Origin of the sequence: Caulobacter sp. DWR3-1-2 (genome assembly GCF_049896225.1) — a bacterium.
In the GTDB taxonomy this organism is placed as follows: Bacteria; Pseudomonadota; Alphaproteobacteria; order Caulobacterales; family Caulobacteraceae; genus Caulobacter.
In genome coordinates, this window is record NZ_JAFCTW010000014.1 from 1 (window position 1) to 53,515 (window position 53,515).

The 53,515-nt window shown below is 65.2% G+C and carries 60 protein-coding genes, 1 tRNA gene and 1 pseudogene; 33 read left to right on the forward strand and 29 right to left on the reverse strand.

Annotated features, from left to right (window positions below; genetic code table 11):
* The 4 genes and pseudogenes from ACP696_RS17145 to ACP696_RS17160 all read left to right on the forward strand — a co-directional run.
* Window positions 1-224 (forward strand): annotated as a pseudogene (locus tag ACP696_RS17145) (IS30-like element ISAzs27 family transposase); the annotation flags it as partial.
* A gap of 57 nt (window positions 225-281) precedes the next feature.
* A complete protein-coding gene (locus tag ACP696_RS17150) occupies window positions 282-503 on the forward strand; it encodes a DUF2093 domain-containing protein (protein WP_426013813.1) in 222 nt (73 codons plus the stop codon).
* 107 nt (window positions 504-610) lie between these two features.
* On the forward strand, window positions 611-1,351 hold the full coding sequence (locus ACP696_RS17155) for a M23 family metallopeptidase (protein ID WP_426013815.1): 741 nt from the start codon (window positions 611-613) through the stop codon (window positions 1,349-1,351).
* Between the two features lie 97 nt (window positions 1,352-1,448).
* The gene (locus ACP696_RS17160; protein WP_426013817.1) at window positions 1,449-1,952 is read left to right on the forward strand and encodes a response regulator; all 504 of its coding nucleotides are present in this window, start codon (window positions 1,449-1,451) and stop codon (window positions 1,950-1,952) included.
* Window positions 1,953-1,955: 3 nt separating this feature from the next.
* Here the strand turns inward: ACP696_RS17160 and ACP696_RS17165 are convergent, their stop codons facing one another.
* Window positions 1,956-2,882, reverse strand: a complete 927-nt coding sequence (locus ACP696_RS17165; protein ID WP_426013819.1) for a lysophospholipid acyltransferase family protein — start codon at window positions 2,880-2,882, stop codon at window positions 1,956-1,958.
* Between the two features lie 145 nt (window positions 2,883-3,027).
* On the opposite strand from ACP696_RS17165, the gene ACP696_RS17170 reads away from it, so the two are divergent.
* Both ACP696_RS17170 and hisN read left to right on the forward strand, forming a co-directional pair.
* A complete protein-coding gene (locus ACP696_RS17170) occupies window positions 3,028-3,411 on the forward strand; it encodes a helix-turn-helix domain-containing protein (RefSeq protein WP_426013821.1) in 384 nt (127 codons plus the stop codon).
* Window positions 3,412-3,563: 152 nt separating this feature from the next.
* Window positions 3,564-4,400 carry a histidinol-phosphatase gene (gene hisN / locus ACP696_RS17175; protein ID WP_426013822.1) on the forward strand — a complete coding sequence of 279 codons (837 nt, stop codon included), beginning with the start codon at window positions 3,564-3,566 and terminating at the stop codon, window positions 4,398-4,400.
* 16 nt (window positions 4,401-4,416) lie between these two features.
* Here the strand turns inward: hisN and ACP696_RS17180 are convergent, their stop codons facing one another.
* The 5 genes from ACP696_RS17180 to ACP696_RS17200 all read right to left on the reverse strand — a co-directional run bounded on the left by ACP696_RS17180 (window position 4,417) and on the right by ACP696_RS17200 (window position 8,278).
* Window positions 4,417-5,364, reverse strand: a complete 948-nt coding sequence (locus tag ACP696_RS17180; RefSeq protein ID WP_426013824.1) for an alpha/beta fold hydrolase — start codon at window positions 5,362-5,364, stop codon at window positions 4,417-4,419.
* 3 nt (window positions 5,365-5,367) lie between these two features.
* Window positions 5,368-5,676: an SCP2 sterol-binding domain-containing protein gene (locus ACP696_RS17185; RefSeq protein WP_426013826.1), complete on the reverse strand. Its 309-nt coding sequence runs from the start codon at window positions 5,674-5,676 to the stop codon at window positions 5,368-5,370.
* Window positions 5,677-5,770: 94 nt separating this feature from the next.
* On the reverse strand, window positions 5,771-6,448 hold the full coding sequence (locus ACP696_RS17190; protein WP_426013827.1) for a hypothetical protein: 678 nt from the start codon (window positions 6,446-6,448) through the stop codon (window positions 5,771-5,773).
* The gene (locus tag ACP696_RS17195) at window positions 6,445-7,341 is read right to left on the reverse strand and encodes a class I SAM-dependent methyltransferase (RefSeq protein ID WP_426013829.1); all 897 of its coding nucleotides are present in this window, start codon (window positions 7,339-7,341) and stop codon (window positions 6,445-6,447) included. The genes ACP696_RS17190 and ACP696_RS17195 overlap by 4 nt, the downstream gene beginning before the upstream one ends.
* Before the next feature lie 85 nt (window positions 7,342-7,426).
* Window positions 7,427-8,278 carry a class I SAM-dependent methyltransferase gene (locus ACP696_RS17200; RefSeq protein ID WP_426013830.1) on the reverse strand — a complete coding sequence of 284 codons (852 nt, stop codon included), beginning with the start codon at window positions 8,276-8,278 and terminating at the stop codon, window positions 7,427-7,429.
* A 229-nt stretch (window positions 8,279-8,507) separates the two neighbouring features.
* Between ACP696_RS17200 and ACP696_RS17205 the strand changes: the two genes are divergently transcribed.
* Window positions 8,508-8,975 carry an Hsp20 family protein gene (locus tag ACP696_RS17205; RefSeq protein ID WP_426013831.1) on the forward strand — a complete coding sequence of 156 codons (468 nt, stop codon included), beginning with the start codon at window positions 8,508-8,510 and terminating at the stop codon, window positions 8,973-8,975.
* A 135-nt stretch (window positions 8,976-9,110) separates the two neighbouring features.
* Here ACP696_RS17205 and ACP696_RS17210 read toward each other — a convergent pair whose 3' ends face one another.
* The 4 genes from ACP696_RS17210 to gpmA all read right to left on the reverse strand — a co-directional run bounded on the left by ACP696_RS17210 (window position 9,111) and on the right by gpmA (window position 13,219).
* Window positions 9,111-10,373: a pentapeptide repeat-containing protein gene (locus ACP696_RS17210; protein WP_426044093.1), complete on the reverse strand. Its 1,263-nt coding sequence runs from the start codon at window positions 10,371-10,373 to the stop codon at window positions 9,111-9,113.
* Between the two features lie 104 nt (window positions 10,374-10,477).
* Window positions 10,478-11,737, reverse strand: a complete 1,260-nt coding sequence (locus ACP696_RS17215; RefSeq protein WP_426013834.1) for a pentapeptide repeat-containing protein — start codon at window positions 11,735-11,737, stop codon at window positions 10,478-10,480.
* Window positions 11,738-11,831: 94 nt separating this feature from the next.
* Window positions 11,832-12,509, reverse strand: coding sequence for an endonuclease NucS domain-containing protein (locus ACP696_RS17220; RefSeq protein WP_426013836.1), 678 nt, complete (start codon window positions 12,507-12,509; stop codon window positions 11,832-11,834).
* Complete coding sequence (gene gpmA / locus ACP696_RS17225; RefSeq protein WP_426013837.1) at window positions 12,506-13,219, reverse strand: 2,3-diphosphoglycerate-dependent phosphoglycerate mutase; 714 nt, start codon at window positions 13,217-13,219, stop codon at window positions 12,506-12,508. Before gpmA ends, ACP696_RS17220 begins: the two co-directional genes overlap by 4 nt.
* A 120-nt stretch (window positions 13,220-13,339) precedes the next feature.
* Between gpmA and ACP696_RS17230 the strand changes: the two genes are divergently transcribed.
* From ACP696_RS17230 to ACP696_RS17245, 4 genes are all read left to right on the forward strand, one after another.
* Complete coding sequence (locus ACP696_RS17230) at window positions 13,340-13,573, forward strand: hypothetical protein (protein WP_426013839.1); 234 nt, start codon at window positions 13,340-13,342, stop codon at window positions 13,571-13,573.
* The gene (locus ACP696_RS17235; RefSeq protein ID WP_426013841.1) at window positions 13,570-14,526 is read left to right on the forward strand and encodes a KpsF/GutQ family sugar-phosphate isomerase; all 957 of its coding nucleotides are present in this window, start codon (window positions 13,570-13,572) and stop codon (window positions 14,524-14,526) included. Before ACP696_RS17230 ends, ACP696_RS17235 begins: the two co-directional genes overlap by 4 nt.
* 67 nt (window positions 14,527-14,593) lie before the next feature.
* A complete protein-coding gene (locus ACP696_RS17240) occupies window positions 14,594-16,090 on the forward strand; it encodes a phosphomannomutase/phosphoglucomutase (RefSeq protein WP_426013842.1) in 1,497 nt (498 codons plus the stop codon).
* A gap of 767 nt (window positions 16,091-16,857) precedes the next feature.
* Window positions 16,858-17,490, forward strand: coding sequence for a hypothetical protein (locus ACP696_RS17245; protein ID WP_426013843.1), 633 nt, complete (start codon window positions 16,858-16,860; stop codon window positions 17,488-17,490).
* On the opposite strand, the gene ACP696_RS17250 is transcribed toward ACP696_RS17245, so the two are convergent.
* From ACP696_RS17250 to ACP696_RS17260, 3 genes are all read right to left on the reverse strand, one after another.
* Window positions 17,487-17,861, reverse strand: coding sequence for a response regulator (locus ACP696_RS17250; protein ID WP_426013845.1), 375 nt, complete (start codon window positions 17,859-17,861; stop codon window positions 17,487-17,489). The two genes, ACP696_RS17245 and ACP696_RS17250, sit on opposite strands and share 4 nt — an antisense overlap.
* A gap of 53 nt (window positions 17,862-17,914) precedes the next feature.
* Window positions 17,915-18,544 (reverse strand): uracil phosphoribosyltransferase, encoded by a 630-nt coding sequence (gene upp, locus ACP696_RS17255; RefSeq protein ID WP_426013847.1) that lies wholly within the window; start codon window positions 18,542-18,544, stop codon window positions 17,915-17,917.
* 81 nt (window positions 18,545-18,625) lie between these two features.
* A complete protein-coding gene (locus ACP696_RS17260; protein WP_426013848.1) occupies window positions 18,626-19,249 on the reverse strand; it encodes a TetR/AcrR family transcriptional regulator in 624 nt (207 codons plus the stop codon).
* A 108-nt stretch (window positions 19,250-19,357) separates the two neighbouring features.
* Here ACP696_RS17260 and ACP696_RS17265 point away from each other — a divergent pair, with 108 nt between their 5' ends.
* The 7 genes from ACP696_RS17265 to ACP696_RS17295 all read left to right on the forward strand — a co-directional run bounded on the left by ACP696_RS17265 (window position 19,358) and on the right by ACP696_RS17295 (window position 26,058).
* On the forward strand, window positions 19,358-19,915 hold the full coding sequence (locus tag ACP696_RS17265) for a TolC family protein (protein WP_426013850.1): 558 nt from the start codon (window positions 19,358-19,360) through the stop codon (window positions 19,913-19,915).
* A 33-nt stretch (window positions 19,916-19,948) separates the two neighbouring features.
* Window positions 19,949-20,503: a hypothetical protein gene (locus ACP696_RS17270; RefSeq protein ID WP_426013852.1), complete on the forward strand. Its 555-nt coding sequence runs from the start codon at window positions 19,949-19,951 to the stop codon at window positions 20,501-20,503.
* A 63-nt stretch (window positions 20,504-20,566) separates the two neighbouring features.
* Entirely contained in the window at window positions 20,567-21,337 is a 771-nt protein-coding gene (locus ACP696_RS17275) for a FadR/GntR family transcriptional regulator (protein WP_426013853.1), read from the forward strand.
* An 884-nt stretch (window positions 21,338-22,221) separates the two neighbouring features.
* Window positions 22,222-23,067 (forward strand): 5-dehydro-4-deoxy-D-glucuronate isomerase, encoded by an 846-nt coding sequence (gene kduI, locus ACP696_RS17280; RefSeq protein WP_426013855.1) that lies wholly within the window; start codon window positions 22,222-22,224, stop codon window positions 23,065-23,067.
* 50 nt (window positions 23,068-23,117) lie between these two features.
* Window positions 23,118-24,305 carry a glycoside hydrolase family 88/105 protein gene (locus ACP696_RS17285; protein ID WP_426013856.1) on the forward strand — a complete coding sequence of 396 codons (1,188 nt, stop codon included), beginning with the start codon at window positions 23,118-23,120 and terminating at the stop codon, window positions 24,303-24,305.
* Window positions 24,306-24,337: 32 nt separating this feature from the next.
* Window positions 24,338-25,099 carry a FadR/GntR family transcriptional regulator gene (locus ACP696_RS17290; RefSeq protein ID WP_426014223.1) on the forward strand — a complete coding sequence of 254 codons (762 nt, stop codon included), beginning with the start codon at window positions 24,338-24,340 and terminating at the stop codon, window positions 25,097-25,099.
* A gap of 17 nt (window positions 25,100-25,116) precedes the next feature.
* The gene (locus ACP696_RS17295) at window positions 25,117-26,058 is read left to right on the forward strand and encodes a DUF4861 family protein (RefSeq protein WP_426013858.1); all 942 of its coding nucleotides are present in this window, start codon (window positions 25,117-25,119) and stop codon (window positions 26,056-26,058) included.
* 316 nt (window positions 26,059-26,374) lie between these two features.
* On the opposite strand, the gene ACP696_RS17300 is transcribed toward ACP696_RS17295, so the two are convergent.
* From ACP696_RS17300 to ACP696_RS17310, 3 genes are all read right to left on the reverse strand, one after another.
* A complete protein-coding gene (locus ACP696_RS17300) occupies window positions 26,375-29,236 on the reverse strand; it encodes a PAS domain S-box protein (protein WP_426013860.1) in 2,862 nt (953 codons plus the stop codon).
* 676 nt (window positions 29,237-29,912) lie between these two features.
* Complete coding sequence (locus ACP696_RS17305; RefSeq protein ID WP_426044094.1) at window positions 29,913-30,473, reverse strand: hypothetical protein; 561 nt, start codon at window positions 30,471-30,473, stop codon at window positions 29,913-29,915.
* Window positions 30,474-30,679: 206 nt separating this feature from the next.
* On the reverse strand, window positions 30,680-31,198 hold the full coding sequence (locus tag ACP696_RS17310; RefSeq protein ID WP_426013863.1) for a hypothetical protein: 519 nt from the start codon (window positions 31,196-31,198) through the stop codon (window positions 30,680-30,682).
* 97 nt (window positions 31,199-31,295) lie between these two features.
* Here ACP696_RS17310 and ACP696_RS17315 point away from each other — a divergent pair, with 97 nt between their 5' ends.
* Window positions 31,296-32,159 carry a Fic family protein gene (locus ACP696_RS17315; protein ID WP_426013864.1) on the forward strand — a complete coding sequence of 288 codons (864 nt, stop codon included), beginning with the start codon at window positions 31,296-31,298 and terminating at the stop codon, window positions 32,157-32,159.
* 1,051 nt (window positions 32,160-33,210) lie between these two features.
* On the opposite strand, the gene ACP696_RS17320 is transcribed toward ACP696_RS17315, so the two are convergent.
* From ACP696_RS17320 to ACP696_RS17335, 4 genes are all read right to left on the reverse strand, one after another.
* Window positions 33,211-33,295: transfer RNA gene (locus tag ACP696_RS17320), tRNA-Leu, on the reverse strand.
* Between the two features lie 164 nt (window positions 33,296-33,459).
* A complete protein-coding gene (locus ACP696_RS17325) occupies window positions 33,460-33,966 on the reverse strand; it encodes a MarR family winged helix-turn-helix transcriptional regulator (protein ID WP_426013866.1) in 507 nt (168 codons plus the stop codon).
* Window positions 33,967-34,153: 187 nt separating this feature from the next.
* Entirely contained in the window at window positions 34,154-34,918 is a 765-nt protein-coding gene (locus ACP696_RS17330; protein ID WP_426044095.1) for a hypothetical protein, read from the reverse strand.
* 72 nt (window positions 34,919-34,990) lie between these two features.
* The gene (locus tag ACP696_RS17335; RefSeq protein WP_426014225.1) at window positions 34,991-35,236 is read right to left on the reverse strand and encodes a hypothetical protein; all 246 of its coding nucleotides are present in this window, start codon (window positions 35,234-35,236) and stop codon (window positions 34,991-34,993) included.
* A gap of 123 nt (window positions 35,237-35,359) precedes the next feature.
* Between ACP696_RS17335 and ACP696_RS17340 the strand changes: the two genes are divergently transcribed.
* Window positions 35,360-35,542, forward strand: a complete 183-nt coding sequence (locus ACP696_RS17340) for a DUF3606 domain-containing protein (RefSeq protein ID WP_426013869.1) — start codon at window positions 35,360-35,362, stop codon at window positions 35,540-35,542.
* Window positions 35,543-35,553: 11 nt separating this feature from the next.
* Here ACP696_RS17340 and ACP696_RS17345 read toward each other — a convergent pair whose 3' ends face one another.
* Together ACP696_RS17345 and ACP696_RS17350 are read right to left on the reverse strand one after the other, a co-directional pair.
* Window positions 35,554-35,976 carry a hypothetical protein gene (locus ACP696_RS17345; RefSeq protein WP_426044096.1) on the reverse strand — a complete coding sequence of 141 codons (423 nt, stop codon included), beginning with the start codon at window positions 35,974-35,976 and terminating at the stop codon, window positions 35,554-35,556.
* A 3-nt stretch (window positions 35,977-35,979) separates the two neighbouring features.
* Window positions 35,980-36,234, reverse strand: coding sequence for a DUF3297 family protein (locus ACP696_RS17350; protein ID WP_426013873.1), 255 nt, complete (start codon window positions 36,232-36,234; stop codon window positions 35,980-35,982).
* 160 nt (window positions 36,235-36,394) lie between these two features.
* Between ACP696_RS17350 and ACP696_RS17355 the strand changes: the two genes are divergently transcribed.
* The 5 genes from ACP696_RS17355 (at window position 36,395) to ACP696_RS17375 (ending at window position 40,758) form a co-directional block, all read left to right on the forward strand.
* Window positions 36,395-37,000 carry a YqaA family protein gene (locus ACP696_RS17355; RefSeq protein ID WP_426013874.1) on the forward strand — a complete coding sequence of 202 codons (606 nt, stop codon included), beginning with the start codon at window positions 36,395-36,397 and terminating at the stop codon, window positions 36,998-37,000.
* On the forward strand, window positions 36,997-37,602 hold the full coding sequence (locus ACP696_RS17360) for a disulfide bond formation protein B (protein ID WP_426044097.1): 606 nt from the start codon (window positions 36,997-36,999) through the stop codon (window positions 37,600-37,602). The genes ACP696_RS17355 and ACP696_RS17360 overlap by 4 nt, the downstream gene beginning before the upstream one ends.
* A 1-nt stretch (window position 37,603) precedes the next feature.
* Window positions 37,604-38,164 carry a demethoxyubiquinone hydroxylase family protein gene (locus ACP696_RS17365; protein WP_426013878.1) on the forward strand — a complete coding sequence of 187 codons (561 nt, stop codon included), beginning with the start codon at window positions 37,604-37,606 and terminating at the stop codon, window positions 38,162-38,164.
* Window positions 38,165-38,290: 126 nt separating this feature from the next.
* Window positions 38,291-40,066, forward strand: coding sequence for a M1 family metallopeptidase (locus tag ACP696_RS17370; RefSeq protein WP_426013879.1), 1,776 nt, complete (start codon window positions 38,291-38,293; stop codon window positions 40,064-40,066).
* A 149-nt stretch (window positions 40,067-40,215) separates the two neighbouring features.
* Window positions 40,216-40,758, forward strand: a complete 543-nt coding sequence (locus ACP696_RS17375; RefSeq protein WP_426013881.1) for a VanZ family protein — start codon at window positions 40,216-40,218, stop codon at window positions 40,756-40,758.
* Here the strand turns inward: ACP696_RS17375 and ACP696_RS17380 are convergent.
* Window positions 40,755-40,880: a hypothetical protein gene (locus tag ACP696_RS17380; protein ID WP_426013882.1), complete on the reverse strand. Its 126-nt coding sequence runs from the start codon at window positions 40,878-40,880 to the stop codon at window positions 40,755-40,757. The genes ACP696_RS17375 and ACP696_RS17380 overlap by 4 nt on opposite strands.
* Before the next feature lie 193 nt (window positions 40,881-41,073).
* The gene (locus ACP696_RS17385) at window positions 41,074-41,637 is read right to left on the reverse strand and encodes an HNH endonuclease (protein WP_426014227.1); all 564 of its coding nucleotides are present in this window, start codon (window positions 41,635-41,637) and stop codon (window positions 41,074-41,076) included.
* 299 nt (window positions 41,638-41,936) lie between these two features.
* On the opposite strand from ACP696_RS17385, the gene ACP696_RS17390 reads away from it, so the two are divergent.
* Window positions 41,937-42,077, forward strand: coding sequence for a hypothetical protein (locus tag ACP696_RS17390; RefSeq protein WP_426013884.1), 141 nt, complete (start codon window positions 41,937-41,939; stop codon window positions 42,075-42,077).
* Here ACP696_RS17390 and greA read toward each other — a convergent pair.
* The gene (greA, locus tag ACP696_RS17395; RefSeq protein WP_426013885.1) at window positions 42,064-42,549 is read right to left on the reverse strand and encodes a transcription elongation factor GreA; all 486 of its coding nucleotides are present in this window, start codon (window positions 42,547-42,549) and stop codon (window positions 42,064-42,066) included. The genes ACP696_RS17390 and greA overlap by 14 nt on opposite strands.
* A 503-nt stretch (window positions 42,550-43,052) precedes the next feature.
* Between greA and ACP696_RS17400 the strand changes: the two genes are divergently transcribed.
* The 3 genes from ACP696_RS17400 to ACP696_RS17410 all read left to right on the forward strand — a co-directional run bounded on the left by ACP696_RS17400 (window position 43,053) and on the right by ACP696_RS17410 (window position 46,025).
* Window positions 43,053-43,688, forward strand: coding sequence for a TetR/AcrR family transcriptional regulator (locus tag ACP696_RS17400; protein ID WP_426013886.1), 636 nt, complete (start codon window positions 43,053-43,055; stop codon window positions 43,686-43,688).
* 6 nt (window positions 43,689-43,694) lie between these two features.
* Entirely contained in the window at window positions 43,695-44,537 is an 843-nt protein-coding gene (gene gluQRS / locus ACP696_RS17405) for a tRNA glutamyl-Q(34) synthetase GluQRS (protein WP_426013888.1), read from the forward strand.
* Window positions 44,538-44,600: 63 nt separating this feature from the next.
* Window positions 44,601-46,025, forward strand: a complete 1,425-nt coding sequence (locus tag ACP696_RS17410; RefSeq protein WP_426013890.1) for an alpha/beta fold hydrolase — start codon at window positions 44,601-44,603, stop codon at window positions 46,023-46,025.
* Between the two features lie 517 nt (window positions 46,026-46,542).
* On the opposite strand, the gene ACP696_RS17415 is transcribed toward ACP696_RS17410, so the two are convergent.
* Window positions 46,543-47,316, reverse strand: a complete 774-nt coding sequence (locus ACP696_RS17415) for a class I SAM-dependent methyltransferase (protein WP_426013892.1) — start codon at window positions 47,314-47,316, stop codon at window positions 46,543-46,545.
* Window positions 47,317-47,509: 193 nt separating this feature from the next.
* Between ACP696_RS17415 and purB the strand changes: the two genes are divergently transcribed.
* Window positions 47,510-48,820 carry an adenylosuccinate lyase gene (purB, locus tag ACP696_RS17420; RefSeq protein WP_426044098.1) on the forward strand — a complete coding sequence of 437 codons (1,311 nt, stop codon included), beginning with the start codon at window positions 47,510-47,512 and terminating at the stop codon, window positions 48,818-48,820.
* Between the two features lie 4 nt (window positions 48,821-48,824).
* Complete coding sequence (locus tag ACP696_RS17425) at window positions 48,825-49,325, forward strand: DNA-deoxyinosine glycosylase (RefSeq protein ID WP_426044099.1); 501 nt, start codon at window positions 48,825-48,827, stop codon at window positions 49,323-49,325.
* Between the two features lie 6 nt (window positions 49,326-49,331).
* Here ACP696_RS17425 and ACP696_RS17430 read toward each other — a convergent pair whose 3' ends face one another.
* Window positions 49,332-49,718, reverse strand: coding sequence for a type II toxin-antitoxin system VapC family toxin (locus ACP696_RS17430; protein ID WP_426013898.1), 387 nt, complete (start codon window positions 49,716-49,718; stop codon window positions 49,332-49,334).
* Window positions 49,715-49,957, reverse strand: a complete 243-nt coding sequence (locus ACP696_RS17435; protein WP_426032270.1) for a type II toxin-antitoxin system Phd/YefM family antitoxin — start codon at window positions 49,955-49,957, stop codon at window positions 49,715-49,717. Before ACP696_RS17435 ends, ACP696_RS17430 begins: the two co-directional genes overlap by 4 nt.
* A gap of 146 nt (window positions 49,958-50,103) precedes the next feature.
* On the opposite strand from ACP696_RS17435, the gene ACP696_RS17440 reads away from it, so the two are divergent.
* Window positions 50,104-52,104 carry a M13 family metallopeptidase gene (locus ACP696_RS17440; RefSeq protein ID WP_426044100.1) on the forward strand — a complete coding sequence of 667 codons (2,001 nt, stop codon included), beginning with the start codon at window positions 50,104-50,106 and terminating at the stop codon, window positions 52,102-52,104.
* 64 nt (window positions 52,105-52,168) lie between these two features.
* On the opposite strand, the gene ACP696_RS17445 is transcribed toward ACP696_RS17440, so the two are convergent.
* Window positions 52,169-52,486 (reverse strand): DUF1476 domain-containing protein, encoded by a 318-nt coding sequence (locus ACP696_RS17445; RefSeq protein ID WP_426013904.1) that lies wholly within the window; start codon window positions 52,484-52,486, stop codon window positions 52,169-52,171.
* A gap of 268 nt (window positions 52,487-52,754) precedes the next feature.
* Between ACP696_RS17445 and purC the strand changes: the two genes are divergently transcribed.
* Window positions 52,755-53,513 carry a phosphoribosylaminoimidazolesuccinocarboxamide synthase gene (gene purC, locus ACP696_RS17450; RefSeq protein ID WP_426013906.1) on the forward strand — a complete coding sequence of 253 codons (759 nt, stop codon included), beginning with the start codon at window positions 52,755-52,757 and terminating at the stop codon, window positions 53,511-53,513.
* The last annotated feature ends 2 nt before the right edge of the window (window positions 53,514-53,515 follow it).

The window sequence follows — 53,515 nt, forward strand, 5'->3', positions numbered from 1 at the left end:
ACTCGCCCTGGCAGAAGGGCGGCGTCGAGAACGCCATCGGCCGTCTGCGCCGCTTCCTCCCGCGCAAGACCAACCTCGACACCCTCGACCTGGACGACATCCTGTGGCTCAACAGGCTCAACAACCACACGCCTCGAAAGTGCCTGGGCTTCCAGACACCCGCCGAGGTCTACGCCCTGTTGCACTTCAAGTGTGAATCCACATCCCGGCCTTCGCCGGGATGAGCGGATGATGAGTGAGCCCACCTATTCCCCCGCCCCCAATTGTCGTAAAAGACCTTGATGAACACGTTCGATCCCAATCTCGGCAAATCCGGCGGCCCGGCCACGCTGCACTACGGCGACGGCGAGTTCGCCGTCATGAGCCCCGGCCACTACGTGCTGTGCGCCGTTACCGGCGCGAAGGTGGCGCTGGAAAACCTGCGTTACTGGAGCCCCGAGTTGCAGGAAGCCTATGCCGGCCCGACCGAAGCCCTGAAGCGCTGGCAGGAGAGCCGAGGCTGAACCGGCGACGCTCGCTTCTTGGCCTGACCACCGGCCTGGCCGGGGCGCTTCTTCAGGGGTCCATCGCCCGCGCCGCGGCGCCGGGCCTGACGCTGTCGGGAAAGTTCGTGCAGGGCGGCTTCGTGGTGGGTCGCACCGCACCGCGCGCCCAGGTGCTGCTCAACGGCGAGCCCGCCACCCAAGCTTCGGCGGCCGGCTGGTTCGTGATCGGCTTCGACCGCGACGCGCCGCCGCCGGCCCTGATCACCGTCGAGACCGCCGACGGCGCCGCCAGCCACCAGACGACCATCGCCCCGGGCGACTTCGACATCCAGCGCATCGACGGCCTGGCCGGCGACCAGGTCTCGCCCAGCGACCCTGCGTTGCTGACCCGCATCGCCGCCGAGAACGCTCGCAAGGGCGCCGGCTTCGCCAGCAGGATCGACGGCGACTTCTTCCGCACCGGCTTCATCATGCCGCTCCAGGCCATCCGGCGCTCGGCGCGGTTCGGCGGGCAGAGGATTCTGAACGGCGAGGCCAAGCGCCCGCATTACGGCGTCGACTTTGCGGCCCCGGTCGGCGCGCCCGTGGTGGCCCCCGCCGCCGGCGTGGTCAGCTTCGCCGAGACCGGCCTACACTATGAGGGCGGGCTGATCCTGATCGACCACGGCCAGGGCCTGATCACCGCCTATCTCCACCTGTCGCGCGTTGACGTGACTGCTGGCCAGACGCTCGCCCAAGGGCAACTCATCGGCGCCGTGGGCAAAGAAGGCCGCGCCACCGGTCCGCACCTTTGCTGGCGGATGCGTTGGCATGGTCAGAACCTGGATCCGTCGCTGATGATCGGCCCCGCTCCGCCTCGCGTGTGAAGCGACTTTTGTTGCACGCCTGATATGTCGAGGATCGACATATCGTCAACCTTGACGTATCCCACCCCTCTCGTTGACGCCTTGGAGGTCAGCCTGGATGTCTGCGGCGCTAGAGCAGCTGCGTTTCCTGCTGGTGGACGATAACCATCATATGCGAGCGATCGTTTCGACGATCCTCAAGGGCGTGGGTGTTCGACACGTGTACGAGGCGATGGATGGGGCCGAGGCCCTGCAGGTGGTCCGCGATCGAGAGGTCGACATCGCCATCGTCGATTTCAAGATGACGCCGCTGGACGGGGTGCAGTTTACCCAGCTTGTCCGTCAATCGCCCGACAGCGCCGACCCCTTCCTGCCGATCATCATGCTGACCGGTTTCGCCGAGCGGCACCGGGTGTTCGAGGCCCGCGACGCTGGAGTCACCGAGATCGTCGTCAAGCCGGTCACGGCCCGCTCGCTGCTGGACCGCATCAATACCGTGATCTTTAAGCCTCGGCCGTTCATCCGCACCGAGGACTATTTCGGCCCCTGCCGGCGGCGGCGTGACGATCCCGGCTACAAGGGACCGAAGCGGCGTGGCGCCGAGCGGGTGCTGGAGCTCTAGGGTCTAGTCGCCCCGAGCGGCCATCGCCGCATAGACCTCGTTGGGCCAGCGCCGATGGACCCAGAACCACTCGTGCGGCCGCTCGCGGATGCGCTCTTCCATGAAGGCGTTGACCAGCTTCACGCCGGCCTCGATGTCGGCGGTGCGATCGCCGGTATGGGGCAGGACGATCGGGTCATGGACCACGGCGCGGAATCGGGCGCCCTTGACCCGCTGCACCGACATCGGCTGCAGCACTGTGCCGAAGCGGATAGCGAGGCGCGAGGGTCCCGGCGCGGTGCGCGCCGGGTGACCGAAGAACGGGCTGTCGACGCCATTGTTGAACTTCTGATCGTTCATCAGGGCCACCGACTTGCCCCGCTTCATCCCCTCCAACAGCTCCCGAGCCCCGTCTCCCCCCTTGGGCGCAAAGAGCCGTACGCCGTAACGGAAGCGGCTGGCCTTGATGCGCTCGTCCACATAGGGATTGTTGGCGGCGCGATAGGTCATCTCGCAGATGACGCCGGAATCAACGATCGCCGCGGGCATCACTTCCCAGTTGGACAGATGGCCAGAAACGAAGACCACCGGGGTCTTTTCGGTGGCGATCTGAAAGAGACGTTCCTGATTGACCACTTCGACCCGCCCGGTCGAGGGCAGTATTTTGTCCATCAGCGGAAACTCGGCGAAGGTTCGGCCCAAGCCATCCCATTGAGCGCGCAGCATGGCCGCATGCCAGGCCGGGTCCTTGTCCGGGAAGGCCAGCTTCAGGTTGCGGACAGCCACCTTGTGGGCGCCGCTTAGCGGCCCGGCCGTGCGGCCCAGCCAACCGCCAAAGGCCGAGGCCGCATCGACGCCCAGCAGGCGCACCAGCCCGATGAAGAGGTCGAAACCGAGCGCTTCCGCGCGCCATAGGATGTCCTGGGCCCAAGGCCGACGCTTAACCGACATGAACTCTTAGTAGCCTGCTTTTTTGACAAGTGGGACTCGGCGTAGCGGCCACCCGGGGGCGCCATTCGCCCGGCACGCGACTTGCGGATGTCAACCCAGGCCGTGCCGTTTCGGGACGCTAGCGCAATCGGGGGCGTGAACTCCAATGGGTAACGATATCGACGTCTATCTGGGCAAGCGACTGCGCCGTCGGCGCCGTTTGCTGGGCCTGACGCAACAACAGCTGGCTGGCGCCGTCGGGGTGCGATTCCAGCAGATCCAGAAATACGAGTGCGGTGCCAACCGCATCTCGGCGGCGCGCCTCTGGCAGCTGTCCGAAGCGCTCGAAGTGCCCGTCGGCTATTTCTATGACGGGCTGTCAGATCAGGCTCGCCAGGAAACCGCCGCCGAGGCCGAGGGCGGCGAGATGTTCGCCCGCAAGGAGACGCTGGACCTGGTCCGCGCCTATTACCTGCTGGGCGAGCGTCCGCGACGTCGCCTGCTGGACCTGGCCAAGTCGCTGAATGGTGGCGAGGTCGCCGAGGCCTAGAGCATTTCCCGACCTGACTGCGTCAGGCTGTGAGCTCTAACCTTTTGTTTTGAAGCATTTTTCTTCACGCGAACCGGAACCACTTCGCTCGAAAAATGCTCTAGCCGCGCTAATGGTGGCGTCGAGTCGAAGGGCGGGGTAATTCTCCGCCCATGACGCTCTCCGCCGACCGCCTCGCCCAGTTCGACGCCTTTGTCATCGACCTCAACCGCGCCTCTGCGGCGGCGATCCTGCCGCTGTTCCGGGCGGACCACGGGCTGGAGGACAAGGGCGCGGGCAAGAACCTGCCGCGCGACAGCCACGCCGCCTTCGACCCGGTCACGGAAGCTGATCGCGGCGCCGAGGCGGCGATTCGCGGGCTGATCGCCGAACGCTATCCAGACCACGGCGTGATCGGCGAGGAATATGGCGAGGATCGCCCGGACGCCGAGTTCGTCTGGGTGCTCGATCCCATCGACGGCACCCGCGCCTTTATCTCTGGCCTGCCGCTGTGGACCACCCTGATCGGCCTGCGCCATCAGGGCCGCCCGGTGCTGGGATCGATCGGCCAGCCCTATGTCGGCGAGCTATTCATCGGAAGCGCCGCCGGCTCGCGCCTGATGTCGCGCGGCGAGAGCCGGCCGATCCAGGTGCGGGAGTGCGCCAGGCTGACCGACGCTGTCATCGCCACCACCGATCCCGACGCCTGTTTCGACGGGGCCGAGCGCGGCGCCTGGCTGCAGGTGCGCGCCACCGCCAAACTGGCCCGTCTGGGCTGCGACGCCTACGCCTACGCCATGGTCGCCATGGGCAAGATGGACATGGTGATCGAGGCCGGCCTGCAGTCCTGGGACATCGAGGCGGCGATCCCGGTGATCGCAGGCGCTGGTGGCGTCGTCACCGACTGGCGCGGCAAGCCGATCGGGCAGAACGGCGGTCAGATGGTGATCGCGGGTGATCGGCGGTGCCTGGATGAGGCGCTGGTGGCGCTCGGGCGGTCGGCGAAGTAGGCCAATTTCTGCGGGTTTAGAGGATCTCGTCCGTCGTCTCGTCGAACGCCGCCCAGAACAGCGCCCGGCGCTTGTCGGTCTCGATCAGGATCTCGTGGAAGGCGTCTTCGATCTCGATATAGCGACCGTTGGGGATACGAGCGGCGATGGCTTTCTCGTCCGCCACAAGCACGCGGCTGTCCTGCCCCGCCCCGACGATCGTGACCGGGATAGTGATGGCCTCGACACCCTTGCTCCGCCTCAACCAGGCGCAAGCGGCGAAGGCGAAGTCGCTCCAGCCCCAGGTGATGCCGCCTAGCGCCAGGTCGCGGTTGGCGTGGACCTGGGCCTGGAAGCGGACGTAGCGGGCCGGATCGTGGGTCAGGGCGTCGTTGGCGAAGGTGTGGGCGAACGGGTCGCCCTTGTCGCCCAGCACATAGTCGCCCGCCAGGCCGGAGCGAGCCATGGTCCAGGCCAAGGCGCGGGCGGCGCGGGCCGGCTTGCCGCCGGTGTTCAGCCCCAGCATGGGCGCCGACAGCACTGCGGCGGAAAACCGCGTCTCGCCTTGGGCCAGCATCAGCACCGTCAGGCAACCGCCCATCGAATGGCCCAAGGCGATCCACGGCTTGGGAAGGCGCGCCTCGAAGGCGGCCAGCAGGGCCTGGTAGTCCGAGATGAAATCCTTGAAACCGGCCGCATGACCCTTCAGCCGATCGGGCAGCGCGCGGTGTGACAGCCCCTGCCCGCGCCAATCATGAACCAGCACCACGAAACCCCGGTCCAGCAGATCCTGGACGACCTCGAAATACTTCTCGATCGGTTCGCTGCGGCCAGGGCTTACGACCACCGAACCCCTCGGCGGACCTTCAGGCGAAAAGAAAGCGGCGCGGAGGGTCGCCCCATCCGCGCCGCTGAACCATTCGGCATTTCCGTGATCGGGGACGGGCGCCTCGGGAATCGAGACCAGAGGCGCCGCCCCGTCCATGGATCAGCGCATCTTCGCGAAGAGGGCCGCCATCTTCGACTGCAGGGCCATGGCCGTGCCCATATCGGACAGCTTCAGCTTGCCGGTCATCACCGCCATGGTCGGGTCGAGCGTGCCGGCGCCGATGGCCAGCAGGTCGTCCAGCGACAGGGTCATGGTCAGGTCGGCCGGCTTGTCTTCATTGGTGACCGAGCCGCCGTCGATATGGATGACGCCGGTATCCTTCAGGTCAAACTTCAAGCTCTTGCCCAGGCCGCTGTCGTCGCCAACAGCGCCTTTGATACGATCGGTAATTTCCTGCAACGTGGCCATGAGCGCGTCTCCCTCTTTGTGGCGCGTGAATTCTGCGGCGGCAGACTGGCCGCTGGATCGCGGCGAGTAAACACTGTTCAGACTCGGCCGCCGCTTATTTCTTCTTGTCGTAATAGTCGATGACAGCCGGCGTTCTTCCGAGTCGCACCCGGGTCGCGCCCTTGAACGCGTTGGGCTCGAAAATCACCGCACCCGCCGAAGCTGGCAAGGGCTTGGTGCTTCCGTCGGGGAACACGGCCGTCCCCGACTCGGCTTTCAGGAAGGTCAGTCCCTCCATCTGCGGCGCCATCATCGCCATCGCTCCGGCGGCCTTGCGAATGGCGGTGTTGGACTCCGCGACGGTGGCGATGAGTTCGCGTGCATCATAGTCGGTCGCTGGCTTCAGCACGGGATCTAGCTGCATGGCGACGCCGAACTTGTCACCGGCCGGGACGTCGAACGCGATCTGGGCCTTGGCCTGAAGTTGGGCCAAGGTCGGCGTGCGCTCGAACCGTCCCTCGCCGTCCATTGGCAGAGGCGTGCGCGCGCCGCTCGCCTCGACGAGAACAGCCTTGATCCCGGGGGCCGGCCTCCCATCGCGACGCAGGGCGTAGCTGACCTTCAGTCTCGCGCGCTCAGCGGCGGGGACCTTGAGGAAAGCCTCCAGGAACGAGAAAACCTTGGTGGCGGGAACCAGCTTCCCTGTCTCGGCCCGGGCGATGGACAACGTCGCGGTGGAGACCAAAATCAGGCCGATCAGGCTTGTGGCGGCGGCGCGGCGGGTCGAGATCATGGTTGCTCCGGTCTGATGAACTTCAGAGTCATGCGGTCGCTCTCACCGATCGCGTCGTACTTGGCGTGGTCAAAGCCGGGCTCGGCGGGCTCGCCGCGCGGGGCCGACAACCGGGTCGGCGGCAGGGTCCAGACACCGAACGGATGGTCCTTGGTGTCCTTGGGATTGGCATTGATCTCGCTCTGATCGGCCAGGACGAAGCCGGCCTCCTTGGCCATCTCGACCACGTAGGCCTGTTGCACATAGCCGTCGGCGGCCAGCACGTCCTGCACGCGACCCGGCTCGCCGCGATGTTCCTCGATCCCCAGCACGCCGCCGGGCTTGAGGGCGGTGAAAGCGTCGCGGAAGGCCTTCTCGGTCAGGCTAGCGGCCATCCAGTTGTGCAGGTTGCGCAGGAACAGGATCAGATCCGCCGAACCGGCCGGGGCGACCGGACCGCTGGTCGGCCCAAAGGCGGTGATCACGACGTCGCCATAGACCTTGGGCTTGTCGGTCAGTTTGCGGCGATAGGCCTCGACGATCGCCTTGGCGGTTGGATCATCGGGTAGGTCGGTCTGCAGCGCGGCCGCATAGAGCTTGCCGCTCGTCGCGGCCAGGTAGGGCGCCAGGATATCGGTGTACCAGCCCGCGCCAGGCCAGAACTCGACCACGGTCTGCCCAGGCTTCAGGCCCCAGAACTCCAGGGTCTGGACGGGATGACGCCAGACATCGCGCGCCCTGTCGGCAGCCGAACGCCAATCGCCTTGGGCGGCGTCGCGCAGGCTCATCGGCGCGGCCTTGGCCGGCGGCTTGGCGTCCTCGGCGGCGCTAGGTTTGCGGCCGCAGCCGACCAGGCCCAGCGCGGCCGTTCCCGTGAGCAACGCCCGTCGTGACCAGAGACCACTCGAGTCCATGTTTCCCCCCAAAACCTTCAACGCCTCCGATCTTGCACCCGACCTTGGCGAAACGGCGGCCTGAAGAGGCCGCGAACGACCTTCGTCAGCCAGGTTTGCGGAAGCGTAGGGTCATGCGGTCGCTTTCACCGATGGCGTCGTACTTGGCGTGGTCGAAGGCCGGGTCCGCAGGCTGACCGCCAGGCGCGCTCTGGCGGGCGGGCGGCAGGGTCCAGACGCCGAACGGATGGTCCTTGGTGTCCTTGGGGTTAGCGTTGATCTCGGATTTGGCGTCGAACTTGAACCCGGCCTTTTCCGCCAAGGCCACCACGGTGGCGGTGGCCAGATACCCATCCGCTCCCTTATCGGTCTCGGATTTCGGATCGGCTCGGTGATCCTCGACCGCCAGGATCCCGCCAGGCTTGAGCACCGCGAAGAAGTCGGCGAAGATCTTGTCGGCCACGCCAGGCTGGACGGTCCAGTTGTGGACATTGCGAGCGGTCAGGACCAGATCGGCCGAACCCGGCACGCCCAGCGGCCCGGCCGTGGGGCCGAAATTGGCGAACCGGACCCTGCCATACTTGTCCGGATCAATGAACCGCATCTCGAAGTTCGCGCGGCCTTTGCGCGCGCCGTCGGAGATCTTGGGATTGGACAGGTCGGCCACGCCAGCGATGTAGGTTCCGCCCGTGGTCTTGGCGTAGGGGGCCAGGATTTCGGTCCAATAGCCGCCACCGGGCGACACCTCGATCACGGTCTGATGGGGGTTCAGCCCCCAGAACACCAGGCTTTCATAAGGGTGGCGCGCGCCGTCGCGGGCGACGCTGGCGGCCGTGCGGCTGGGCGAAGCGATGGCGGCCTTCAGGGCGGGATCATCGACAGGGGCGGCGTGGGCCAGGACCGGCGCGGCGCAAAGGGCGACCGCGGCGGCCAGCAGGAGACGGCGGTGTAGGGGCATCGTCGGGCTCTCCGGTTAGGGGCGCGCCGACCTTAACCGTCACCGAACGGCGAGCAAGCGATTCACCCTCAAGGCCCTCATTCAACCCCTTGAAGTGGAAATTCGCCTCACCACCTTGGTCTCGAAGGCGCTGGATCCCCGGGCCTTCCGGACCGTCGGCGATGCCTATCCAGGGTCACCAAAGGTCAGAACTGACTGAACAACATTGCTTTGAAAGAAGGATGTCACCATGCGTACCGTTGACCTTTCACCCTTGTACCGCTCCCTCGTCGGCTTCGACCGCCTGGCCGCCCAGTTGGACGCCGCCGCCTCGAACGAGGCCACCTCGGGCTATCCCCCCTACAACATCGAGCGCACTGACGAGAACGCGTATCGCATCGAGATCGCCGTGGCCGGCTTCAAGTCGGAAGAACTCGGCATCGAGGTGAAGGAAAATCTTCTGACCGTCACGGGCCGAAAGGCCGCCAATGACGAGGCCAAGCACTACCTTCATCGCGGTCTAGCCGCGCGCAACTTCGAGCGGCAATTCCAGTTGGCCGATTATGTGATCGTCACCGAAGCCGCGTTGTCGGATGGACTGCTGTCGATCTCGTTGAAGCGCGAACTGCCCGAGGCTCTCAAGCCGCGCACCATCGAGATCAAGTCGGCCTCGCCGTTGATCGAGGGCGACAAGATCGAAAGCGAGAAGGCAGCCTAACTCCACCTTCACGCGTTACCTGATTTCCCCTCTATGACTGTCAGGGCGGCGCTGCGAAGCGCCGCCCTTTTTCTGGGATCAGTTGAAGCGCATTTACGGGCGCCACGTACTCGCTCGCGCTGGTCTGATGCAGCCTCAGGCTGGTGCGAAGTCCAGGCCTTGGGCTTGGTCGAGGTCGCAGTCGCGGAAACTGGTCTTGGTCAGGCGCGCGCCGGTAAAATCCGCGCCGCACAGATCGGCGTCGTCAAGGATCGCCTCGCTCAGATCAGCCGACTGGAACAGGGCGTAGCGCAAGCGCGCGGCGGTGAGCTTGGCCTGGGTCTTGCGCTCGGGTCCCAAGGGCAGAGGTGACAGGCAGGCCTGCCTCAGATCGGCCTTGGTCAGGTTGGCGCCCGACAGCTTCGCGCCGCGCAGGTCGGCCCCGCGGAGGTTGGCGGTGCGCAGGTCGGCGTTCTGCAGATTGGCGCCCTGTAGCTGGGCGCCGGAAAGATCGATGCCGACCATGCAAGCCCCAGCGGCGCTCATCGCCGTCAGGCGCAAGCCCTTGAGCCTGTCGCCCAGCGGACGCAGGTCTTCGCCATCGAGGCGGGCGGGGGCGCCTTCCTTGCCCCCAGTCTTGCACCAGGCCTGGTTGCCCAGGCAGCGCTGATAGATCTCGTCAGCTCGCGACATCGCCCGCTCGGTGGACGCCTCGAGGCAACCCTGCATGGCCGCCCCCGTCGTGCGGGCCAGAGACGTATCCACGCCGGTCATCACCGCGCCGGTGAAGTTGGCGCCCTCGAGGTTTGCACCCTTGACGTCAGCGCCGTCGAGGATGGCCCCGCTGAGATTGGCTTCCTTCAGATTGGCGCCCGACAGCTTGGCGCCGCGCAGCGAACAGTCGCTAAAGTCGGCCTTGAAGGCCGAGACGCCGGAAAATTGCGAACCGTCGAGGGTGGCGCCCGAGAAGTTGACCTCATCGACCTCGCCGTTGCGGGTCTCGTGGCGGGAGCTCTCCAGCCCCTTGCGGGGATGGGGAATGGCCACCTGGCCCTCACGAAAGTCGGCCTGGGTGAGGTCGGCCTGGGACAGGTTGGCGCCGCGCAGGCAGGCCCCGCGCAGGTCGGCGCGGATGAGGATCGCCTGGCGCAGATCGGCCATGCGCAGGTCGGCGCCAAACAGATTGGCGCGCTCGAGCTTGGTGCGCACCATCCGGCAGCCGTCGAGAATGGAAGCCGAGAAATCGGCGTCGGCGAGGTTACGGTAGGAAAGGTCCAGGCCCGACAGGTTCATGAAGCGCAGCGACGCGCGCTTGCCGCCCTGCTTGCCGGTGACGAACTTCTCGTGTGCAGCCACGATCATGTCCAGCTTGGCTTGGCTGATCCGCCGCCTTCCGGCCATGGTCTGCGCCGCCGTCATCAACCTCAACCTCTTGATACAACTTCAAAATATCGCCGATCAACGAGCGAAGGGTTAAGGCCCGCTCCCAATCATCGCTATTTGTCGAAAAACGACACTTGGCGCTATATGACGTCGTCAAGACCCCGTGCGCCCTGGCGAATGGCGCCGGTGACGTTAACGTCCTTGAGTATGGCGTTGGTGAAATTGGCCCGCGAAAGATCGGCCCCGACCAGGCAGGCCTGCCGCAGATCGGCCCGCGCCAGGTCGGCATTGGTCAGCAATGCGCCGGTCAGGTCGCTGGGCAGAAGCCTGTCGCGGCCGATCAGCAACGGCCCAAGCTGGGCGTCACGCAGGTCCGAGCCCGTCAGCTTGGCCCCTTTCAGCCGCGCCCCGCGCAGATCGGCGCGACGAAGGTTGCAAGCTCTCAGGTCGGCGCCCTCCAGTTGCGCGCCCTGCATCTGCACGCTTTCCATGTCCAGGCCGTAGAACACCGCGCCCTTGGCCGACAGGGCCGTCAGGTTGAAACCGCGCACGGATTTCAGGTTGCGCAGGTCGGCCTTGTCGAACACCGACGGCTTGCCCTCGGCCCCACCGGTCTCGCACCAGCGGGCGTGGTCGGCGATCATCTGCTCGTAGGGCATGTCGGCGATGTCGGTGCCCGAGACCTTGTCGGTCAACGCGCCGTCGAGATTCGTATCGTTGATGTTCCATGACATCGTCTTGGCGCCCACCAGAACGGTGTTGCGCAGGTCGGCGCCGGTCAGGTTGGCGCCGGAAAGGTCGGCGCCCGCCAGGTTGGCCCCATTGAAATTGGCTTGCTTGAGGTTGGCGCGGATCAGCTTGGCGTCCTTGAGGATCGCGTCGCTGAAGTCGGCCTTGGTGGCGATGATGCCAGACAGGCGCGAACGTTCGAGGTTGGCGCCCGCCAGGATCGCGCCGTGGGCCTGGGCTTCGCGCTGCACCGGTTCGATGACCCGGTAGCCTTCCTTGCGGTCGGCCGCAGCGATCTGGCCTTCACGCAGGTCGGCCTCGAACAGGTCTGCCCCGGTCAGGTTGGCGCCGCGCAGGCTGGAGCCGCGCAGGTCGCAGCGTCGCATCGAGGCGTCGGTCAAGTCGGAGCCATGCAGATCGGCCCCGTAGAGACTGGCGTTGTCGAGCTTGGTGCGGCGAAAATCGCAGCCGACCAGAAGCGCCCCGGTGAAATCGGCGTCGCACAGATTGCGGCCGGTGACCGACAGGCCCGACAGATCATAGAAGGCGAACACGGCGCGCGCTCCGCCGAGCCGAGCCGACCATAGGCGGTCGTGCTTGGCGCAGATCAGATCCACTTCGTGTTGCGTCAGGCGCTGATGCTCTTGGCCTGCCGCGGGCGGGGCGTTCATGGGTGCTCTTGTCGTCTCCCCGAAGGGCTAAGCGACCAGCATGCGCGGTCCGGCATTAACGCTGCGTTTCCAACTGCTTCGGGAGCGGCCTAGGCTAGTCCACAGGATCAAAGGATAGCTGGTAACTATAGCGATGAAGCGTGAGGCTTGGCACTTCCGACGCGGCCGCTCGGGTGCGAGGGGAGAAATCCGCCGCAATGAGCATGGCACGCACGGGTCTGTCGTAGAGCTTGCGCACGTCCCCGACGTAGCCAAGCACCTGTTCGAAAGCAGATGAGGGACAAAGACCAGCCTTCAACTCAATAACCACAAGACGCTTCTGGCTATCTTCGGCCAAGATATCGATTCGCCCGGTTCCGACCGAGATTTCCAACCCGTCATCCACAGCGACGAGGCCAGGCTCCAGCACCGCGAGCTGTTGCCTCACCTGAACCTGCATCTCGCGTTCGAAACGAAAGGCGAATCCATCCGGCTCCGTGGTGCCGACTGCTTCTTGTTCGGAAGAAGCGTCACTCGAAGGTGCCCCTACAGCAAGGAATTGCAGGTAGCGTTTCAAGCCCGCCTTTTTGTCGCTTGGATAGGTGATCTGTTGATCTGCGATGGCTTGGTCAAGCAACCGCAGGGTTCCCTCAGGTCCCTCACGTTCGATGGCTTCGTCCAAGCCGCCAAGCGTCGTGTCGATCGCATTTAGGTAAGAGGAGTAGCTACTCGCAGTATTAACCGTATGGCCTTGCGTGACCATCCATGTGCGAAAACTAGCGCTCTTGATCATCCGATGGCCGGCAGAGGCTGAGCGCGCGACGTGTCCAGGTAGCGAGCGCCGGTCGGCTTGAGGTCGGCGTCCAGGTCAATCACCAGCGGATTGCCAGTCGGGATCTCGACATGGACGATCTCGCTGTCGGGCACGTTGAAGAGATGCTTGACGATGGCCCGCAGAGAATTGCCGTGGGCGGCGACCAGGATCGTCTCGCCGGCCTTCAGCTTGGGCGCGATCTCGGCTTCCCAATAGGGCAGGACGCGGACCAGGGTGGTCTTCAGGCTCTCGGTCGAGGGCAGGTCCTTGGCGGCATAGCGGCGGTCCTTGCTGAAGTCGTATTCGCCGCCAGGGGCCAGTTCCGGCGGCGGAATGTCATAGGAACGGCGCCAGATCGTGACCTGCTCTTCGCCGTGCTTCTCGGCCGTCTCGGCCTTGTTCAGTCCGGTGAGGCCGCCGTAGTGGCGCTCGTTCAGGCGCCAGTCCTTGGTGACCGGCACGAAGCTCTGGCCGGCCGCGTCCAGGGCCAGGTTGTTGGTGCGAATCGCCCGGGTCTGGACCGAGGTATAGGCCTCGTCGATATCGATGCCGGCGGCCTTGATCAGCTCGCCGCCCTTGCGGGCCTGGGCCTCGCCCTCGGCGGTCAAATCAACGTCCACCCAGCCGGTGAAGCGGTTTTCGAGATTCCATTGGCTTTGGCCATGGCGGAGCAGGACGAGGACGGGCATCGGGCCTCCAGGATGTGTCGTAGGGCGGGCTAAGCCCCGAGGAACCTTGCGTCAAGCGCCACGCCCTTCTCTCGCCCCCCTCTCCCTGTCTAAAAAAATGGGGCGTGCTATAGGCAGGTCATGCCTGATCGCATCTTCATGCCCCTCATGGCGCTCATTGGCCTGGCCATGATCGCCCTCGCAATGATCCTGCCGCAGGGCTATGGCGACCGCTCGCCCGGTCCATGGGGCGACGTGCCGTTGCAGCAAACGCCAGCGATGCGACAGAAAATCCAGCGCGAGAAGGACGCGGCCGTCCGGCAAGAGGCCGAAGCGACACGCGCCGCCAGCGTCGCCCCGCCGAGCCGCCCATGAGCGCTTTCGACGCCATCGTCGTCGGCCAGCGGGTCCTCAACGCCGAGGCCGAGGCGCTGAGTCAGCTATCCGAATCGCTCGGCGATTCGTTCGTCCGCGCCGTCGAGACCCTGTTCGACGCCAAGGGCCGTGTCGTCTGCACGGGTATCGGCAAGTCCGGTCACGTGGCCCGCAAGATCGCCGCCACCCTGGCCTCCACCGGCTCGCCTGCGATGTTCGTCCATGCCGCCGAGGCCAGCCATGGCGACCTGGGCATGATCGGTCAGGGCGACGTCGTGCTGGCCCTGTCGAAGTCGGGCGAGGCGCGTGAGCTGTCCGATAGCCTGGCCTACGCCAAGCGCTTCGCGATCCCGCTGATCGCCATCACCGCCATGGCCGACAGTCAGCTGGGCCGCGCCGCCGACATCCTGCTGCTGCTGCCCGATGCGCCGGAGGCCACCGCCGAGGTCAATGCCCCGACCACCTCGACCACGCTGCAAATGGCTTTGGGCGACGCCCTGGCCGTCGCTTTGCTGGAACGCCGCGGCTTCACCGCCAGCGACTTCCGTGTCTTCCATCCGGGCGGCAAACTGGGCGCCATGCTGCGCACGGTCGGCGACCTGATGCACGATCACGACGAACTGCCGCTGACCCGCGAAGCCGCGCCGATGTCCGAAGCCCTGCTGATGATGAGCGAAAAGCGTTTCGGCGCTGTCGGCGTGGTCGCACCCGACGGAACGCTCAGCGGACTGATTACCGATGGTGACCTGCGTCGCCACATGGATGGGCTGATGAGCCACACCGCCGGCGAGGTCATGACCCGCGCTCCCCTGACGATTGCCCCTGGCGCCCTGGCGGCCGAGGCTCTGAAGGTGATGAACGATCGACGCGTCACGGTGTTGTTCGTGGTCGACCAGAAACGCCCAGTCGGCATCCTGCATGTGCACGACCTTCTACGCGCCGGCGTGATCTGAACGCGAACCTGCTATCCAACCACGGACGGCGCGGCTAAACGCAGCACTCCCTAATCGAGCGAGCCCGATGTTCTCAATCCCCCGCACCGATCTCGTCCCCAACACCGCCGCCTACGAGAACGAGCCCTTGGTCAAGGCGACGGGATTTCGCGAATACGACGCGCGCTGGCTGTTTGGGCCTGACATCAACCTGCTGGGCATCCAGGCGCTGGGCCTGGGCCTGGGGACCTATATCCAGGAGCTGGGCCTGTCGAAGATCGTGGTTGGCCACGACTTCCGCTCCTATTCGAGTTCGATCAAGAACGCCCTGATGCTGGGCCTGATCAGCGCCGGCTGCGAGGTTCACGACATTGGCCTGGCCCTGTCGCCTACCGCTTATTTCGCCCAGTTCGACCTGGACATTCCCTGCGTGGCCATGGTCACCGCCAGCCACAACGAAAACGGCTGGACCGGGGTAAAGATGGGCGCCCAACGCCCCCTGACCTTCGGCCCCGATGAGATGGGCCGGCTTCGCGACATCGTGCTGGGCGGCCAGTTCGTCGAGCGCGACGGCGGCAAGCTGATCCGCGTCGAGGGCGAGGCCGAGCGCTACATCGCCGACGTCGCCAAGCGCGCCCAGATCACCCGCCCCCTGAAGGTGGTCGCCGCTTGCGGTAACGGCACGGCCGGAGCCTTCGCCGTCGACGCCCTGCAGCGCATGGGCGTGTCCGAGGTCGTCGGCATGGACACCGAGCTCGACTACACCTTCCCGAAGTACAATCCGAACCCGGAAGATGTCGAGATGCTGCACTCGATGGCCGCGGCCGTTCGCGAGCACGGCGCCGACCTGGCCTTCGGCTTCGATGGCGACGGCGACCGCTGCGGGGTGGTCGATGACGAGGGCGAGGAGATCTTCGCCGACAAGATCGGCCTGATGCTGGCCCGCGACCTGGCGCCCCTGAATCCTGGCGCGATTTTCGTGGTCGATGTGAAGTCCACGGGCCTCTACGCCACCGACCCGGTCCTGGCGGCCCATGGCTGCAAGGTGATCTACTGGAAGACGGGTCACAGCTACATCAAGCGCAAGAGCGCCGAGCTGGGCGCCCTGGCCGGGTTCGAGAAGAGCGGCCACTTCTTCATGAACGGCGACCTCGGCTACGGCTACGACTGTGGCCTGACCGCGGCCGCCGCGATCCTTTCCATGCTCGATCGCAATCCCGGCCTGAAGCTCTCGGACATGCGCAAGGCCCTGCCGGTGGCCTTCACCTCCCTGACCATGAGCCCGCACTGCGGCGACGAGGTAAAGTACGGCGTCGTCGACGATGTGGTGAAGGAATACCAGGACCTGTTCGCGGCCGGCGGTTCGATCCTGGGCCGGAAGATCACCGAGGTCATCACCGTCAACGGCGTGCGCGTGCACCTGGAAGACGGCTCGTGGGTGCTGGTCCGCGCCTCGTCCAACAAGCCGGAGATCGTCGTGGTGGTCGAGAGCACACAGTCCGAGGACGACATGCGCGCCCTCTTCCGCCAAGAGGTAAAGCCTCGCCTGGGCGACCGCGTCGGCAAATACAACCAGGAAATCTGAATCGCGCCCAAGGCCTCCCCCTGTGGAGAGGACCTGAACACGGTTTCGCCGCTTCAGGCGGACCGCCGCTGAAGGTTGGGAAGGGTGCGAAGCGCCCGGGCCTCGCCCGGAATAGCTTTGATTTTGAATACCGTTTCGACAAGGTCGGACGCTTCGCGCGGCCTTCAGACGGGAGCCATCGGCGCGCGGGGTCTTAACCCGCTTCCGAAGTTGGCCCCCGGCGGGCGGAAGGGCGGCTAACCCCTCCGGACCGTGCGGGCGATTTCAGCCCGCACCTGCCACGATCGCCGGTCCCTCGTCGCCAGGGCTTCGTCCCATGTTGCAGGGAACCTGACCTGGACGCCCGAGGCGTCACTGAAGACCACCGGCGAGCACTTCCCGCTCGACCACCCCTGAAAGCCGCTCGGTCGCCGGCCGGACGCCCTTCCCGTGCTTTCAGGTGGGACCATTATCAGAGGGTTTTGAACGCGCCAGGGTTTGTGACGCTGATTATTTTATAAGCCATTGCATTTACTGAGGTTGTATCGGGGATTTTGTGGGGACCGAGCGCTGCCTATCCCCGCCAAGCTGCTGCGCCGCCAGGACGACCTGGGCCGGCTGAAGCCCGGCTCCATCGCCGACATCGTCGCGGTGAATGGGGATCCGACCAAGGACATCGCGGCGAGCCAGGCCGTGGTCTTTCGTGGTGAAGGACGGCATCGTGGGCTGCCGCCCCTAGGTCGCGAATCCGCTTGCGCGCTCCGGCCAAGACAGGCGATCTCGGCGACATGCGCAGACTGCTTATTCCGACCCTGGTGTCCGCCGCCCTGCTCGCCAGCTCCGCCTTGGCGGCCGATCCCGGCACGATGGAGCACAGGGACACGATGCGCGACGCGGTCGCCGCGCCGCTGGAGGACCTGAACCTCAAGCAGGCCCAGATCCCCGCCGTTCTGCAGCGCGCCGTCGCCAAGCCCTATGACATGGAGGGCCTGGAGCGTTGCGAAGGCATAGCCGGCGAGATCGGCCGGCTGGACGCGGCCCTGGGCCGCGATCTCGACGAAGCCCCACCGCCTGACGGGCGCTCGCGCGGCAAAAAGGTCGCCGACGCCGCCTGGGGCGCGGGCGTGGGCGAGGTGCGTCACACCACCCAGAACGTCCTGCCGTTCCGAGGCTGGATCCGCAAACTGACCGGCGCGGCTAAACATGACAGGGCCGTTCAGGCGGCGGTGCGGGCGGGCGGCGTGCGGCGCGGCTATTTGAAGGGCGTAGGCATGCAAATGAACTGCGCTCCACCGGCCGCGCCCAGTTGGTTCGTGCCCGCCCCGCCGCCCGAGTCCGCGGTCGCGCCTTCACCGATGGCGCGCGTCACCAGCTTCTGGGACGGCCTCGTGAACTGGTGGCGGAGTTGGTGGCCGTTCTAGACGGCCAGGGTCTCGCGCACCTTGGCGGCCAGTTGCTGGGCGCTGAAGGGTTTCATCACATAACCCGCCGCGCCTAGCTGCATGGCCTGGACGATGCGGTCCAGCCGGCCATCCCCCGTCAGCATCAGCACAGGCAGGCCCGCGCCATCGAGGGATTCCTTGACCGCCTTCAGGCCGTCCAGCCCGCTCTGGCCGGGCATGCGCACATCGAGCAGCAGCAGAGCCGGCGTCTCACGCGCCAGGGCAGGCAGCACCGCCGCCACCGAGCCAAAGGTGCGCACCGCCATGCCGTCGGCCTCCAGTCCGATCTGAATCAGTTCCAAGGTGACGGCGTCGTCGTCAACGACAAAAATCAAGGGCGCGACGGGCATGCGAAAGCCTTAACGCGCGACTCAGGCTGGCGGAAGCGACCTCCCGTCCAGGTTTAGCGGGTGCCGAAGGTTCGATCTCCGGCGTCACCCAGGCCCGGCACGATATAGCCGTGGTCATTGAGCTCGGCATCCACCGCCGCCGTCCAGATCGCGACGTCGGGATGGGCGGCGCGCAGGGCCTCAACGCCCTGGCGCGAGGCCACCAGGCAGACAAAGCGCAGATCGGTGACGCCGGACTTCTTGAGGAGGGCGACGGCGGCGATCGCCGTGTGGCCGGTGGCCAACATCGGATCGACGACGATGACCAGGCGGTCGGCGATATCCTCGGGCGCCTTGTAATAATACTCGACCGCCTCCAGCGAGGCCGGATCGCGGAACAGGCCGATGTGGGCCACGCGGGCCGAGGGCACCAGGTCGAGCATGCCCTCGGCCATGCCCAGGCCCGCGCGCAGGATCGGGGCGAAGACCAGCTTCTTGCCGGCGATCACCTCGGCGTCCGTGGGCGCGACGGGGGTCTCGATGCGCACGGTATGGGTCGCCAGTTCGCGGGTGACCTCGTAACATAGCAGGGTGGCGGTCTCGCGCATCAGGGCGCGGAACGTCTTGGTGGAGGTGCCCTTGTCGCGCATCTTGGTCAGCTTGTGCCGCACCAGCGGGTGGTCGACGATCGTGACGCCTGGCATGGCCGGCTAACCTCCTGGAACGCGTGTTCGGCGCTTCAAGTGCCGCCTTAAGCGCCGCGCGCCAAGCGGAAATCGCTCGCCTTAGCGTTCCCGTCCGTAGGCCGCGAGGAACACATCGACGGCGGGCAGCACCTCGCCGTCGATTTCCGCAGCGGTCGGCTCGGCCATGGCGTTGCACAGGCGGGCCTTCATCAGGCGGTTCTGGCACAGGCCGATGAACTGCTGCGCGGCGTGGACGGGATCGGCCAGCTTCAACTGACCTGTATCGGCGGCCTTTTGGAGGATCGCGCCCAGCAGCAGTCCCCCGCTCTTGGGCCCGGTTTCGTAAAATGCCTGGCCGATCTCCGGCGTGCGCTCGGCCTCGGCGACGATCACCCGGAAATTGGCCATGCTGAAATCGCTCAGCACGATCGACAGATAGGTGCGGCCCACCTTGGTCAGGGCGGCGCGGATGTCGTCGATCTCAGACGAGATCTCGAACATGGCGTCGCGTTGCCAGGCGCAGTGGCGTACGACATAGGCGGCGAACAACTGCTTCTTGTTCTTGAAGTAGTTGTAGAGCGTGCCCTTCGAGCCGCCCAGCCGCGCGGCGATCGTGGACATCGACGCGTTGGCGTAGCCCTCCTTCAGGAAGACGTCGCGAGCGACGTCGAGGATGGCCTCACGGCGAGCGTCTCGATTAAGGCGCGGCTTTGTGTCCTGCATCGTTCTTTTTCGATCAAGAGGGGTCGCCCCTCGATCCCGTCAAGCTTCGGGTTACATACAACCAGTTATATGACCGTACGGTACGGTCAATTCAAGCCGGCTACTCCCATGACCACGAATGCCCTGGACATGCTCTTCGCCTGCAGGAAGCCACGGTCCGGCGAGGTCGGCGTCACCGTCGCCATCCTGTTGGCGGCTCTGCTGACCAGCGCCTGCGCGACGATGCCGGCCCCGACCGCGGCTCGCCTGGCCAAGGCTCCTGGCACCTATGCGACAACCCAGACCCTCCCGGCGCCCGAGGGCGCCTGGCCTGTCGACAGCTGGTGGAAGGCCTATGGCGACCCTCAGCTGGACGGCTTGGTCGACGAGGCCCTGAACGGCTCGCCCACCCTCGCCCAGGCTCAAGCGCGACTGCGACGGGCGCAGGCCTTGGCCACTCAGGCCAGGGCCGCGCAGCTGCCCAGCCTCAGCGCCGCCGCCGGCGCCGAGCGGGCCAAGCAGAGTTACAACAACGGGATCCCCCCCGACTTCGTGCCTCAAGGCTATAATGACTACGGCCGCCTCAGCCTCGATTTCAGCTGGGAGTTGGACTTCTGGGGCAAGAACCGCGCGGCCGTCGCGCGGTTGGTCAGCACGGCCTGCTCGGCGATCAGCACGTTCTGGTAGGTCGAAAGGCCGCCCTCATAGCGCGCGCGGATCATGCAGAAGGTCGACGCCCGCTGGACCGCCACCCTGTCGATGGCCGCCTTTGCCCTGTCGTTCTACATGCGCTCGGGCTTCACGCCGGACGTCGACTTCAAGGCCCTGGTCTGGCCGATGCTGGTGCAGGGGGTGGCGATGAGCACCTTCTTCATCTCGATGGTCACCATCTCGCTCAATGGCGTGCCGCCCCAGCAACTGCCGTCGGCCTCGGGCCTGTCGAACTTCTCGCGGATCACCGCTGGCAGCTTCGCCGCCTCCCTGACCACCACGATCTGGGACCGCAGCGAAGCGGCGCACCAGACCCGCATCGCCGAAACCATGAGCTCCAACGATCCGGCCTGGCTGGCGGCGGTGGAGCACATGCAGGCGGTGGGCATGAGCCATGCCCAGGCGGTGGGCGCGGCCACCGGCCAGGTGGTCAACCAGGCCTATCTGCTGGCCACCCTCGACTTCTTCCGCGCCTCGGCCTGGCTGACAGTGCTGCTGATCCCCTGCATCTGGCTGACCAGGAAAGCCATGGCCAGCGGCGGCGCTCCGCCGCCTGCCGACTAGCCGCCCTACCCTTCCCTCTCAACGCCGCCTAAGATAGCCGCGTCGAGAGGGCCTCAAGACAACATGACGACGCCGACCGCCAATCCCCTGCGCCTCTACCAGCGCGTGGCCGCGTCGATCGGCCAGGCCATCGCCGACGGCCGCTACCTGCCCGGCCAGCGCCTGGCCTCCGAGCGCGACCTGGCCGAGGAGTTCGGCGTCAGCCGGCCCACCGTGCGCCGAGCGGTCATCGCCCTGGAGATGCGCGGCCAGTTGGAGGCCAAGCAGGGCTCGGGCGTCTATGTCCGCCAGCCCGGTCCGCAACCACCGATCCCGCGCGACCTCGATATCGGCGCCTTCGACCAGGCCGAGGCGCGCCGCCTGTTCGAGGGCGAGGCCGCCGCCTTGGCCGCCACGCTGATCACCGAGGAGGAACTGGTCTATCTCGAGACGCTTCTGGCCGAGATGAACAGCGAGGAATCGACCAAGGAACAGTCGGAACTGGCAGACCGCCAATTCCACATCACCATCGCCCAGGCCACCCGCAACAGCGCGATCGTCCGCGTGGTCGAGAACACCTGGGACCTGCGTTACAAGTCGCGTCTGTGCATGCAGATGCTGGAAAAGGCCCGGCACGTGCGCAAGCGGCCGCTGAACGACGAGCATCGGGACATCATCGAGAGCCTTCGCACCCGCGACCCCAAGGCCGCCCGCGCCGCCATGCAGACCCACCTGGGCGGTTTGATCGAGAACCTGCTGCTGACCGCCGAGTTGGAAGCCATGGAACAAACCCGCGAGCGCCTGGCCAGCAAGCGCGAGGAAATCGCCCTGAGAGCCGCCAGCGCCGCTAAGTAGCCTCAGGCGGAGGACCACCGGACCCGCGAACAGGTCCGGCCGGCAGGGTCGTGAAGAGTCCGAGAGTGAATTTGCTTCAGATCAAACCGTCGTCCAAAATCCCCGTCTCTCCGGCGAAGGGCGGGCCCAGGTGAAGCCCACGAGCCGCTCAGGATGAATATGGATCTTGGCCTTCGCCGGGAAGACGGAGATTAGAGCGGTCGCTTCCATGTAAGCCAAACGCGCGCTAGAGCATTTTTCGAGCGAAGTGGTTCCGGTTCGCGTGACGAAAAATGCTTCAAAACAGAAGATTAGAGCTCACGGCCTGACGCAGTCAGGTCGGGAAATGCTCTAGAAGTTCACGTCCAGACGCGCGCCGAAGTCGCGGAAGGCGCCGCAGCCGGTGAACCAGGTGCGGCCCAAGGCGGTCGGGATCGCCGGGTTGCTGTAGCCAGACGCGCCATTCCCCAGGCCCTAGGCCTAACGCTGGTCGAGCAGGTTGTTGGCGACCGCGATCACGGCCGTGAAGCCAACAAAGCCCGTTGGATATTCATGATGCTTCCCCTCCCTCGCGGACGCCCAACCGGTTGCTCTGGCCATTTTTTGGCGTCAACTTGGTCAGACCAAAATGACGAACGAAAATGTAACTTGCCAAGCCAGGGCTGAAATCAACGTTATATCCAGCCTGTATGTTGACTTGTTTGAGCTTTCACGCCGATCGGCGTGCTGACCTCCCTTTCGGCTTCGCGAAATTGGCAAGGAGATGGTCATTTAGCTTTTCCATCTCGCCGCTAATTGGTAATACCAGATTGGTCACATCAGTGAGGGCGCATGAACCAGGCTCGCAACGACTTCAGGAGTGACCACGTCGCCAGCGCTCGCGTCCACAACTTGAAACGCGGCTGATGACACCCTCCGACGGCATGAACCTGCGTCCCAGCACCGACCGGGAGGGACTGCGCCGCATGTCGGCGCGAGCGATTCGCGATACCTTCGTCATCAGCGACCTGTTCAGACCAGGCGAGGTCTCCATGACCTATGTCGAGGTCGACCGGGCTGTCGTCGGCTCCGCCATGCCACTGAGCGCTTCCTTGGCCCTGCCCACCGATCGCCGCCTGGCGGCGAGCTATTTCTGCGAACGCCGCGAGGTGGGCGTCGTCAATATCGGCGCCGCAGGCTGGATCAGCCTGGACGGCGTTCGCCACGATCTGGACCGCCACGACAGTCTCTATATCGGTCGCGGGGTGCGCGACGTGGTGTTTGGCGGCGGCGCGCCGGAGGATCCCGCCAAGTTCTACTTTGTCAGCTATCCCGCCCACGCGACCCATCCCAACCGCCTTGTGCGCAAGGACGAGGCGCGCGTCATCCAGGCCGGCGATCAGAAGACCGCCAACCGCCGGGTGATCCGCCAGAGCATCCGCCCCGGCATCGTCGAGACCTGCCAACTGGTGATGGGCTTCACCGAGCTTGAACCCGGCAATGTGTGGAACACCATGCCGCCCCACACCCACGGCCGCCGCAGCGAGATCTACATGTATTTCGACGCCGCCCCGGCCCGGGTGATGCACATCATGGGTGAGCCTTCCGAACCGCGCACGGTATTCATGGACGACGGCGAGGCGGTGTTCTCGCCTAGCTGGTCGATGCACAGCGGCGTTGGCACGGCCGACTACCGCTTCGTCTGGTCGATGGGCGGCGAGAACCTGGACTTCGACGACATGGACACCTTCAGCCTGGCCGATCTGCGCTGAAGCGGGTTGGCAGGACCGACAAGAACAAGACGACCTAGGGAGACGACACGATGCCGCGACGCCTGTTGGGAGCATTTCTGGCCGCGGCGGCCCTGATCGGTCCGCTGCAAGCCTGCGCCGCGACGCCCGCCAAGCCTGGCGCCGCCGTCCAGAGCTCGGCCCTGGTCGAGGGCGCGCGCGTCGCCGACTGGCAGTTGAGCCACATCGACAATTTCGATTACGTGCCCGCCTCGCAGTTTCGGCGCGACACCGAGGCGCCCCGCGACTGGATCCAGGCGGCGTTCTATATCGGCCTGACCGCCTATGCCGACGCCGCCAAGGCGCCCAAATACACCGACGCCATCCTCGCCCACGGCCAGGCCGAGGGCTGGGGCTTCGACAAGCGCCCGCGCCACGCCGATGCCGACGCCACCGGCGCGGTCTGGGTCTGGGCCGCCGCCCGCACCCATGACCCCGCCAAGCTGGCCCCGGTCCGCGCCCGCTTCGACACCGTCCTGGCCAGCCCTTCGAGCGTCGATCTGGGCTTCGAGGCCAAGCCCCCCCAGGGCGGTGATCCCTATTGCCAGGCCCGCTGGTGCTGGAGCGACGCCATCTTCATGGCCCCGCCCACCTGGATCTCCCTGTCGAAGGAGACAGGCGATCCGCGCTACCTGGCCCATGCCGACAGCGAGTTCTGGGCGACCACCAGCCTGCTCTACGACCAGAACGACCACCTCTATTTCCGTGACAGCCGCTTCATCGCCAAGCGCAGCGACGCGGGGGCCAAGATCTTCTGGGGGCGCGGCAATGGCTGGGCCTTCGCCGGCGTCGCCCGCATCCTGCAGGACCTGCCCAAGGACCATCCCAGCCGCCCGCGCTACGAGGCGCTGTTCAGGCAGATGGCGACCAAGATCGTCACCTTGCAGGGCGAGCAGGGCTATTGGCCGGTTTCGCTGCTGGAGCCACAACAGACGCCGGAGACCAGCGGCACGGGCTTCTTCGTCTACGGCCTGGCCTGGGGCGTGAACCACGGGGTGCTGCCGGCCGCCCGCTACCGCCCAGCGATCGACAAGGGCTGGAGCGCGCTCGTCTCGGCGGTCGAGCCCGACGGCAAGCTGGGCTGGGTGCAGCGCGTGGGCGCGGCGCCCGACCAGGTAGGTCCCGACGACACCCAGCTCTACGGCGTCGGCGCCTTCCTGCTAACGGCCAGCGAGGTCTCTCGGCTGTCGCCTGCGCGCGGGAGCGCGGCGCAGCCGTGAGCTCGGTTGCTCCGCCTCTCGCCCCCGCTAGGATGATCGACATGACCCGCTCCGCCGATCCTCAAAAGCTCTATCAGCAGATTGCTCGGGCAATCGCCACCGCCATTGGCGAAGGCCGATATGGACCGGGCGACAAGTTGCCGTCCGAGCGCGAATTGGCGGATGACTTCGGCGTCAGCCGGCCCACCATCCGCGACGCCATGATCGCCCTGGAGTTCCAGGGCCTGGTCGAGGCGCGGCAGGGCTCGGGCGTTTATGTCAACGCCTCCCCGGTGGTCGAGGACACCGCTGACCTGGAGGTTGGCGCGCTGGAACTGACCGAGGCGCGGCGACTGTTCGAGGGCGAGGCCTGCGCCCTGTCGGCCGCCACCATCGCCGGCGAACACCTCGCCCACCTTGACCAACTGGTCGTCCAGATGGGGCGCTGCGTCTCGCCCGACGAGATCGAGCGCCTGGAGCAGGCGTTCCACCTCGCCATCGCCCGCGCCACCGGCAACGCCGCCATCGAGGCCGGTGTCGAGGACCTGTGGACCCTGCGCCAGCAATCCCCGGCCTGCGCCGCCCTGCTGCGCCGCGCCCGCAGCAATGGCGGGGGTGATTTCATCGACGAGCATCGCCAGATCGTCGCGGCCCTGCGCCAACGCGATCCCAGGGCCGCGCGCCAGGCGATCCATTTTCACCTGGCCCAGGTGATCGACGACCTGCTGGCCTTGGCTGAGCAGGACGCCTTGCAACAGACCCGCCAGAAAATGGCGGAACAGCGCCGCGAACTGGCACGCCGCACCGAAATCTAGAGAAACGGGATCACTCCATGTCCAAGCGGATTCTCACCCTCGCCCTGGCGGCGTCCCTGGCTATTGCCGCCCTCGCCATCGCCCAAGCCGCGCCGACCCTGCCGCCCTTGGTGGAGCCGGTCCTGGTCAAGCCCGACGCCGACGGCCAGAAGCCCCGCGCCGTCGTCAGCTACGCGCCCTATCGCTACGACGACATCCTCTGGGAAAACGACCGCACGGCCCATCGCATCTACGGCCCCGCCCTGCAGGCCTATGAGCCGCCCTCGACCTCCGGCATAGACGCCTGGGGCAAGCTGGTGCGCTGGCCGTTCATGGAGCGCCAGCTGAAGACCGGAAAACAGCACGACTTCCACGGCGAGGGGCTGGACTTCTACGACGTCAACACCTTTCGCGGCGCCGGCGGGCTGGGCGTCTGGCAGGACAACAAGCTGTGGGTGTCGCGCAACTGGAAGTCCTACGAGATCCTCAAGACCGGCGGCGACGTGGCCTCCTTCAAGGTGAGTTACGCGCCCTGGCCGGTCGATGTGGATCGCAAGGTCTGGGAGACCCGCACCTTCACCCTGCCGCTGGGCTCAAACTTCACGCGGATGGTCTCGACCATCAGCTCCGACAAGCCCGGCCCGCTGGTGATCGGCATCGGCATCAGCAAGCGCAAGGCCACGCATCAGGGCGCAGGCGGCGCGCTCACCAAGGACCTGGCGAGGGGCCGCGTCTCCTACTGGGAGCCGACCGATCCGGTGAAAGGCACGATGGGCGTCGCCTTGATGGTGGATCCCAAGGCCCTGGTCGAGGTGCGCCAGGACGCCGACAACTACCTGGTCCTGATCAAGGTCGAGCCCGGCAAGCCGTTCGTCTACTACATGGGCGCGGCCTGGGACAAAGGCCTCGACTTCCACGATCGCGCGGGCTGGGAGGCCTATGTGACGGCCCAAACGCCGGACTTCGATCCGGGGCGGTGAGCCTTAGGCGGCCGCTGTCGAAAGATTATGGTGCGGGCTGCCGGGGTCGAACCGGCACTCCTTTCGGAACCGGATTTTGAGACGAGCGGGTTCCTTGTAAAGTCAGTGACTTACGCCCGCTGCGCGTTCTGTGCGCGTTATGCCGACGTGGGGCCAACCTAACGCTGGCGATATTGCGGATTGGTGCAATGTCCGATTCCAGGCCCGGACCTCATTTCCGCACCCGACCCATTGCGGACGTTACAGATGTCCACTTCCCAGCTCCTTGAGCCGCTTGACGCCAGCACCAAGTGCCTGGGGTCGAATCGGTGCGATATCAGTCCAAGCTGTTCAGGCTGGTGGCAAGGTCGGCGGTACGGAACGGCTTCGTTAGCCGGGGGAGCTCTGGAGAAATTCCTGCCGTTTCGGCGTAGCCCGACACAACCAGCACCTTAATCGCCGGCCAAGCATTCCGTACCGTGTAGGCTAACTCGGTGCCAGTCACGCCGGGCATCAGATGATCCGTCACCACGATATTTGGAGCCAAGCCCCCCTCCAAGAGCCCGAGCGCCTCGACCGCCGAGACTGCCTCTATGACATCGTAGCCGAGTTCCATGAGCATCGCGGACGTGCTCAGCCGCACAGGCTCTTCGTCGTCCACCAAGAGAACCTTGCCGCGAGCCCCTTCCACCTTCACTTGCTCCTTTTTCGACGCGGGTTCGATTTCTGCGTCGCCTTCGCCCTGGGGCAGCCACATCTCCACGTTCGTCCCTATCCCAGGCGTGCTCTTGATCGTGACCGCTCCGCCCAGCTGAGAGGCCAAGCCGTGAACCATCGACAGACCAAGGCCGGTTCCTCTGCCGACGCCCTTGGTCGAAAAGAAGGGCTCGACCGCGCGAGCTAGCGTCGCCTCATCCATTCCGACCCCCGTGTCCGCTACTGAGATGTGCAAGTAGCGTCCGGCGCTCAGCTGGGACCGATGCGCCTGGTCGATAGCCTCGGCGTTAGCGGAAATCCACAACGTGCCGCCGTCAGGCATCGCATCGCGGGCATTCACCGCCAGGTTAAGCAAGGCCATTTCAAGTTGGTTCGGGTCGGCTTTGGCTGGGGGCAGGTCGTTCCCGATTTCGACCTTAACCTCGATCTGTGGCCCGGTCGTACTCTCGATCAGATCGGCCATCCCTGTCACGAGTTTGGCAACATCTACCTGCACCGCCTGAAGTGGCTGTCGGCGAGCAAACGCAAGAAGTCGCTGAACGAGTGTCGTAGCGCGATCCGCTGACTGTGCTGCGCCAGCGATCAAGCGCCGGTCGCGGTCGTTCCCCAGTTCCCGACGTTGAAGCAGGTCGAGCGCGCCAACTATGGGCGTTAGCAGGTTGTTAAAATCGTGAGCGACTCCCCCAGTAAGCTGGCCCAACGCCTCCATCTTATGGGTTTGGCGAAGAGCTTCCTTTGCAACCTCTAGCTCCGCTTCACGCTTCTTCTCCACGGTCACGTCACGGCCTGTGCAATACACCAGACCGTCGTCGGGGACGCAGACCCAGGAGATCGAGCGATACGAGCCATCCTTGTGCCGGTAGCGGTTCTCAAAGTTGATTGCTGCTTGGCCTTGCTGGGTTAGATGAAACCCGCCGCGCGTGTTTTCCAAGTCGTCCGGGTGTAGTAGGTCCCATATAGTCGTCCGCCTTACCTCGTCCTCCGACCATCCCAGCACTGCCAGCCAGGCGGGATTAGAGGTGACGAAGAAGCCTCGTTGATCCAACGCGCCCATCAGGTCCGGACTTAAGGCCCAGCTCCGTCCGCGAGCCTGCGTTCGCTCAATAACTCGGCCTTCAAGAGCGGCATTTAAATCCCGCAACGCAAATTCGGTATTCTTGCGCGCCGTGACATCCCGGTAGAAGACCGCCAGGTGCTCGGCAAAAGGATAGGCGCGCATGTCTATCCAAGTGGCGCGTCCATCTGGCCAAATGAAGTTGTGTTCCAGCGTCACGGCGCGCCGTTCCGCGATTGCCTGACGGAGGAGAGCGCCCAGTTCGGGCGCAGCGTCCGGGTGCGCTTCTTCGTGCGTCTTTCCAATAAGGGCTTCGCGTGGCCGATCCTCCAGCCGCATTGCTTCTATGTTCAGATCTAAGAAGCGGAGATCTCGATCAAGCAAGACAAATGCGTCCCCCATATTGTCGAGGACGTCTTGGGCAAGAGCGCGCTCGGCTCTAAGCCGCCGCTCGCTTTCGCGCAGCGCCGCTTCGGTCCGGGCGCGCTCGACCGCTGCCCAGGTGCGTTCAGCCACCTCTTCAACAAGGGCGACTTCGCCCTGTGTCCAGACTCGTGGACCGGTTGAGATGGCGTTGATCGCCCAAAGCGGGTTGTTCTCGCCTTTGCGCAGAGTCGCGGCGATCAAAGCGCCCAGGCCGAGGCCTGCGAAACTGGCCCGGTCGGTGTCTGAAAGGCCCTCCATCTCCACCACATTGTCGATCACCAGCGTGCGATCAAAGGCGACCTGAAGCGCTTCGGGAAAATCGGACAAACGCACTTGAGCGGGCAACGGGGGCAGACGGTCGTCGTGCACCTGATGGGGGAAGTCGCCCGCATCGTCGGCCAGGCGATAGATTCCGATGTAGCAGCGATCAAGCCGCAGATGTTCCCGGAGCATCTGGAGCGCCCGGTTTGCTATGCCCTCTGCGGTTGGTTCCGCCCGTAGCGAGTCGCTGAACTTCAGCAGGAACGTCTGTCGCGCCTCGCTCTCCTCCAACGCGAGCTCGCTGCGTTTGCGTTCAGTTACATCGCTAAACACGACCACAACCCGGAGGCTGCCGGCAGGGCCAATACGCGCCAGATAAGCGTTGAACCAGCGGCCCAGCCCCGACGCCGGCAACTCAAAGCGTATCGGCTCGCCCGTATTCACGACGTGCGAGTACCGTTGGGCCCACTCCATCTCAAGATCGGGCATAACCTCGCTGACCAGACGCCCCGCGATGTCCTTTATCCCCGTCAGGCGCTCAACCGCCGGGTTGACGACTATGTAGCGCCAGTCGACGACCTGCCCGTCCGGGTCCTGGACAACCTCAACCTCCATGAAGCCTTCGTCGGAAGAACTATACAGGGTGCGATAAAGGACCTCGCTCTCACGCAGCTCGGCAAGCGTTGCATTGGCTGCTTCTAGTTGGCGCTTGAGTGCGTCGATGTCTGCGTCGTGATTCATGCCTACCAGTCGCACGAACTGGGCACATTTGGGATAACGATGATCGCGACGAACGTCGGCTAGTGGATGGTGAACCTAGGTCGCCTTTCCACCCTTCTCTGACCCTGGCGATGTCCGCTTCCGGGACGAGGAACAAATTTCAAGGATCGGCGGAGGCGGTAGCCACTGCAACTATGTTGGTGCGGGCGGCCGGGGTCGAACCGGCACTCCTTTCGGAACCGGATTTTGAGACGAGCGGGTTCCTTGTAAAGTCAGTGACTTACGCCCGCTGCGCGTTCTGTGCGCGTTATGCCGACGTGGGGCCAACCTAACGCTGGCGATATTGCGGATTGGTGCAATGTCCGATTCCAGGCCCGGACCTCATTTCCGCACCCGACCCATCTCAGACATTGAGCGCGTTGCGTACTTAGGCGCGCACGATGTCTGAGATGGGTCGAGGCTGTGTGAAAACGCAGTGCTGAACCCTCTCACGGAAGAAAGCTTTCGCGTCCCGACCGGTCTCCATGCGCGACAAAGCGCGAGATTGGCCATTTGTTGGCCCCGTCGAAGGTCGCTTCGAGGTCCAGATTGCGTTTTCACACAGCCTCGGTCGGGTGCGGAAATGAGGGGCGCGGCTGTCAGGCGACCCAGCTTCGGTTTTCAGGTTTGCTGACCTGCTTTCCGTGCCCCCTAAGCGTCAGCTCAGCACGATCGCCTTGCGCCCAACCACATTCCACCGCCCACCTGCCTTGTGCAGCAAGACTAGGTAGACGCCACCGCCTAACTGATTGCTGGAGCTCACAACTTCGGCAATAGCCTCGGTGCCAAGCTCATCCAAGGCCGGGAGCGACATGCGATGGACATAGGCGGTGCGTTTGCCAATTCCAATGCTGCGCAACTGCGCGTTAGCTCCGGTCTCCGAAGCTAAAGCTCCGTGCGCGGCGGCCACCTTGCGAACATTCTCACACGTAAGAGCCGACTCCCCACGTGACATTTCGAAACTCGACAGGGTCGATGCTCGCGGAGCCTGGCCTTGCCAGCCGCTTTTCAACGTATCAGGCGACAGGTCTATGCTGAAAGGGCGGGTGGGAGCGGAGCTGTAATATGTGTCACCCAGCGCGCCGAGCGGGAGGGCGGACACGGCTGCATCACACCGCAGTTGACGCAGGCCGGCATTTGACGGCGAAGCCCCACCCTTCGTGTGGGCGCCAGCGAAAACGCCAAACAATGCGATGACCGCGATCGTTATGTTCATCATGTTCTCGGTACCGTCCCGCCAACCAAGGCAAGTTCGGAGTCGGTCGGGTACACTGCGCCGTTTATACCTGCAAGTATTTGTCCGTATTCATTCGTGATGGCTTCGCGGTTGGGATTTAACGCTCCAGCTTCACCATCGATGCTAGCGTGGGCGAGTTCATGGTAGATAACATAGTTCAACCCCTCGACCGGCCCGAACGCATTAGTCTAGTCTGTTAGTCGTACGGGATCGATGTGGATTATGTTGTCAGTCCCGGATACGTCAGTCCAGGCCGGGAACGACAGGGAGTGAGGCCCCACGTCTATCCTGGTGTGCTCGACCGACTGCAACAACTCTGTCCACGTCAAAGTGCCACCAGGAGCTGGGAAATAGCTTGTGTTCACTTGGTGGGGATCGGCCACCATTATTTTCGCTAGAGCGTAGAGCGCCTGCATGGCCTCGCGCGCCTGCTGATAGACGGGTGAGTTTGGATCTCCGGTCACGTGACTTGCGCCGAACACTTCGACTTCTTGCCTGAAGGTGTCGCTCCAAGCCTCAAACGCCGCTTCATCGCGGTCGGGCCGGACATTTTGTTGATAGTAATCGTAATTTACTTCGACACTATTGCCGCCGCCGCTTGAAGCCATCACGATAATCTCCGACACCGTGACGTTTGAGCCATAGCTGGCTCCCATAAGGAGTTCTTGATCAGCGATATCGATCAGACTTGAGTCTTCGAAAAGCATGCAGCACCTCTGCGGACAGATCGAAGTAGAGAAGCGCACGTTGACCAAATTCACAACCCTGCATAACAAATTCAACGAAATCCCTTGAGGACCATCTGTGGCCGAGCTTCCCGCGCCCACGATCACGCCGCCCGAAACGCCGAAACCATCCAGCTTCAAGCGGATTTCGGTGATGAGATTGCCGAGCTGGAAAGGGCTTTCGCCAGAAGTCCAAGCGAGTTTTATAGCCCTGGACGAAGCGCTGAGCCTACCTCGGAACAATGATGCAGGCATCGTCAATTGGTCGCTCGGACTTAAGGGGACATTGATCGACGCGTTGCCTCGGATCGAAGCTCTGGAGCATCGCTTGTCTGTGGAGATGTTGGCGCGGTCGCCCGTCGACGCGCTTGATCCTAGGACTCCGCTAGAACTACCGACCCGTGCGGCCGCTCAAATCCAACTCTTGAGCGGGTTGAGCGGGCACGCGTCGGCATTTCCCGAGACCTTGTCAGAGCTCCATCGGCTGATCCACGGGAGAAGCCAAGGCCTACGCACCACGGGCGTCCGAAGTCTTCCTGACCGCCTTGGGACGTATGTCGTGTTCCCCGAAGTCGAAGAGGTTCGCCCCGGCCTTGAGAGCCTGCACGGCTTCATCCTTGAGCATGTCGACGAGCAGCCCGCCTTCGCCGCTGCTGTTGCAATGACCTCGATCTGCAATATTCACCCGTTCGAGGACGGCAATGGTCGCCTGTCTCGCATCGTACTCAATGCGTTGACTAGAAAAGCTCACACTTCCGCTCCCTATCTGCCGCTGCATGAACTCGGCCGAATCTCCCGTGGTGGATTCCTGATCGCCATGAGACTTGCCCAATATCGCGGGGAGTGGCTACCACTTGCAGACTTCCTACGGGCCAGTGTTGACTTCGTGGCCAGCGTTCCAGATCGAGGCCGAGTACCCGCCGTGGATATTAGAAGCTATTAGGAGCCTACGACGCCACGCTCCTGCGGCGCAGCTCTTTAACATATCTGTCGATTGAGGTAGGTCCGCCTGCTCAAGCGTGCGCTGTGCGGCATTCTCGAAGACGATAGCGAAGCTGCACTGTCCACAATGTGAAGCTTAGGAGAGCTTTGATCCGCTCACCACCCCGATCAGACCTTCGCCCCGACCGCTTTCCGGAATGGCGCCCAAGGTCTGGTTTCGGGCGAGGCCCTCGTTTCTGCACCCGACCCTAGTCGGACGTTGAAGCTTCGAACCAGAGCCTCTAGCTTTGCAACTGGAGACGCGCGGCTGAGTATCCGGAGCCTTCTAGTGCCAGAAAAGCCGCCATTGCCTGGACGGACCTCAGAGGCGGCTTTCTTGAGCCAAGTAGGCTTTTGGTTCGTTAACTCGCAGGAGGCGCGTAGTCACCATGCCCGCATCAAGAAGTTTCTGACCATCGGCCTGATATCACTTCGCCCTCATCTCACTACCGACGGAACAGCCATTAAGGCTTACGAACTGACAGACCAAGGGCTTGATAGGTTGGCGCTAATTGCAGGAGAACGCATGGCTTCGGATGCGCGGGGGCATCGGGACTACTTCAGAGATCAAGCGCGCAGGCATCGTTGGGCGTGAGCGGACTTTGATCAATGAGCTTTCAGTGGAGTTGAACCAATCGGGCAGTCGATCCTGACAGGAAGCCCGTCTTTGTAGGCGTAGTACTCGATGCAGCCTTTCGGGGCTGAAATCGCTTCTCGTTTCCCAATGTCTGCTGCAGTCAGGAACTCCGACGGGGTAGTCTTTCCGTCGCTATTCCAATCCATTTCAGACCACCTGTACCCATGCTGAAGCGCGCCGAATGCGACGAAGCCGACATAGGCGACGGGTATCGCGAGGATGAGACAGACGAGAGCGATTAGAGTCTTCCGCATTCCTCGACCTTGGCAGTAGGAGGGTCGCCTTTCCACCTCTTCTCTGACCCTGGCGATGTCCGCTTCCGGGACGAGGGACAAATTTCAAGGTTCGGCGGAGGCGGTAGTCACTGCAACTATGTTGGTGCGGGCGGCCGGGGTCGAACCGGCACTCCTTACGGAACCGGATTTTGAGTCCGGCGCGTCTACCAGTTCCACCACGCCCGCACGGCGCCGGCCCGCTTGAGAGCAAGGCCGTGTCCCCATTTCAGAAAGCCGGACGTCAGGGCGTCTCGGCGAGGGGAGTGCTTCCTAGCAAAGGCGGGCGTGAACTTCCAGACGCCTTGAGGCGCTTTCCACACGCGATCGTCCGAACCGTGGATCTGGGCCCGCTAGCCTGGCGCGGTATCGGCCCCGTAGAGCGTGCCAGCGGCGATCTCGAGACGTCCCAGCAGGCGCTTAAGCGTCGCGACCTCGCCCGGCGCGAGGCCCGCGAGCAAGGCCGCCTCGTAGGCGCGGGCCATGGGCACGATCTCGGCGAACAGGCGGCGGCCGGCGGCGGTAAGCTCGAGGCTGTGCGAGCGGCGGTCGATGCGGTTGCTGAGGCGGACAGCCAGGCGACGCTCGACGAGATCCTGAGCGGCGCGGCTGACCCGCACCTTGTCCATGGCGGTTTTGGTCACCGCCGCCTGCTGGGTCAGCGGCCCCTCGGCCAGAACCGACATCAGGCGCCATTGCGGTATGCTGAGGCCAAAGCGGTCCTCATAGGCGCGGGCGATCAGCTTGGTGACCGCGTTGGCGGCGATGACCAGCTGGTAGGGCAGATAGTCCGCCAGCGAGACGTGCTCGGGCGCGCCTTCGGGCGGGGCGGGAATCATCTGTGAGACCGTAGCGGCCATGCCGTCCTTCCTTTTGTCCTCCAGACGCCCGCGACTCTTGCGTCCGCTCGCGTCGACTGGGATCGATTTGGCCCAGCCAGTTGGCGCGGCTCAATCGCGCCCGTTCGCGGAGGAAGGAAACTGCGCGTTTCGCTCGCCGGTTGCGCATCCGGCCTTGAGGACGCCCAGGGAAGGGGCGCCGCCGTGCTCAAAACTCTTCGTGCGACCGTCGCTCGTTTAGGCGCTTTAGCGTGGGGTCGGTATGAGTCAGCACCTTCTGGCAACGTTCCAGCTCTTTCAGGCAATCGCCGCGACTCCAGAAATCGGAAAATTCCACGACAGCCATACGGACTTGGCGAGCATAGTCCTTGTGGTCAAGGACCTTGGGCTCTTCGTCCTTGTGTTCGTCATGTCCATGGTCGGGCTCGTGTCCGGGACGGCGCCCCGTCAGCACCAAGGTCTGACCGCCCAGGATGGTGACATTCGCTGCGGCCAGTTCCAGCTCGGTTTCCGCCTTGTGACTGGCGCCGTGAGCGTCGTGCCCATGGCCATGCCCGCCGTGCTTGTCGTCCTTCTTGTCGTGCGCGCCTTTGGACTTGTCTTTTTCCTTGGGCTTTTCCTCGACCGGCTCTCCTTTGAGCGCCTCGGAGACGCCTTTCAGCGCCTTTGCGCAGGGTCCGCCGAACATCAGGATCGGCCCGACCCGCCTTTGGACTTCCTCGACCAGATCCTGAGCCTTCCAGAACAGCTCGCCCGAGGGCGCGCTGGTAGCCGCCACGCACTTGAGCTTGATCGCCTCGTGGATGATCCTGGGCACGTCGCGCCAGCGGTCGTCGCGACCACGACCGCCCACATGCTTGCCGACATAATAGGTGAGAATGGCCACGGCCGCCACGACGAGGGCGATCCCCGCCAGGAGGGTGGGATCGAAGATCGGCACCGGCGTCTCGACAGGAAACTCTGACTGGTACACCGCGCCCCCTCCAGCATCAGACATCAAGAGTGATAGGGTTAACGCAAGCGGAGCCGAGTTGCACGACCAAGGTTACGCGAAAGGTCGGGAAATCACGCCGCGCGCCTTGGCGCCCTGGTCGTAGCGGCTAGGACCGCCGTAGACGGCCACTTCGCACAGAATGTCTCCGCCGCTCTGCGTCGCCCAAAGATAGTTTCGCTCGACCTCGACATTCCGGCCGGCCGGCGAGACGCCCTCGAACGTGTCGCCCCAGGGAATCACCTTGTTGAGGTCTCGCCAGGTCAGGGTCATGGCGCGCGACAGCTCGTCCTGAGCCATGGCTTCGAGGTCGGGGTCGGGGTCGCTCAAGATCGATCTCCAGGTCCGTTGTCGTATCGCGCCATTAGCTCGACAACGCTTCGCGTGCAGGATAGGCGCTGCGCACGACGAGGAGACACGGCGATGGGTATTCCGAAGGGCAAGCGCGACTTCCGCGACGAGGACCGGCTTGATCCGCGTGAGCGCCACCAGGTGGAATACTGGTGCAAACGCTGGGGTGTGACCCGCGACCAGATCGTCGCCGCCCACCGCAAGGTCGGCAATTCGATCAAGGACATCGCCGCCGAGCTCGGCAAGAAGAAGTAGCGGCGCCCGCCTTACCGCTTGTCGCGTCGAAACTTGGCCGCTTCGGCCGCCAGGGAAGTGGCCGAAGGATCGTGTTCGTCCGGCTCGGGCGCGAATGGCAGATGGCCGGCCACTCCGCGCAAGGCCAGCCACAGCGGATGGCTGAAATGGCCCAGAATCCGCAATGGCCGGCGCTTGTCGTCGGTGACGTCCCAGCCCTCAAGCTCGAATGCGTCGGCCTGGTCGCGCATCGCCTTGACGTCAATGCCGTCCCAGCCCTCCGGATCGGGGATGGCGGCGGCCTCGTCGGCCGTCAGACCGAAGGTGTCGCGCGCCAGCTGATCGATCTCGGGAAACTCCGCGCGCGCCCGCGGCTCGGCGAACGACGGCTTCATCAGCGCCCGGGTCTCCAGGTCGGCGAAGCCGGGAAGGTCGATCAAGCGGCGCGGGGCCATGTCTCAGGCCTCTTCAGCGTTGTCGTTGCGCCAGTACGGCTCGACCACGCCCTGCAGCTTAATGGTCATCGGATTGCCCTTGCGATCGACGGCCTTGCCGGCGGTGACGCGGATCCAGCCTTCGCTGATGCAATACTCGTCGACATTGGTCTTCTCGACCCCGTTGAAGACGATCCCCACCCCGCGTTCGAGCACGCTGGCGTCATGATGCGGGCTGCTCGGGTTGGAGGCCAGGTGATCGGGGGGCGTATCGCTCATGGGACGGTCTTTCGAACAATGTGGACGGCAAAAGCCATCGAACGCGCGTGATAGCCATCCAGGCCGGCAATTCCAATAGGATTGCACGCGATCGCGTGAACCGCCGCGACAAGTCCGTGGCCCCCTGCTAGCTACGGCGCGTCCTTATTTCGGAGCTTCCATGCTGCGTCGTCTCTATGACTGGGTCATGGGCCTGGCCGCCTCGCGCCACGCCCCGCTTGGCCTTTTCGCCGTCTCGTTCGCCGAAAGCTCGTTCTTTCCCATCCCGCCCGACGTGATGCTGGCCCCGATGGTGCTGACCCGACCCGACCGCGCCTGGCGCTACGCGGCGATCTGCACCCTGGGCTCGGTGCTGGGCGGGTGCCTGGGCTATGCGATCGGATTCTTCCTCAAGCCGGTCGGCGTCTGGATGATGACCGTCACCGGCCACGCTGGCGGGATGGACGAATTCAAGTGCTGGTACGACCAATACGGCGTCTGGGTGATCCTGGCCAAGGGCCTGACACCCATTCCCTACAAGCTGGTGACCATTGCGTCAGGCTTGGCCGCCTTCAGCTTCCCGATGTTCATCATCGCCTCGACGATTACCCGCTCGGCCCGCTTCTTCCTGGTCGCCTGGGTGGTCAAGAAATTCGGCCCGGCCATGATGCCGGTCATCGAAAAACGCTTGGCCCTGTTCGCCGGCATTCTCGTCGCCCTCCTTGTCATCGGCCTCGCGGCCAGCCACTTCTTGGGGGGAAGCAGCGGCGGAGCCTGCGCGGCATGACGATCGACAGCCTCGAGAACGGCGAACCAAAGGCCAGCGAAATCCGCGCGACGGGGCCGGCGGGCGAAGCGCTGGCGGCGGCGCCCGTGATGCGAGGCCCGCTGGACCTGGCCGTCGCGCACTGGCCGTTGCTGGCCTTGGCCGCCTGCGCCTTCATGCTCGGCGTCGCCCATGCCTTCGAGACCTTCGGCAAGCTGGCCCCGTGCCTGATGTGCCTGAAGCAACGCGAGGTCTATTGGGTGACCGGGACCGTGGCGGCGGTCGCCGTCGTGCTGTCGCGCACGGCCTGGGCGGACAAGGTGCGCCGACCGTTGATCCTGTTGCTGGGCGTCGGCTTTCTCTATGGCGCCGGCCTGGCGGCCTATCACGCCGGGGCGGAATGGAAGTGGTGGCCTGGTCCCGCAGCCTGCGCCGCTGGCGGCGCGGCCTCGACCGACGACCTGATCGCCATGCTGAAGGGAGCCAAGGTCGCCGCCCCGTCCTGCGAAAAGGCTGTCTGGGTCTTTCTGGGCCTGTCGATGGCGGGCTGGAACGCCTTGATCTCGCTGGGCCTGGCCGTCGCCTCGGTCTTCGCCGCCCTTCGCAAACCCAAGGCCGTTTGAGATGAGCCAGCCTGTGCCACCCCGCCCCGGTCTCGGCGCCCAGAAGGCGCGCCTGGCCGAGATCCTGCGGGTCGATCAGGCGGGCGAGCTGGCGGCGGTGCACATCTATCGCGGCCAGCAGACGGTGATGCGCAACGCCCCCGGGCGCGAGCGGATCGCGGGCCAGCTGAAGGACATGGAGGGCCACGAGCAGGTCCATCTCAGCCGCTTTGACCAACTGCTGGGCGAACACGGCGTGCGCCCCACCCTGATGTCGCCGGTCTGGCGCGCCGCCGCCTTCGCCCTGGGCGCGGGCACGGCTCTGCTGGGTGAGAAAGCCGCCCACGCCTGCACCGAGGCGGTTGAGACGGTGATCGAACAGCACTATGCCGGGCAGATCGCCGAGCTTGAGGTCCGCGACCCCGCCCTGGCCGCCGAACTCAGCCAGTTCCGCGACGACGAACTGGCCCACAAGGAGATTGCCATCGCGGAAGGCGCCCTGGAGGCGCCGGCCTATCCACTGCTGTCGGCGGTGATCCGCGCCGGCTGCCGGGCGGCGATCAAGATTAGCGAGAAGATCTGACCGGCGTTCGCTGGAACTTCGGCAGAACTCCCCCCGAAACTTCGCCCTTGGCGCGCGGCGCGACCGCGCTTACCCATGTCGCTGAAATTATGCGGCCCGTGATTGTCGGGTTGAGGGGAGTTGCGGGTGAACATCCATCTTCGTCGGACCGCCGCCCTGTGCGCGGCATCCCTGCTAACCTTGGCCACGTCCGCTCAAGTCGCTCGCGCCCAGGCCGCAGCGCCGGCCAAGCCGGCCGAGACCACCGCCCTGACCCTGGGCACCGGTGGCCAGATGCCGGCCGAAGAGGCGGCGCTGGCCATCGAGCACGTTGATCTGAAGGTCAAGGTTTTTCCCGACCGCAAGGCGATCGAGGGGGACGCCACCCTGACCCTGCGGGCCAAGACCGACCTGGCCCGCATCGTGCTGGACCTGGACCGCGACCTGCCGATCAGCAGCCTGACCGTCGATGGCAAGGCTCTCCCCGCCTCGGCCTGGACCAATCCCGAGGGTCGCCTGACCATCACGCCGCCGCGCCCGCTGGCCGCAGGCGCCAAAACCGTGGTCCGCATCCGCTATGGCGGCGTGCCGCACGTGGCCGAAAAGGCGCCATGGGACGGTGGCTTCGTCTGGAAGACCGCCCCGACCGGCGAGCCCTGGATCGCCACGGCCGTGCAAGGCGACGGCTGTGACCTCTTCTGGCCGTGCATCGACTTCCCGACGGGCGAGCCGGAGCTGGTCGATTTCTACGTGACCGTTCCGGCTCCGCTGTCGGCTCCGGCCGGCGGCGTGCTGATCGACGTCGTGGAGAAGGACGGCTGGCGCACCTTCCACTGGCGCCAAAAGCATCCCGACACCTACGCCATCGCCCTGAACATCGGCCCGTACGAGAAGATCTCCGACACCTACAAGAGCCGGTTCGGCGACAGCTTCCCGATCGAATACTGGCACCTGAAGAGCGACGACCCGGCCAAGGTGAAGGCTCTGTTCGCCGAGTTCCCCCAGACCCTGGACTTCTTCGAGCAGATGATCGGCCCATACCCGTTCCGCTCGGAAAAGCTGGGCGTGGTCGAGACCCCGCACCTGGGCATGGAACACCAGACCATGAACGCCTATGGCAACGAGTACAAAAAGGACGTCTACGGCTACGACTGGCTGTTCCAGCACGAGTTCTCGCACGAGTGGTTCGGCAACCAGGTGACCAATGTCGACTGGGACGACATGTGGATCCACGAGGGCCTGGGCAGCTATATGCAGCCGCTCTATTCGCAGTGGTTGCACGGCGACATGGAATATATGGCGCGCCTGAACGCCCAGCGCGCCACCACCGTGAACAGGTTCCCCGTCGTCGCCGGCCGCGTCATGAGCGAGGACGACGTCTACAAGCCCGCAGGCGGCCCGGCCGGCGACATCTATTCCAAGGGCTCCAACATCATGCACACGCTACGCGCCACGATCGGCGATGAAGCGTTCTTCAGGTCGGTGCGCACCCTGGTCTATGGCCGGCCCGATCCGAAACCGGGCAACTTCCAGCCGCGCTACGCCACCACCAAGGATTTCATCCGCATCGTCAACGCTGCGACGGGCAAGGACTATCAGTGGTTCTTCGACGCCTACTTCTATCAGGCCAAGCTGCCGGAATTGCTGCAGACCCGCGACGGCGACGGCCTGGTGCTGAGCTGGAAGACTCCCTCGGGCAAGCCCTTCCCGATGCCCGTCGAGGTCAAGGTCGGCGACAAGCTCGTCACCTTGCCCATGGCCGACGGCGCGGGGCGGATCAAGGTCGGCGACACCGTGCCGGTGATCGTCGATCCAGCTTCCAAGATCCTGCGTCGCCAGCCCTATCTGGAAGAGTACCAGGCCTGGAAGAAGGTCACGGACGACGCGGCGAAAGCGGCCGCTGAAGCCGCCAAGAAAACTTAGAGCCCAACCTTGCCTCCGTCGTCGCAACCCGCCCGGCATGACGGAGGCCATGCGGACGCGATCGGTCATCTTTGGTTGACCCTGTTCCTTCACGGCTTGTAGTCCAAGTCCCAGTAAGGCTTTGCGCTCAAACCTGAGCTCGGAAAGCCATGCTGACGCCCAACCATGTCGTGACCACCGCCCGCGCCGTCCTGGTGGCCGGAGCCGTATCCGCAGCCATTCTGATGCTGGGTCCCTATCAGGGCCTGGAGCACGTGTTCGGCCTCAGCGACAAGGTCGCCCACGCCCTCGCCTTCGGCGCCCTGCTGGCCGTTTCGTTCATCGCCTTTCCGCGCATGCGCCGCCGCGACCTGGCGATCGCCGCAGTGATGCTGGGCGCGAGCGTCGAGGTGGCCCAACTGTTCACCCCCGGCCGCAGCGCCTCGTTCGGCGACCTGGCGGCCGACACGATCGGCGTCTGCGTGATCCACTTCGCCAGCCAGATCGAAGGCCTGCGCGCCTTGGCCCGTCAGCGCGGCGGCGCCAGCTTCAGCGACATCCTGGCCCAGGACCGCCGACGCGGCGCCCGACGCCTGGCGCCGGTCGCCAAGGCGGTGTTCTCACCCTCCACGCTCGCGTCGGACGTCGAACGCCCGGTCCGGTTCGCCAACCGGGCGTCGCAGCACTTTCCCTTGAGTCGTCGGTCGGCCTAGAGACCGAAAACCACCGACCACAGGGCGATATTGGCGATCGCCGTGGCGACCATGGCCCATCGCAGACGACGCCTGGCGCACAGTTGCCGGCCATGGGCGTCAAGCGTCGGATTGCTCAGCATCTAGAGCATTTTTCGAGCGAAGTGGTTCCGGTTCGCGTGGAGAAGAATGCGTCAAAACAAAAGATTAGAGCTCACGGCCTGACGCAGTCAGGTCGGGAAATGCTCTAGCCCTCTTCGCCAAGCCCCCGTCTCTGGGTCAGCTTGGCGGTGAGTCGATGCAAGTTGAGCCAAGGTGCTTTCCTGGGTGGCGAGATCACGCCTCCAGCTCGATGTCCCAATAGAGGTAGTCCAGCCAGCTGGCGTGCAGGTGGCCCGGCGGAAACCGGCGGCCGCGATCCTGCAGCTCGTGCATGCTGGGCCGGCGCGCCGTGTGGAACGGGTGCATGCCAGCCTCACGCGGTGTCCGGCCACCCTTGCCAAGATTACAGGGCGCACAGGCGGTGACGATATTCTCCCACGTCGTGCGTCCACCGCGGGAACGCGGGATGACGTGGTCGAACGTCAGGTCGTCCAGCGCCCCGCAGTACTGGCAAGAAAACCCGTCGCGCAAAAACAGGTTGAAGCGCGTGAAGGCTGGCGGACGGTCCTGCGGCACATACTGCTTCAGCGACACCACGCTGGGCAGCTTCATCTCGAACGAGGGCGAACGGACCACGTGGTCGTAGGTCGAGACCACTTCGACACGTTCGAGAAACACCGCCTTGATCACCTCCTGCCAGGGCCAGAGGGACAGCGGATAATAGCTCAAGGGCCGATAGTCGGCATTGAGCACAAGCGCCGGCATGCCGGACGGAGGACGGGACAGCACCTGCATCAGGGCCTCCCACTGGAGCCCGGAGGGCCCCAGCGAAATTGGAAGCCCGGAGGGCTCCAACGAAATTGGAAGCCCGGAGGGCTTCTGCGCAATGCGGGACCGGACAGGTCCCCATGAAGCGGATACGCGATCGGACTGAAGACGGGCCTCCTTCCCACGCATTCTCAGGAATCGCCATTCATTCCCGAACGCTCGGAAAGGATGGTCCAACTCCGCGACAGAACCAAGACATCCTTGCGCTAAGCCCCCGAACGATCGCGGTTATGGTCGCCTGCGGTCATCCACTCGTCCGGGAACTCGCCATGTCCTCGCCCGCCCTGCCCATGATCGCCCTGACCTGGCCCCTGGCGGCCAATCAGCCCTCGCGCCTGTTGCCCGGTGGGATCGACACTCCCGCCACCGCAGTGCGACCGGCCTTCAGGCGCTCGGCTAGCCTGCGGTGATCTCGACGATCTCGACCTCGCCGCCGGCGACCATGGCGGTGTCGCCCGCCGCCTTGCCCAGCATGGCCCGCGCCACCGGCGACACGTAGGACACCGAACCCTGGGCAGGATCAGCCTCGTCCTCGCCCACGATGCGGAAGGTCTGACGCCGACCGTCTTGGCGATCGAAGGTGACGGCCCCGCCAAACTGCAACACGTCCAGGGTAGGATCGAGTTCACGAAGTTGGGCGCTGGCTCGGCGGGCCGAATAGTAGCGCAGGTCGCGGGTGGCGCGAGCCATGGCGGTGCGATCCTGGGCGACGTCGCCCGCGGCCTGGGCGGCGCTATAGGCGGCGCGAGCGGCGGCAAGGCCCTCTTCCAGTTGCACCAGCCCTCGCGGCGTCACCAAATTGGGATGGGACGAGATCGGACGGTCCAACAGGTCGGCGGCGAAAGCTTCGCTGTCACCTTCCTTGGTGAAGGCCACGCTCATTGGCGCGCCGTCTGGGCTGGTGGTGAAACGGTCATGACTAGGAAATCCGGCCCGCGACGGGACGTTCCGCGACAGGAGCCTTGACCTAGTCGGCCCGTACGCCCTGATCAAGACATGCCAAAGCCGCCGGCGGGCAAACGCGGGCGGCTTTAAATTACTGCGGAGGCGGCGTCGTGTCGGCGGGACAGCGGGGGGATCCGCAAATCCCGTCGGTCACAAACGCTACCAGTTCAGAGGGCCACGCCGATCAAGGCGGCGGCGATGCCGACAGCCGCGGCCAGGAAGAAGCCGACAGCCATGCGGTCGAGCACGGTTTCGAAGGCGAAGAAAGTCTTGGTCATCACACACGTCCTTAGTGAGTTGGTTTGAGGCGGGTTCGGCTTGGGAGAACCGACCTGGTCCGATCTGGACAGTGCTTAGATAGCATCGATCTAAACGGCGTCAAGATAATCTTTGCAGCGTTTAGATGGATTTTAGGAACGGATGGAGTAACAGTGTCTGGGATGACAAAGTCCGCCTCCAAATCCTTGGCGCCAGAAGCCCGGCCCTATCACCATGGCGACCTCAGCCGCGCCTTGGTCGAAGCCGCCCAACGCATTCTTGAGAAGGACGGCCCGGCCGCGCTTTCGCTCCGGGCCGTGGCGCGCGAAGCCGGGGTCAGCCCTGCCGCGCCCTATCATCATTTCAAGGACAAGGGCGAGCTGCTGGAGGCCGTCGCGCATGAGGGCTGGACAGCGCTTGACGCGGCCCTGACCGCCGCCCGCCAGAAGGCCGCCGACGCCAACGAGCGAATGACCGGCCTGGGCGTGGCCTATGTCTGCTTCGCGCGCGACAACCCGGCGATCTATCGGGTGATGTACGACTGCTCGCGCGACAAGGATTCGCTGCCCGATCAGCTGAAGGACGACGGCGCCTATTGCCAGGTGCGCAACACGATCGACGAGCGCAGCGGCGGCACGGTCTCGGAGATCGACCTGGAACTGGCGACCATCGCCGCCTGGTGCGCTGGGCACGGTTTGGCCGAGATGATCGGCTTCAAGCAGTTCGATCCGTTGAAGGAGGCCCTTGGCGGCGAAGAGGCCTTTCTGCGCGCGGTGTTCGAACATCTGGGCATGTTCGCCAGGCTCGACCAAGGCTAACGCGGCTTGGCCTTCGCCACGCGTTTCGCGCCTTCCCCGACCGGCCTGCTGCATCGCGGCCATGCCTTCTCGGCCCTGACCGCCTTCGAGGCGGCGCGGGCCGAGGGCGGGCGGTTCGTGCTGCGGATCGAGGATATCGACGCCACGCGGAGCCGGCCGGACTATGACGCGGCGATCCTGGAGGACCTGGCCTGGCTGGGCTTGGCCTGGGAAGTCCCGGTGCGCCGACAGTCCGAGCACCTGGCCGGCTATCGCGCCACCATCGAGACCTTGCGCGCCAAGGGCCTGGTCTACCGCTGTTTCCGGACCCGCAAGGAGCTGGACATTGGCCGGGCGCCGCACGAGCCGGGGACGCCGTTCTCTGGCGCGCGCCTCCCGTCCGCCGAGGAAGCCGCGCGGTTGTCGCGAGGCGAAGCCTTTGCCTGGCGGCTGTCGCTGGACGCGGCCCGCTCGGCTTTGGGCGGGTTCGACGGCTTGAGCTTCGTCGAACACGGCGCGGGCCCCCACGGCGAGACCGGCCTGATCGCCGCCCGCCCCGAGTTGGCCGGCGACATCATCCTGGCCCGCAAGGACGTCGGGGTCGCCTATCACCTGGCCGTGGTGCTGGACGACGCCCTGCAGGGGATCACCCAGGTGATCCGCGGCCAGGACCTGTTCGAGGCCGCCCACATCCAGCGCCTGCTTCAGGCCCTGCTGGACCTGCCGACCCCGTCCTATCGCCACCACCCCCTGCTGACTGGCCCCGACGGCAAGCGCTACGCCAAGCGCGACAAGGCTCAGACCCTGCGCGACCTGCGGGCGGCAGGGGTGACGCCGGCCCAGCTGCGGGCGGAGATGGGGTTGGACTGAACCCGTGCTTGCGGCCATGGCGGCCCCGTGCTGCTGTCGCCCCGTTTTGAAAGCGAGGGTGACATGCGTCTGATCCTGGGAGCAGCCCTGGCTGCGAGTGCGTTGACCATGGCCAGCGGCGCCCACGCCGCCGCGCCGAAGTTCACGCCAGGCCCGTGCGCCGGCGACTACAGCGGCGTCGCCAACACGATCCAATGCGGTGTCCTGACCGTCGACGAGACGCGCGGCGGACCCGGCGTGCGCCGCGTCGCCCTGCCGGTGACCATCGTCAAGGCCAGCGTCCCGAGGCCCGGCGCCGTGCCGGTGATCTTCCTGCATGGCGGCCCCGGCGGCGGCGTGGTCGAGACCCTGGGCCGCACGCTGCGCAGCCCGGTCGCCAAGGAACTGGTCGGGGTCGATCAGGACTGGATCTTCTTCGACCAGCGCGGCGGCGGCCGCGCCTCGCCGGCCCTGGACTGCGGCGAGGTGGCGCTCAACGACGCCGGCCCGCTGAACGACGCGGCGCAGCAGCAGCTGGTCGCCTGCGCCCAGCGCTTCACCGCCTCGGGCGTCGACCTGAGCCAGTACAACGCCGAGGAAGTGGTCAAGGACATCCAGGACCTGCGCACAGTCCTGGGCCTGAAACAGGTTGACCTGATGGGTGTGTCCTACGGCACCCGCATCGCCTTGGCCGTGGTCAAGCACGCGCCGCAAGGGGTGCGGGCCGTGGTGCTCGACTCGCCTTGGACGCCGGAGGCCAAGTGGGCGCAGGGCGGGCCGGAGATGGTGTCGGACGCCGTGAAGGAAATCTTCAAGCGCTGCGCCGCCGACGCCGCCTGCCACGCCAAATACCCGCACCCAGCCGCCGATCTCGACGCCTTGGCCGGCCGCCTCCTGGCCGGTCCCCAGACGATCAACGGCCAGGTCTATAGCGCCGACGACCTGGGCGGCTTCCTGATGGACGCGGCCTATAGCGGCCCCGACGCCCGCGCCCTGCCCGCGACGGTCACCGAGTTCGCGGCCGGCGACATGGCCCGGCTGGACGAGCAGATGGCCGGCCGCAGCGGCTATGCCGAGGCCCAGCACCTGACCCATCTGTGCAAGGAGGAATTCCCCTTCGAAAGCGAGGCGGCGATGCGCCAGGGCGCCCAGCGCGACCCGGTCGCGCGGCTGCTGGAGGCCTCGATGGGGCGCTATTTCAGCGTCTGCAAGGCCTATCCCGTCGGCGCGCCCGACCCGGTCGAGGCCAAGCCGGTCAGCAGCGCCCTGCCGACCTTCTTCCTGGCCGCCGAGATCGACCCCGGCTGCCCGCCCGACGTGGCCAAGGCGGCGGTCGGCCGGTTCAGCCAGGGCCAGCTGTCGATCATCCCCAACACCACCCACGGCGTGTTCCGCAGCAGCGCCTGCGCCCGCAAGATGATCCGGGCCTTCCTGGCGGATCCCACCGCGCCGGTGGATCAGAGCTGTCTGCATCCCGAGCATGACCGGTTCGTGTTCGACCTGGACTAGAAGTCCTCCCCCCGTGGGGGAGGTGGTCGCGCAGCGTCCGGTGGGCGCCCTGTTGAGGCTTAGCCGGATTCGGCCCGGGTCGTTTCCGACGACGCCGACGGCGGGCGGGGCCTGCAACGCCAGGCTCCCCGGACACGCTGAAGTAACCCCCCCCTCCAGCCCAATTCCGCTCGATCGTCCCCCGCCGCCGCATCGGTCGCTGGCCATGCGCCCTTTCCGGTGCGGCGAGGTGAGATCAGGATACGGGAGGTTTAGCTGCGCCAGCGGTTGTGACGCTGACTATTTTTAGGGCTCTGATATTGCTGTGGTTGTGGTTCGGGATCATGGGGATGGAGCCGCCTCGATCCCCCTTGAGCGCCCCCCTTTTCGAACCCTCTCCCATGGGTAGAGGGTTCAAGAATGCCAGAACCCAAGCCCCATCCCGCCGCAACGGCGAGGCCGCGCCTTAAAGCCTTGATGGCGAGCTTGCGCCGAAAGCAGACGCTCTAGTGGGCCGAGAAGGGTGGCTAGCGGACGTTCACCCGACTTCGTGATCTGTCCTGCGAGCGAACACTGTAGCGGGCTGGAACGACCCGAATGAAACGGCACTCAGGAACCGGTCCCTGCCCGGCGAAAGCACGACCAGCCGCACATCTTCCACAGCCATCCCTTTCATCGCCGAAACATATTCGTGGCGGTTGACGATGTCGGTCAGCAGGATCGTGCCGGAAGGCCGGGTGACCCGAACCATTTCCTTCAATGCCGACAGCCGGTCCCCGGCATCCTCAAGATTGTGGAGGACCCAACTCGACGAGACGACATCGAAAGAACCGTCCGCGAACGGCAAGTGACGAGCATCGGCAGTTTCGACCTCAACCCGGTCAGACACCCCCGCAATACGAGCATTGTTGATCGGTGCGCCCGAGACGTTGGCTGACTGGTCGTTTGCAGACCAAATATCCACGCCAATCGCTCGGCCAGTGGTCAGTCGTCTGGCTGCCCCGATCAGCATCAGACCCCGACCGCAACCCACGTCCAGAACCTGTTCGCTGCCCCTCCATTCATGAAGATCGAGAATGGCCTCGGCATCACGAACCTTGTCGACAAGACTTCCCCGGATCATCAGCGCAAACATAAAGAGGGCGTAGATCGCGGGAATCAGAACGATGCTGCCGATCCAAACTCCCAGAGCCGGGGGCGCAAAGACGAAGGTGCCTACGCTGGCCGAAGCCAGCGCCATGCCCGCCAGCAAGAACGCGCGGACGAGACCCGGGGCATCAATCCCGAAGTGAGGTTTCTTCGAACTGTCCATTCGCTACTTCCGATCACGACAAGCCGCCGCCATAGCGCTTGCCGACGATGTCTTGATTGACCGCGTGGATGTCCGCAACGGGTCGGAAGCCGACATCATGCCCCGCGCGAACAACAGACCACAGACGGCGCGGGGGCCTCTCCCCCCACCCCACCCTTGACTCTCTCCCCCGCCGCGCCGAAACCCCGGCCTTATGATCAGCCGTTATTCCCGCCCCGAAGCCGTCGCCATCTGGTCCAGCCAGACCAAGTACAAGATCTGGTTCGAGATCGAGGCTCACGCCGCCGACGCCATGGCCGAACTGGGGGTCATCCCCAAGCGCGCCGCCGAGACGATCTGGGAGAAGGGCCGCGATGCGGTCTGGGATAGCGACCGGATCGACGAGATCGAGCGCGTCACCAAGCATGACGTCATCGCCTTCCTGACCCATGTGTCGGAGATCGTCGGCCCAGAGGCGCGGTTCCTGCACCAGGGCATGACCAGCTCCGACGTGCTGGACACCTGTTTCGCCGTCCAGTTGTCCAAGGCCACCGACCTGCTGATCGAGGACGTCGACCTGCTGCTGGTCGCGCTGAAGCGCCGGGCGCTGGAACACAGGATGACGGTGTGCGTGGGCCGCAGCCATGGCATCCATGCCGAGCCGATCACCTTTGGCCTGAAGCTGGCCGGCTATTATGCCGAGTTCCAGCGGGCTAAGGAAAGACTTGCGATGGCGAAGTTCGAGATCGCCACCTGCGCGATCTCCGGCGCCGTGGGCACCTTCGCCAATGTCGATCCGCGGGTCGAGCAGTACGTGGCCGACAAGCTGGGCCTGGTGGTCGAGCCGGTCTCGACCCAGGTGATCCCGCGCGACCGTCATGCGGCCTATTTCTGCGCCCTGGGCGTGGTCGCCTCGTCGGTCGAGCGGCTGGCCACCGAGATCCGCCACCTGCAGCGCACCGAGGTGCTGGAGGCCGAGGAGCCGTTCGAGATCGGGCAAAAGGGCTCGTCCGCGATGCCGCACAAGCGCAACCCGATCCTGACCGAGAACCTGACCGGCCTGGCCCGGCTGGTCCGCTCGGCCGTGACCCCGGCCCTGGAGAACGTCGCCCTCTGGCACGAGCGCGACATCAGCCACTCGTCGGTCGAGCGGGGCATTGGGCCCGACGCCACCATCCACCTCGACTTCGCCCTGCGCCGCCTGGCCGGGGTGATCGAGCGCTTCAACATCTATCCCGACAACATGGCGCGGAACCTCGACAAGCTGGGGGGCCTGGTGTTCTCGCAGCGCGTGATGCTGGCCCTGACCCAGAAGGGCGTGTCGCGCGAGGACGCCTATGCCGCCGTGCAAGGCAATTCGATGAAGGTGTGGCGCGGCGAGGGCCGGTTCATCGAGTTCCTGAAGGCCGACGAGGTGGTGTCCCAGGCCTTGTCGGACGCCGAGCTCGAGGAATTGTTCGACTACGGCTACCACACCAAGAATGTCGACGTGATCTTCAAGCGGGTGTTCGGCGAGCAGGCTTAGGTCCTTGTCCCTCCGGGAGGGGCGCAAGGCGGGCTTCCCGGCGGTCGTCGACGCGCACACGCGCGTCCTGATCCTGGGCAGCCTGCCGGGCGACGCCTCGCTGGCGGTCGCGCAATATTACGGCCATCCGGGCAACGCCTTCTGGCGGTTGCTGGAGGGGGTGCTCAAGACACCGCTGGTCGCCCTCTCCTATGAAAGCCGCCTGACCACCCTGCTGTCGCGCGGCGTCGGGCTGTGGGACGTCATCGCCGAGGCGAAGCGCCCCGGCAGCCTCGACGCCGCCATCGTCGACGCCGAGGCCAACGACCTCTTGGCGCTCGTGGGCGCCCTGCCCGCCCTGCGCGGCGTGGCCTTCAATGGCGGCACGGCGGCCAAGCTCGGCGGCAAGCTGCTGGGCGCCCGCCTGCCCACCCTGGCCCTGCCCTCCTCCAGCCCGGCCCACGCGGCGCGGTCTTTCGATGACAAGCTGGCGCTGTGGAACGCGATGAAGGCCTGGTTGGACTGAGCCACGCTACCATAGACGACTGACGCCGAAACCATCGAACACCGACTCGTTGGACACCAGCGTCATGGCCTCTGCGATCGCCTGGGCGATCAGCAAGCGGTCGAACGGATCCTTGTGCGGAATATCCATGGCGCCAGCCCGCTCGGCGTGACCGAGGGTGATCGGCAGGGGCATGAAGCCGCGCTCGGCGACCACGCGCGTGAAGTCGGTGGCGAGCGGCGCCGCCGAGGGCAGCTTGCCGAGGCGGAATTTGGTGGTGATCTCCATGGCCGAGACCGCCGAGACATGGACGGCGTTGCGCTCGTCCTCAATGGCCGCCCGGATCGGCGGCGACAGGTTTTCCGATCCCGCGACGAACCAGATCAAGGCATGGGTGTCGAGCAGGAGGTTCAAGCGTCGTCGCCGTTCCAGAGCGCCAACTCATCGTCGGGCAGCGGCTCGAAAAAGCTGTCGTCGAGCGCGACTTGGCCCTTCATCGAGCCGAATACCCGCTTGGGGCATGGCGGCTTGGCTGGCGTCAGCGTGGCCACCGGCGCCTTGCCGCGGGCGATGACAACCTCGCCGCCGGCCTCGACCTCGGCCAACAGGCGAGAGAGGTTTGTCTTTGCATAGTGAATAGTGACAACGGTCATGGGCGCCTCTCCTAGCTAACTAACTTAGCTAAGGCAGTTGAAAAGGCAATATGACGATATCGCCGAACATTACCGCATTTTAATCAGCGCGCCGTCTCCGACTAGGGCAGCATCCGCCGCCTATAGGGAAAGAGGTTTTTCCGCACATGCGCATGATCCTGCTGGCCGCCGTCTCGGTGCTCGCCATTTCGTCCACCGCCGCGTTCGCGGCCGATCCGGCCAAGCCGATGTACGGCGCCTGGGGCGTCGATCTGACCGGCGGCGACCCGAAGGTGTCGCCGGGGACCGATTTCGACAAATACGCCAACGGCGCCTGGGAGGCCCGCACCGAGATCCCCGCCGACCAGGGCTCGGCCGGGGTCGGCTACGATGTCTACAACCGCTCGCAGGACCAGCTGCGCACCCTGATCGACACCGCCGAGCCCTCGACCCAGATCGGCGCGCTGTTCAGGAGCTTCACCAACGAGGCCAAGGTCGAGGCGGCGGATGACAAGGCGCTGAAGGTCGACCTGGCCAAGGTGACAGCGATCGCCACCAAGGCTCAGTTCGTCCAGACCCTGGGCCGCGCCCATGGCGGCTTCGGCGGCGACATCTTCTCGCTGGACATCGCGCCGGACGCCAAGAACCCCGAGATCAACGTCCTCTATATCGGCCAGTCGGGCCTGGGCCTGCCGGACCGCGACTATTATCTGACCGACACCTTCAAGCCGCAGCTGGCCGCCTATACGGCCTTTGTCACCCGCGCCCTGACCATGGCCGGCCACCCCGCCCCGGCCAAGGCCGCCGCAGATGTCGTGGCCTTCGAGACCGTCATCGCCAAGGTCAGCTGGCAGGTCGCCGACCGCCGCGACATCGACAAGGTCTATAACCCCAGCACCGTCGGCGAGCTGGCCACCTACGCCCCCTTCCCGTGGGCCGCCTATCTGGACGCCTCAGGCCTGCCGGGCCAGACCAAGGTGATCCTGGGCGAGAAGACCGCCGTGCGCGACATCGCCAAGGTCTATGCCGACACCCCGCTTGAGACCCTGAAGGCCTGGCAGACCTTCCACGTCATCATGGAAACCTCGCCCTACCTGTCCAAGCGCTTCGTCGACAGCCGGTTCGAGTACGTCAAGGCCCTGTCCGGCCAGTCGGCCCTGCGGCCTCGCTGGAAGCGCGGCGTTCAGCTTGTGGACGGCAGCCTGGGCGAGGTGGTCGGCCAGACCTATGTCGCCAAGTACTTCCCGCCCTCGTCCAAGGCCCAGATGGTCGACCTGATCGCCAATCTGAAGACCGCCATGGCCGCCCGCATCCAGGCGGCGACCTGGATGAGTCCGGCCACCAAGGCCGAGGCCTTGACCAAGCTGTCGAAGATGAGCGTGATGGTCGGCTATCCCGACAAGTGGCGCGACTATTCGGGCCTGAAGCTCAATGTCGATGACCTGTACGGCAATGTCGCCGCCAGCCGGGCCTTCGAGTGGGCCTATGCGCGCGATGACTTGGGCAAGCCGGTCGACCACGGCAAGTGGGGCATGACCCCGCAGACCGTCAACGCCTACAACGGCGGGCTGGAGAACAAGATCGTGTTCCCGGCCGGCATCCTGCAGGCGCCCTATTTCGATCCGGCCGCCGACCCGGCGGTGAACTATGGCGCGATCGGCGCAGTGATCGGCCACGAGATCAGCCACGGCTTCGATGACCAGGGTCGCAAGATCGACGCCACCGGCAAGCTGCGCGACTGGTGGACCGCCGAGGACGCCAAGCGCTTCGACGCCCAGGCCGATGTGCTGGGCAAGCAGTACGACGCTTATGAGCCTGTGCCTGGCAGCAAGATCAACGGCAAGCTGACCATGGGCGAGAACATCGCCGACCTGGCCGGCCTGCAGGTGGCGCTGGACGCCTACCATACGTCGCTGGGCGGCAAGCCGGCCCCGGTGATCGGCGGACTGACCGGTGACCAGCGCCTGTTCCTGGCCTTCGCCCAGGCCTGGCAGGACAAGACCCGTCCCGATTCGCTGAAGCAGCAGATGGCGTCCGACCCGCACTCGCCGTCTTCGTTCCGGGTGATCGGCCCGACGCGCAATGTCGACGCCTGGTACGACGCGTTCGGCGTCAAGCCGGGCGAGACCTACTACCTCAAGCCCGAGGATCGCTCGCGGGTTTGGTAACGCCTATAAACAAAAGGGCCGCCCCGGTGGGGCGGCCCTTTTCGCATCTGGAAGGCGGCAGGCCCTACGCGCCGGCGATGATCTGACCGCGGGCCACGGCCAGCAGTTCGTCCATCTTGCGACGCACCTCGCCCTCGCCGACATTGACGCCCGAACCCTTGAGATCGCCGGCCACCTTGCGCAGCACATCCTCGTCGCCGGGCTGCTCGAAATCAGACTTCACGACGGCGCGGGCATATTCCTCGACCGTGGCCAGGCCCATCAATTCGGCCGCCCATTCGCCCAGCAGGCGGTTGCGACGGGCGGTCGCCTTGAATTCCTGATCCTGGTCGTGCGCGAACTTGCGTTCGAAACCCTGTTCGCGTTCGTCGAAGGTGGTCATGAAAGCCCCAATAGTCTCTAAGCGCGCTGCATATCCCTTGCCGGGCCAGTGGGCAATCACAAGCAACGCCGCAGCGCCTGCAATCCGGTCACAATCCCGAGGCCACGACTAGGGCCGTTTGCGCCAGGGACCGCGTTCGGCTAGTTTCGAGAGGACATTTTTCGTGAGCGGCCTTGAGTCGAACGCCGCGCGCCGCCATCCGCCGCGCGCGCTTTTCGTTTCTTCGGGCCGGGCGCGCTTCGCATTCAGAAGGGCCTCGACGAGAGCCATGACCACCCGCCGCAAGAAGATCTACGAAGGCAAGGCCAAGATCCTGTACGAGGGTCCCGAGCCCGGCACCCTGATCCAGTACTTCAAGGACGACGCCACGGCGTTCAACGCCCAGAAGAAGGCCGTGCTCGAAGGCAAGGGCGTGATCAACAACCGCATCAGCGAGTACATGATGACTCGCCTGAACGCGATCGGCGTCCAGAACCACTTCATCCGCCGCCTCAGCCTGCGCGAGCAGCTGATCAAGGAAGTCGAGATCATCCCGCTCGAGGTGGTGGTGCGCAACATCGCCGCTGGCTCGATCGCCACGCGCCTGGGCCTGGCCGAGGGCACGCCTCTGCCGCGCTCGATCATCGAGTTCTACTACAAGGACGACAAGCTGGGCGACCCGATGGTCTCCGAGGAGCACATCACCGCGTTCAACTGGGCCGCCACCCAGGAGATCGACGACATGATGGCCATGGCCCTGCGGGTGAACGACTATATGAGCGGCCTGTTCAGCGCCGTGGGCATCACCCTGGTGGACTTCAAGATCGAGTTTGGCCGTATCTATGAAGGCGACTTCAGCCGCGTGATCCTAGCCGACGAGATCAGCCCCGACAGCTGCCGCCTGTGGGACTCGACCACCAATGAGAAGATGGACAAGGACCGCTTCCGCCGCGACCTTGGCAATGTCATCGAAAGCTATACCGAGGTGGCCCGCCGGCTCGGCATCATGAAGGAAATGCCCACCGTCATCCAAGGCGGCGTGGCTTAGCC

Coding starts and splice junctions, on each gene's coding strand:
- ACP696_RS17445 (WP_426013904.1), bottom strand. CDS start 52,486: ATGACCACCTTCGACGAACGCGAACAGGGTTTCGAACGCAAGTTCGCG.
- ACP696_RS17390 (WP_426013884.1), top strand. CDS start 41,937: ATGTCCTCGCCCGCCCTGCCCATGATCGCCCTGACCTGGCCCCTGGCG.
- ACP696_RS17365 (WP_426013878.1), top strand. CDS start 37,604: ATGAGCCAGCCTGTGCCACCCCGCCCCGGTCTCGGCGCCCAGAAGGCG.
- ACP696_RS17180 (WP_426013824.1), bottom strand. CDS start 5,364: ATGGACGGGGCGGCGCCTCTGGTCTCGATTCCCGAGGCGCCCGTCCCC.
- ACP696_RS17335 (WP_426014225.1), bottom strand. CDS start 35,236: ATGGCTCAGGACGAGCTGTCGCGCGCCATGACCCTGACCTGGCGAGAC.
- upp (WP_426013847.1), bottom strand. CDS start 18,544: ATGCCAGGCGTCACGATCGTCGACCACCCGCTGGTGCGGCACAAGCTG.
- ACP696_RS17300 (WP_426013860.1), bottom strand. CDS start 29,236: ATGAATCACGACGCAGACATCGACGCACTCAAGCGCCAACTAGAAGCA.
- ACP696_RS17345 (WP_426044096.1), bottom strand. CDS start 35,976: ATGGCCCCGCGCCGCTTGATCGACCTTCCCGGCTTCGCCGACCTGGAG.
- ACP696_RS17250 (WP_426013845.1), bottom strand. CDS start 17,861: ATGCCCGTCGCGCCCTTGATTTTTGTCGTTGACGACGACGCCGTCACC.
- ACP696_RS17235 (WP_426013841.1), top strand. CDS start 13,570: ATGAGCGCTTTCGACGCCATCGTCGTCGGCCAGCGGGTCCTCAACGCC.
- ACP696_RS17310 (WP_426013863.1), bottom strand. CDS start 31,198: ATGCTTTTCGAAGACTCAAGTCTGATCGATATCGCTGATCAAGAACTC.
- ACP696_RS17230 (WP_426013839.1), top strand. CDS start 13,340: ATGCCTGATCGCATCTTCATGCCCCTCATGGCGCTCATTGGCCTGGCC.
- ACP696_RS17165 (WP_426013819.1), bottom strand. CDS start 2,882: ATGTCGGTTAAGCGTCGGCCTTGGGCCCAGGACATCCTATGGCGCGCG.
- ACP696_RS17350 (WP_426013873.1), bottom strand. CDS start 36,234: ATGAGCGATACGCCCCCCGATCACCTGGCCTCCAACCCGAGCAGCCCG.
- ACP696_RS17170 (WP_426013821.1), top strand. CDS start 3,028: ATGGGTAACGATATCGACGTCTATCTGGGCAAGCGACTGCGCCGTCGG.
- ACP696_RS17245 (WP_426013843.1), top strand. CDS start 16,858: ATGCGCAGACTGCTTATTCCGACCCTGGTGTCCGCCGCCCTGCTCGCC.
- hisN (WP_426013822.1), top strand. CDS start 3,564: ATGACGCTCTCCGCCGACCGCCTCGCCCAGTTCGACGCCTTTGTCATC.
- ACP696_RS17340 (WP_426013869.1), top strand. CDS start 35,360: ATGGGTATTCCGAAGGGCAAGCGCGACTTCCGCGACGAGGACCGGCTT.
- kduI (WP_426013855.1), top strand. CDS start 22,222: ATGACACCCTCCGACGGCATGAACCTGCGTCCCAGCACCGACCGGGAG.
- ACP696_RS17435 (WP_426032270.1), bottom strand. CDS start 49,957: ATGACCGTTGTCACTATTCACTATGCAAAGACAAACCTCTCTCGCCTG.
- ACP696_RS17190 (WP_426013827.1), bottom strand. CDS start 6,448: ATGATCTCGACCCGCCGCGCCGCCGCCACAAGCCTGATCGGCCTGATT.
- ACP696_RS17380 (WP_426013882.1), bottom strand. CDS start 40,880: ATGCTGAGCAATCCGACGCTTGACGCCCATGGCCGGCAACTGTGCGCC.
- purB (WP_426044098.1), top strand. CDS start 47,510: ATGATCAGCCGTTATTCCCGCCCCGAAGCCGTCGCCATCTGGTCCAGC.
- ACP696_RS17215 (WP_426013834.1), bottom strand. CDS start 11,737: ATGAACGCCCCGCCCGCGGCAGGCCAAGAGCATCAGCGCCTGACGCAA.
- ACP696_RS17360 (WP_426044097.1), top strand. CDS start 36,997: ATGACGATCGACAGCCTCGAGAACGGCGAACCAAAGGCCAGCGAAATC.
- ACP696_RS17200 (WP_426013830.1), bottom strand. CDS start 8,278: ATGCCCCTACACCGCCGTCTCCTGCTGGCCGCCGCGGTCGCCCTTTGC.
- ACP696_RS17275 (WP_426013853.1), top strand. CDS start 20,567: ATGACGACGCCGACCGCCAATCCCCTGCGCCTCTACCAGCGCGTGGCC.
- ACP696_RS17160 (WP_426013817.1), top strand. CDS start 1,449: ATGTCTGCGGCGCTAGAGCAGCTGCGTTTCCTGCTGGTGGACGATAAC.
- ACP696_RS17265 (WP_426013850.1), top strand. CDS start 19,358: ATGACCACGAATGCCCTGGACATGCTCTTCGCCTGCAGGAAGCCACGG.
- ACP696_RS17295 (WP_426013858.1), top strand. CDS start 25,117: ATGTCCAAGCGGATTCTCACCCTCGCCCTGGCGGCGTCCCTGGCTATT.
- ACP696_RS17440 (WP_426044100.1), top strand. CDS start 50,104: ATGCGCATGATCCTGCTGGCCGCCGTCTCGGTGCTCGCCATTTCGTCC.
- ACP696_RS17375 (WP_426013881.1), top strand. CDS start 40,216: ATGCTGACGCCCAACCATGTCGTGACCACCGCCCGCGCCGTCCTGGTG.
- ACP696_RS17410 (WP_426013890.1), top strand. CDS start 44,601: ATGCGTCTGATCCTGGGAGCAGCCCTGGCTGCGAGTGCGTTGACCATG.
- ACP696_RS17240 (WP_426013842.1), top strand. CDS start 14,594: ATGTTCTCAATCCCCCGCACCGATCTCGTCCCCAACACCGCCGCCTAC.
- ACP696_RS17325 (WP_426013866.1), bottom strand. CDS start 33,966: ATGGCCGCTACGGTCTCACAGATGATTCCCGCCCCGCCCGAAGGCGCG.
- gpmA (WP_426013837.1), bottom strand. CDS start 13,219: ATGCCCGTCCTCGTCCTGCTCCGCCATGGCCAAAGCCAATGGAATCTC.
- ACP696_RS17285 (WP_426013856.1), top strand. CDS start 23,118: ATGCCGCGACGCCTGTTGGGAGCATTTCTGGCCGCGGCGGCCCTGATC.
- ACP696_RS17305 (WP_426044094.1), bottom strand. CDS start 30,473: ATGATGAACATAACGATCGCGGTCATCGCATTGTTTGGCGTTTTCGCT.
- ACP696_RS17290 (WP_426014223.1), top strand. CDS start 24,338: ATGATCGACATGACCCGCTCCGCCGATCCTCAAAAGCTCTATCAGCAG.
- ACP696_RS17400 (WP_426013886.1), top strand. CDS start 43,053: ATGACAAAGTCCGCCTCCAAATCCTTGGCGCCAGAAGCCCGGCCCTAT.
- ACP696_RS17185 (WP_426013826.1), bottom strand. CDS start 5,676: ATGGCCACGTTGCAGGAAATTACCGATCGTATCAAAGGCGCTGTTGGC.
- purC (WP_426013906.1), top strand. CDS start 52,755: ATGACCACCCGCCGCAAGAAGATCTACGAAGGCAAGGCCAAGATCCTG.
- ACP696_RS17210 (WP_426044093.1), bottom strand. CDS start 10,373: ATGACGGCGGCGCAGACCATGGCCGGAAGGCGGCGGATCAGCCAAGCC.
- ACP696_RS17270 (WP_426013852.1), top strand. CDS start 19,949: ATGCAGAAGGTCGACGCCCGCTGGACCGCCACCCTGTCGATGGCCGCC.
- ACP696_RS17205 (WP_426013831.1), top strand. CDS start 8,508: ATGCGTACCGTTGACCTTTCACCCTTGTACCGCTCCCTCGTCGGCTTC.
- ACP696_RS17355 (WP_426013874.1), top strand. CDS start 36,395: ATGCTGCGTCGTCTCTATGACTGGGTCATGGGCCTGGCCGCCTCGCGC.
- ACP696_RS17220 (WP_426013836.1), bottom strand. CDS start 12,509: ATGATCAAGAGCGCTAGTTTTCGCACATGGATGGTCACGCAAGGCCAT.
- ACP696_RS17150 (WP_426013813.1), top strand. CDS start 282: ATGAACACGTTCGATCCCAATCTCGGCAAATCCGGCGGCCCGGCCACG.
- ACP696_RS17415 (WP_426013892.1), bottom strand. CDS start 47,316: ATGGACAGTTCGAAGAAACCTCACTTCGGGATTGATGCCCCGGGTCTC.
- greA (WP_426013885.1), bottom strand. CDS start 42,549: ATGAGCGTGGCCTTCACCAAGGAAGGTGACAGCGAAGCTTTCGCCGCC.
- ACP696_RS17260 (WP_426013848.1), bottom strand. CDS start 19,249: ATGCAGGACACAAAGCCGCGCCTTAATCGAGACGCTCGCCGTGAGGCC.
- ACP696_RS17195 (WP_426013829.1), bottom strand. CDS start 7,341: ATGGACTCGAGTGGTCTCTGGTCACGACGGGCGTTGCTCACGGGAACG.